Source organism: Luteibacter jiangsuensis (genome assembly GCF_030812295.1).
In the GTDB taxonomy this organism is placed as follows: Bacteria; Pseudomonadota; Gammaproteobacteria; order Xanthomonadales; family Rhodanobacteraceae; genus Luteibacter; species Luteibacter jiangsuensis_A.
This window is the reverse complement of the sequence record NZ_JAUSSK010000002.1, coordinates 1-57671: the sequence shown is the minus strand read 5'-3', so window position 1 is coordinate 57671 and position 57671 is coordinate 1. Positions and strand designations below refer to the sequence as shown.

Here is a 57671-nt window from a genome sequence, read left to right as displayed (position 1 = left end):
ACGTACTTCGCGATCGATGTCGCGCGCTGGCTGAAGGCCTGAGCAAGAAAAGGATTTCATGCAAAACCCGCCGATGTCCCCGTGACATAATCCAACGCGATACTCCGGGAGTCGCAGGATGGATGGGCATCACTTTCTCGAGACGGCGGTCGTCTTCCTGCTGGCGACGGTGATCGCCGTTCCGCTGACAAAGCGCTTCCGCCTCGGCGCGGTACTGGGCTACCTGCTCGCGGGCGTGGTCATCGGCCCGTCGGTGTTGGGCCTGGTCAGCGATACCGAAGGCGTCTCCACGATTTCCGACTTCGGCGTCGTGCTGATGCTGTTCGTCATCGGCCTGGAACTCTCGCCATCGCGCCTGTGGGTGATGCGGCGGGCCGTGTTCGGCAGCGGCAGCCTGCAAGTGCTCACCTGCGCCCTCGCGATCGGTGCCATCGGCTATTTCCTGTTCGGCCTGACCTGGAAGGCCTCCGTGATCGTCGGCGGCAGCCTCGCCTTGTCCTCCACGGCGTTCGGTCTGCAGATCCTGGCCGAGCGCAAGGAAGCCGGAACGGTCTATGGCCGGCAGGCCTTCGCCATCCTGCTGTTCCAGGACCTGGCCGCCATTCCGCTGATCGCCGCCGTGCCCTTGCTCGGAGGCACGATCGCCCACGACGCGCATGCGCCGGACATCATGAGTGTCATCCGCGTCGTCGGAACGATCGTCGCGGTGATCATCGGTGGCCGCTTGTTGTTGCGTCACGTGTTCCGCTTCGTCGCCAGGGCGAAGAGCACCGAGGTATTCACGGCCACCGCCTTGCTCGTGGTGATGGGTACGGCGTGGCTGATGGAACTGGCCGGCATATCGACCACGCTGGGGGCCTTCCTCGCCGGTTTGCTGCTGGCCGACTCGGAATACCGGCACGAACTCGAATCGAACATCGAGCCATTCAAGGGGCTGCTGCTGGGCCTCTTCTTCGTCAGCGTGGGCATGTCGGTCGATCTCGGCATGCTGGTGGCGAAACCGTTGCTGGTGCTCGGCATGGTGGCCTTGCTGCTGGCCGTGAAGGCCATCCTGATCATGCCGCTGGGAAAGCTCGTGGGCGCGTTGACCACGGCGGATTCGGTCCGGTTGGCGGCGGTGCTCGCCTGTGGCGGTGAATTCGCGTTCGTCATCCTCAATCTCGCCCAGCAGAACCGCCTCATCGATGGCAACCAGCGCGGCCTGATGGTGATGGCGATCTCGCTGTCGATGGCCCTGACACCGCTGCTCGTACTCGCCGCGTCACGCCTGGTGCACGATCGTGTGCGCAAGCCGGACCGCGAGTTCGACGCCATCGAAGCGGACACCCCCCGCGTGATCATCGCCGGCTTCGGCCGCATGGGTCAGATCGTCGCCCGTGTCTTGCGCGCGCAGGGCATCCAGTTCGTCGCGCTGGAAAGCTCGGTGGAACAGGTGGAAACCTCGCGCCGCTTCGGCGGCACCTCGCTGTTTTTTGGCGATCCCGGCCGGCCGGAAATGCTACGCGCGGCCCAGGCCGACAAGGCCGAGGTCTTCGTCATCGCCACGGACGATCCCGAGGCCAACCTGCGCACGGCGCGCCTCGTGCGCCGGCAGTATCCCCACCTGAAGATCGTGGCTCGTGCGCGCAACCGCCAGCATGCGTTCCGGCTGATGGACATCGGTGTCGAGGATCCCGTGCGCGAGACGTTCTATTCGAGCCTGGAAATGACGCGTCACGTGCTCGAGTCGCTGGATATGGCCCCGGATGTCGTCGAAAGCCGGATCGACCGGTTCCGCAAGCACGACGACCAGGTATTGCGCGCGCAGTACCTCGTGTACGACGACGAGACCGCGCTGGTGCAGACCACGAAGGAAGCGCTGCACGATCTGCAACAGCTGTTCGAGGCGGATGCCGTGGAAGAGCGGGTTCGCGACGAGGAAAAGTGATCAGTCCGGTTGCGCGGGCTGGCGTAGCGTCTGTCGCACGCTGGGTATAGCCCCCGCACGGCTGCCGAGCTCGTGTGCGATGTCGACATAGCCAAGATGACGGGCCACGTCCGCCGCGGTGCGGCCAAAGGCGTCCGTGGCATCGCGGCTGGCGCCTCGGTGCAGCAACAGGCGCGCGGGCGGGAGCAGGGCATGCATGGCGCAGGCATGGAGCGCGCTGACGCCCCGGTGATCGGCGTGTTCGATCTTGGCGCCCGCGTCGAGCAGGACCGGTACGAGCGCACCCAGGTGCGTCGCATCGGCGCCGACGCCGGGACGCATATGCGCACCGAGCAGCATGAGCAGCGGCGTGACGCCGTCCTTGTCGGCCTTGTTCACGTCGGCACCCTTGCCGATCACGGTATCCAGCAGGCGGCGGGCCCGCAGGCTGTCGCTGCCGCCGAAGCAATACTGGGCGGCGGCATGCAGGGCCGTATGGCCGTGGGCGTCCTCCGCGGAGGCGTCGGCCCCGGCGGCTAGCAGCATGTCGGCGATCTCGGGATAACCGAGCGTCGCCGCGATCATCAGTGCGGTGGCGTTGCCCGGCAGGCGCTGGTCGGCGGCGATGCCGCGCGCGAGCAATAATTCCACCACCGCCTCACGCCGTGCATTCACCGCGGCAGCGAGGGGCGTCACGCCGGATGACGCGGCGGCGGTCGGATCGGCTCCTGCCGCAAGCAGGTGTTCCACGACATCGCGCTGGCCCGCACCCGCCGCGCGTAGCAACGCGCTCGCGCCGTGGCTGTCGCGCGTGTCGACGGGAAAGCCGAGTTCCAGCAGGCGATCGACCGCCTGTGTATCGCCGGCTGCTGCGGCGGCGGGAAGGTCGTCCGCGCGTAGCGTCCGGCGCGGAAGCTGCCACGATGGCCAGCTCAACCAGCGTTCGACCTCACCGTGGCCGATGCCCAGTCCATACGGTGTCTCGCCGTTGACGTCGGCGGCTTCGGGGTCGGCACCATGGGCGACCAGGAGGCGGACCAGCGGCAAGCTGTCGCCGCCCTGTTCCAGCGCGGCGTGCAGCGGCGTGCGGCCGCCGGCGTCACGTGCATTCGGATCCAGACCACGCGCGAGCAATGCGCCGAGCAGGGCGACACGGCCGGTGGCCGCCGCCATGTGCACGGGCGTACGACCGCGAGCATCGGGGCCGAACGGGTCCGCACCGGCTTCGAGCATGGTCAGGGTCAGTCGCTCGTCGGCGCCTTCCAGGCGGCACACCGCCTGCCCTAGCAATCCCGCGCCGGCCGGTGACGCGCCGGCGCGCATGAGCTGAAGCAGTGCGTCGGCGGAATGGGGCAGCTGGGGCAGCAAGGCGTCGAACAAGCGGCGACCCAGCGTACCTTCCTCATCGGCGGGCGTGGCAAGCCGTGCCTCGGCAGCCAAGCCATGGTCGAGCAGCCAGGCTCGTGCGGCGTCGAAACCGGCGCCGGCGAGATCGACGTAGAGCGCAGCCAGCTCGTGCGCCGGCCATTCGCGCACCTTGGTCGCGAAGGTCGAGGCGACCGCCCAGTGGCCGAAACGCAGCGCGTCGTACAAATGCAGCGGCGAATCCGCGCCGGCTTCCGGCACGACCGATTCGCTGAGCGATGTCGGCAACGGGGTTTCCGGGTCGAGCAAGGCGACGAAATCCCAACGCCCGGTGGCAGCCGCGTGGTCCAGTGCGCTGCGGCCGTCCGCGCCGGCTTCCTTCGGCTGCGCGCCGAGCGCGAGCAAGGCGCGCACGGTGGCCGCCTGCGCGCGAGGCGACTGGCAGGCGAGGGTAAGCGCGTCGCGCCCGTGCCCATCGCGTGGCGCGGCGTCGGCATCAGCGTCGGCGAGCAGTTGCACGATGCCGTGCGCACCCGCGCGAGCGGCTTCCATCAGTGCCGTCGTGCCATGGCGGTCGGCGAGGTTCGGGTTGGCGTTGGCTTGAAGCAACGCGCGCGCGATCTGCTCGTGTCCTTCGGCGGCCGCGGCGATCAACGCCGTGCGGCCGTGCGCGTTCGTCGCATTCACCGGCGCCTTGTGCCGGAGCAACACTCGGACACCTTCGCTGTCGTCGTCGGCGATACCGGCTGCCGCCACGAGCGCGGGCTCGCCGCCCACGGGTGCCGGCTTCGCGCCGTGCTCGAGCAGGAAGCGCACCAGCGCCCAGTTCGCGGCGCGGCAGGCGATCGCGAGCGGCGTGTCGCCGGCGGCGTTCACCGCATCCACGGGAGCCCCCGCGTCGAGCAGCATCGCGGCGACCGTCGGCTCCGCGCTGAGCACGGCCCCGTGCAACGGCGTGTTGCCTTCCGCGTCCGTGCCGGCCGCGTTGGCGCCATTGGTCAATAGCGTGAGCACCGCTTCCGGGCGGCCGTGCCAGCTGTCACGGCTGGCCGCCAGCAGCGCGGTCATGCCGTTGTGGACACGATCGACCTGGGCCCCTTTCGCGATGAGCGCACGAAGCAGGCGGATATCGGGCGAGAGCGCGGCCAGGGTAAGCACGGGCCGCTGGTCGCGGTCGCCCGGTTCCGCGGCGGTGTTCGGATCGGCGCCAGCTTCCACCAGGGCCACGGCGCGTGCGATGTCACCTTCGCGGGTCGCCGCCAGCAGGGCGCTTTCGCGTACACCGGGCTGGCTTTCCTCGGTGCTGAGCACGGGGATGGGCGCCGGCGGGGCTGCAATGGTTGGCGTGTCCGCACCGGGCCGCGGCTCCGTGCGTGCGGTGCGGATATGTCCTCGACGGTCGCAGAGCAAGGCGCGCAAGGTACGGTTGGCGATCACCATGCAGCCCAGTGGCAGGAGCACGACGGCGTAGATGCCGAGCGCGGCGAGGCGCATCTCCGCTGGCAGCACGCCATAGAGGCCCGACAACGCCACGGCGCTGAAGGCCAGCACGAGCAAGCCCAGGGCGGCCGGAAGGAAGTGCGAGAAGAACCGGTCCTCCGCCGAGAGATGGCGGCCGAAGCTGAGCGACCGGGCCATGGCGGTGAAGATCCACGAGCCGTCGCCGCCTTGGGCGGGGTAGGCGTCGTCCCACAGGAAAACGAGGCCAAAGGCGGGCCAGACCCGCCACAGCGCCGTCAAGGCGACGACCAGTGTCGCCGCGAGAAGCAATGCCGCGCCGAGGCTGGGTGCCTGCGTCAGCTTCAGTAGCGGCCACGCCACCAGGATGAACACGACGAATGTGTAGGCCGTGAACATAACGACGTAGGCGGAGCCGCGGCGTAGAACCGTGCGCAAGTAGCTCGGCTCGGGATCGAAACCGATGGCGTGGCATACCGCGCTCATCGCCAGCGCGTTCGCCAGCAGCAAGGGGATCAGCGCGAGCGGCGACGCCGTGAGTCCCGCGCAGGCGACGGCCATCAGGGCGGGAAGGAACCAGGGCAGCGCCTTGATCAGCGGCGGTCGACGACGTTTGGGATTGGCCATGCGCAGGAGTATACGGAGCGGAAACCGCCCACGCGGTAACGCGGCGTTAACCCGTGCTGCACGTCTCGTCCATGTGCGGATTCGGAAAGGTCAGGCGCGGACGACGATCTGGTCCGGGTCGATCTCGCGATTGTGGTTGGGCTGGTTGCAAACGCTGAGCGTCTCATTGGGCGGCGTCTGCATGTGCCAGCCCTGGGCGGCGAGGTTCGCCAGCACCCGCTCCGAATCGTCGTGGGGCAGGCGGCGCTGCGGCGTGAGTTCCACCTCGAGCACGAAGCGGAGTTCACCCAACAGAAGGACAAGCGGCTCGGGGAGGACATCGAAGCCCTCGCGGCGGGTGAGCCAGACATAAGTGTCGGGTTTGCGCTGACTGGCGTAGACGAAGCTGTGCATGACGGCAGGTCTCGCTGGCGGCGTGAGTTCCTACCGTAGCAAAACGCGGCGCCGACGGGGGCCCCGTAAGCGGTAACCGTTTCATCTTTGTTGCATTAGCACTTGCAAAGCGGCCGTCAAGTCGTCCAGAGTTCGCAGCCAGATTGTTAAACGCGCGTATGAAAAGGGGAAAGTTTTACGCTTTCTACGCGCTTTACATCGCCCCCGAGCAGAACAAAAGCAGGAGCCACTCCGCATGCAGAAGCTGAATCTTTCGACCCGTCCGCTGGCCATCGCCGCCCTTTCGCTGGCCATTGCCGGTGCGTTGGTGGCTCCGCAGGCCGCCCACGCCAGCGCCTTCCAGCTGAAGGAAAACAGCGCCAAGGCACTGGGCCGCGCATTCGCCGGCTCCACCGCCGCGGGTGACGATGCCTCCGTCATCGTCAACAACCCGGCCGCGATGTCCATGCTCAAGGGCAACGTGTTCCAGGCCGATGTCACCGGCATCAATTTCAGCACCAAGTTCCACGGCACGGCCACCGACGCGCAGGGCCGTCCGATCAGCGGCGGTAACGGCGGCGAAGCCGGCACCACGATCCCCGTTCCGGCGATGTACTTCGCCACCCAGGTCAGCGACCGCGTGCACCTCGGCCTCGGCCTGACCGCGCCGTTCGGTTTCAAGACCGAATACGACTCCGACTGGAAGGGTCGTTACAACGGCATCAAGTCGGACTTCAAGTCGTTCGACGTGACCTTGTCGGCCTCTTTCGACGTAACCGACGACTTCGCCGTCGGCGTCAGCGCCATCGCACAGAAGACGAGCGCGGAACTGACCAGCGCGATCAACTACAACACCGTCGGCCTGGGCCTGATCCAGCGCGCCGCGGCAGCGGGCCAGCTTTCCCCGGCCGTCGCCCGTGCGCTCGCCGCGCAGTACGCGGCCGTCGTGCCTCCGGGCAGCGATGGCTACGCGAAGATCAAGGGTGACGACTGGGCCTACGGCTGGCAGGTCGGTGGCCTGTGGAAGCTCACGCCGAACGATCGCATCGCGCTGAACTATCGCAGCAAGATCAAGCACACCCTGGAAGGCACCGGCAATTTCACCATGCCGACCAATGTCACCGCCGTGCTGTCAAATCCGACCGTCGGTGCCCTGCTGGGTAGCGGGCAGCCGCCGTTCACCCATACCGATGGCCGCGCGGGCTTCACCACCCCGGCCATCGCGACCGCCAGCTTCTGGCACCAGGACGAAAAGTTCGGCCTCGGCTTCGACCTGTCGTGGACCAAGTGGGACTCGTTCAAGGACCTCACGGTCAACTATTCGAACCCGAACCAGCCGGCCACCACCGAAAACTACAGCTGGCGCAACAGCTGGTTCGCTTCGGTCGGCGGCGAGTATTACCTCGACGACAAGTTCACCCTGCGTGCCGGTGTGGCCGTGGACAGCACTCCGACCTACGACGACACCCGCTCGCCGCGCGTGCCGGACTCGACCCGCAAGTGGGTGGCTTTCGGTCTCGGCTACAAGGCCACCGAGCGCTTCGAGATCAACGCAGGCTATGCGCACATCTTCGTCAACAAGGCGCACATCGGCGGCGTGAACAGCTCGACCAACGATCGCCTGGTCGGCGAGAGCGACGACAAGGGCAACCTGCTCAGCGTGTCGGCCAAGTACCAGTTCTGATCGCTCCCGCGATCGACTGATACGAGCGAAAAAAAACCTCCCCGGCAACGGGGAGGTTTTTTTTGATACCTGCCTGCTTACCTAGTAGGCGTATTCGCGGAAGACCGGGTCGACGCTCTCGTTCCACTCCTTGTGGAACCGCTCGAGCTTGACGTCGGCCTGCGTCCTGCCCGAGATGGCGATCTCCATCAGGGGTTCCAGGTAGATCGATTCATCGGCGCCCCGGTTCCCGAGCTGGTTGCGGCGTTTCAGGCCCGCTTCCGAAATTTTCAGCGCGTCGAGGGAAAGCTCGCGTACGGTGTGATCGCGAAAGCGCAGGGCCAGTGCCTCTTTCGGCACGCCGTCGCGCAACGCATGCCGCTCGGTCTTGCTGAAGTCCTTCACCAGATCCCAGGCCGCGTCCAGGGCGACATCGTCGTACAGCAAGCCCACCCAGAATGCCGGCAGCGCGCAGAGCGAATTCCACGTGCTCGTGTCGGCGCCGCGCATTTCCAGGTACTGCTTCAGGCGCACTTCGGGGAAGGCGGTCGTCAGGTGGTCGGCCCAGTCCTTCATCGTCGCCCGCACGCCCGGCAGGGCGGGCAGTTCGCCACGCATGAATTTCTTGAAGTCCTGCCCGGACAGGTCGACATACCGGCCGTCGCGATAGCTGAAGTACATGGGCACGTCGAGGATGTAGTCGACGTAGCGCTCATAACCGAAGCCGTCCTCGAAGACGAAATCGAGCATCCCGGTGCGGTCGCCGTCGGTATCGGTCCAGACGTGCGAGCGGTACGACTTGTAGCCGTTGGGCTTGCCTTCGGTGAAGGGTGAATTGGCGAACAGCGCCGTGGCGATGGGCTGCAAGGCCAGTGCGACGCGGAATTTCTTCACCATGTCGGCCTCGCTCGCATAGTCGAGGTTGACCTGGACGGTGCAGGTGCGGGTCATCATGTCGAGGCCGAGCGAACCGACCTTGGGCATGTACTCGCGCATGATCTTGTAGCGGCCCTTGGGCATCCAGGGCATCTGGTCGCGGCGCCATTTAGGCTGGAAGCCCATGCCGAGGAAGCCGATGCCGAGTTCTTCGGCCACCGAACGGACCTCCTTCAGATGGTTCGTCACCTCGTCGCAGGTCTCGTGCACGGACTTCAGCGGGGCACCGGACAGTTCCAGCTGGCCGGCTGGCTCGAGCGTGATGTTCGCCATGCCCTTGGTCAGCGCCACGGGCGTCTCGCCCTCGCGGGCGATGTCCCAGTCGAAGCGGGACGCCAGGCCCTCGAGCACCGCGCGGATACCCGGACGCTCGCCCACGAAGGGGGGCGGCGTCAGGTCGTCGGTATAGAAGCCGAATTTCTCGTGTTCCGTGCCGATGCGCCAGGCCTCGCGCGGCTTCTCGCCTTCGGCGAGGTAGGCGACCAGGTCGTGACGGTCGCCGATCGGCGTGCTCTTGGCGGCGCTGGGGATGGACACGGACTTTCCTTGACGTTGGGCTTTGGGCCGGTAGCCGCTCCACATGGGGGCGCGTCTTCGTGCCCAAAAGGGATGGCCGGCGGCGCAGCGTAGCAAAAGCCGGTGGACGGGGCGCGGATACGAAGAGGCCGCCCCGTGGGCGGCCTCTTCGCAATATCCCGTGGAGCGCTCAGCGCTTCATGGAATTGAAGAACTCGTCGTTGGACTTCGTGTTCTTCATCTTGTCGAGCATGAACTCCATCGCGGCCAGCTCGTCCATCGGGTGAAGGAGCTTACGCAGGATCCAGATCTTCGCGAGCAGGTCCGGGTCGATGAGCAGGTCTTCGCGGCGGGTACCCGACCGGTTGATGTCGATCGCCGGGTAGACGCGCTTCTCGGAGATGCGGCGGGACAGGTGCACTTCCATGTTGCCGGTGCCCTTGAACTCCTCGTAGATCACCTCGTCCATCTTCGAACCGGTATCGGTCAGGGCCGTGGCGATGATGGTGAGGCTGCCGCCTTCCTCGACGTTGCGTGCCGCGCCGAAGAAGCGCTTCGGGCGCTGCAGGGCGTTGGCGTCGACACCGCCGGTGAGCACCTTGCCGGAGCTGGGAACCACGGTGTTGTAGGCGCGGGCCAGGCGGGTGATCGAGTCGAGCAGGATCACCACGTCCTTCTTGTGCTCGACCAGGCGTTTGGCACGCTCGATCACCATCTCGGCGACCTGCACGTGACGGACGGCCGGCTCGTCGAAGGTGGAGCTGATGACTTCGGCGCGAACGGTACGGGCGATTTCCGTGACTTCCTCGGGACGCTCATCGATCAACAGCATGATCAGATGGACGTCCGGGTGGTTGTACTGGATGGCCTGGGCGATGTTCTGCAGCATCATCGTCTTACCGGATTTCGGCTGGGAGACGATGAGGCCGCGCTGACCACGGCCGATCGGGGCGACGAGGTCGAGGATGCGCCCGGTGATGTCCTCGGTGGACCCGTTGCCGCGCTCGAGCTTGAACGACTTGCGCGGGAACAGCGGGGTGAGGTTCTCGAACAGGAGCTTGTTCTTCGACGCCTCCGGCGGATCGCCGTTGATGTCGTCGACCTTGAGCATCGCGAAGTAGCGCTCGCCTTCCTTCGGATGGCGGACGCGACCGGTGATGTAGTCGCCCGTACGCAGGTTGAAGCGCCGGATCTGGCTGGGCGAGACGTAGATGTCGTCCGGACCGGCCAGGTAGGACTCGTCGGCCGAGCGCAGGAAGCCGAAGCCGTCCTGCAGGATCTCGAGCACGCCCTCCGCCCAGATGCCACCGCCGGAGCGGGCGTGGGCCTTGAGGATGTTGAAGACGACGTCCTGCTTGCGCTGGCGCGCCACGCCCTCGCGGACGCCGAGCGATTCGGCGAACTCGAGCAGCTGGATCGCGTTCTTGCGCTTGAGCTCGGTCAGGTTGATCAGGCGATCGTTGCTGCCGGCGTCGGCATTCTCGTCGTCGTCGACGGGATAGCCGTTGTTGTTGCGCGGATGCTGGTAGTTACCGCCACCGCCGCCACTGCTGTTGCCCGGGCTGCCGCCACCGCCGCCACCCTGGCGCTGCTGGTTGCGCTCGTTGCGCCGGCGGCGGCCACGGCCGTCACGCTCGTTGCGGTCATTGCGGTCATTGGCGCGGTTGGGGTTCTGCTGCTGGTTCGGGTTGTCGCCACGCGCCTGCGGCGGGTTGTTCGGCTGGCTGCCACCCTGGGACTGTCCCTGGTTGCCGTCACGCGCTTCGTTCTGCGGCGTAGGCTGCCGATTTTCCGCCTGCTGCGTGTTACCCAGCTGGAGTTCGGCCTGCGGGGCCGGCGGAAGCGGTGGCGGCGTGGGTGGGGACGGTGGCGCCGCCGCCCTGGCGGGAGCCGGCGACGGGGCGCTCGTCTCTACCGCCGGCGCCTCGGCCGAAGCCGGGGCCTTGCGGCGGGTGCGCGGACGCGGTTCGGTCGCAGGCTGGTCGCCGGCGCCCTTGGCGTCGATGGAATCTTTGGTTTCGATATCGGACACGGGCAAACCTCACGGGGCGCCGTTGAAAGAAGAATGGGAGAGGGTTCGCGGCGTGGGGGACAAGCGGTGTCCCGGCGAACTCCTGAAGCCTAGCATCGCGTGAGGCGCGGCGTAAAGCGCCTCACGCGGCGGCGGAAGTGAAGCGTACAGCTAAAACGATCAGATCGCCTTCTGGATCATCTGGTCGAGCTGGCTCTTGCCGACGGCGCCGATCTGGGTCGCCTCGACCTTGCCGCCCTTGAAGACCATCAGCGTCGGGATGCCGCGGACACCAAACTGGCGCGGGGTATTCTGGTTCTCGTCGATGTTGATCTTCACGATCTTCAGCTTGCCGTCGTACTGGTCGGCCAGCTGGTCGAGGACCGGGGCGATCGCCTTGCAGGGGCCGCACCATTCCGCCCAGAAGTCGAGCAGAACGGGGGTATCGGAATCGAGGACGTCCTTCTGGAACGCAGCGTCGCTCGTGTGGGTGATCTTTTCGCTCACCGGGGTCTCCAAGGAAGGGGGTGAAAGGGGGTTGACGACCGTGACGTCCGCATCGGCTACACTAAGGAGCCCCATGTCGCGGGTCCAACCGGTACCGAAGGTCTTGGCCATTGCAGCCGGCGGCCCTCATTCCAACCCAACTAGGGGCGCGATTCAAGCGATTCAAGGGCGTCGACGGGATGGTTCTCGTTGACATAGGTGAGCACGCTCTCGCGGTTAACAGCCTTTTCACCTATGCCAGCGGGAACCGTCGGGTCGCGCGCCGCCGCCTCCGGCCATCGTGCGCCGGGCGCGTCGTAAGGCCGCCGGTCTCGAACCGGTGCCCGCCGACTCTCCCGTGACGCCGCCGACCGGATCACCCACCGCCCCGCGGCCCATTCCTGCCGCCGGGGCGACGCCGCGTATCCGTGGCGCGAGACTCCAGGTCACTCATCCACATGTCCCAAACCGTTCTCACCGACGTCTTCTACGAAAACCTCGACCTCCATCCGCTGCTCCACCAGGGCCTCGCCGCCGCCGGCATCACCCGTTGCACGCCGATCCAGGCGCTGACCCTCCCGGTCGCCCTGACCGGCCGCGACGTCGCCGGACAGGCCCAGACGGGCACCGGCAAGACCTTCGCCTTCCTGGTCGCCCTGATGGACCGCCTGCTCAAGAACCCGGCGCATCCGGACCGCAAGGATTCCGATCCCCGCGCCCTGATCATCGCGCCGACCCGTGAGCTGGCGATCCAGATCGAGAAGGACTTCCAGACCATCGGCAAGGCCACCGGCCTGCGCAGCGCCCTGATCTACGGTGGCGTCGACTACGACAAGCAGCGCCAGCAACTGCGCGATGGCTGCGACATCATCATCGCCACGCCCGGCCGCCTGCTCGATTACTACAAGCAGGATGTCTTCGGCTTCGGCAGCGTCGAGGTCATGGTCATCGACGAAGCCGATCGCATGTTCGACCTCGGCTTCATCAAGGACGTGCGCTTCATCTTCCGCCGCCTGCCCTCGCGCGAGGCTCGCCAGGTGCTGCTGTTCTCCGCCACCTTGAGCCACCGCGTGCTCGAACTCGCCTACGAGCACATGCACGAGGCCGAAAAGCTCGTGGTGGAGACCGAGAACGTCACCGCCGATCGTGTCCGCCAGGTGGTCTACTTCCCGTCGAAGGAGGAAAAGATGCCGTTGCTGCTCAACCTGCTCGAGGAGAGCAAGGCCGAGCGCAGCATCATCTTCGTCAATACCAAGGCCGCCGCCGAGCGCATCACCGACCGTCTGAAGCGGCATAACTTCCGGGTCGGCGCCATCTCCGGCGACGTACCGCAGGTGAAGCGGCAGAAACTCCTGCAGCGCTTCCAGGAAGGGCAGATCGATCTGCTCGTGGCCACCGATGTGGCCGCCCGCGGCCTGCACATTCCCGCCGTCAGCCATGTCTTCAACTACGACCTGCCTCAGGACGCCGAGGACTACGTCCATCGCATCGGCCGCACCGCGCGGCTTGGTGCCGAGGGCGACGCGATCAGTTTCGCCTGCGACCTCTATGCCATGGGCCTGCCCGACATCGAGGCCTATATCAACCAGAAGATCCCCGCCGCGTCGATCGAGGCGAAGATGCTGGTGATGCCGCCGCCGCGCCCGCGCGCCGATGGTGTTCAGGATGAAATCGACGACCCGAACGATAACGACGGCCACATCCCCACGCGCGGCGCGCCGCCGGAGAAGGGTGGTCGCGGCGGTCGCGACGGCCGTGGCGGTCCGCGTTCCGGTGAGCGTTCGGGCAACCGCGAGCGCCGCCCGCGCCCGCCACGCGAGGACAGGCCGGCCGCGGCCGCGGACGCCGTGCCGACCGAGGTGCCGATGAAGACCGTGGTGGTCGCCGAAACGGTCGCCGAACTCCCGGCCGCCACCGAGGCGATGGCCGATGCCTCCGCGCCGAAGAAGAGGCGCCGTCGTGGCGGTCGTGGCCGCGGTGCCCGCGAGGGTGCCGAGGGCGGCAATGGCGGTAACGGCGCCAACAGGCGTAGTGGTGGCCGCGAGGCTTCGTCGGCAGGCAATGGCGCCTCGACCGCGACGCGGTCCCCCGGCAAGGCGCAGCAGCCTGGTGCTCCGCGTCATGTGGAAGGCCAGTCGAATCCGAACCGCCGCCCGTCGCGCCAGGTGACGGCCAGTCGGCCGGCATCCGCGCCAGCCCCGGCGGCACCGCCGGCCAAGGAAAAGGTCGGTCTCCTGCGCCGCATCGGCCGGTTGTTCGGCGGGCGCTGAGGCAAGCATCTTATCGCCGACAGGGTCGGCTCCCACCTGTCCGGGCTCCGCAGGTTCGGCCGGTGGGAGCCGACGCCGTCGGCGATTCACGTCGTGCGCGATGCCATCACCGCAAAACCAACACCACATCCCTTATCCTCTGGGGCTTCACGGGCCAACGGGTGACGCGGTGATCGGTTTCGATCTGGTGAGCAAACGGTACGAGGGCGATCACCAGGCCCTTACCGACGTGTCCTTTAGTGTCGAGGCGGGTGAAATGGCCTTCGTCACGGGCCACTCCGGGGCGGGGAAAAGCACGCTGCTCAAACTGCTGGCGATGATCGAGCGCCCGACCAACGGCGTGGTGACCCTCGATGGCCGCAAGCTCAATACCGTGCGGCCGGCCGAGATCCCGAAGATCCGGCGCAAGCTGGGCATGGTTTTCCAGGACCACCGCCTGCTGCTGGACCGCAGCGTCTTCGCCAACGTCGAACTGCCCTTGATCATCGCGGGTGTGTCACCGGCCGACCGGGGCCGCCGTGTGCGGGCGGCGCTGGAGAAAGTCGGTCTGCTCAGCTACGAGAAACAACTGCCCGAAGCGCTTTCCACGGGCGAGCAGCAGCGCGTGGGCATCGCGCGGGCCATCGTCGCCAAACCGGCCGTGCTCATCGCCGACGAACCCACCGGTAACCTCGACCCGCAACTGGCGATGGAAATCATGGGCCTGTTCGCGGAGTTCCAGGCGGTCGGTACCGCCGTCCTCGTCGCCAGCCACGACCTCATGCTGATCAAGCGAATGAAGAAGCGCGTCGTCGTGCTCGATCACGGCAAGCTGGTTGCCGACGTGCCCGCGATGGAGGTGGTATGAACGCCGTCCGCGAGCCGCGCCGCGCGCCCGAGCCGGAAAAGACCCGCCGCAGCGAGCCGCGCAAGGTCGGCGCGTGGCGCGAACACCACGCCTGGAGCATGTCGATCAGCCTGCGCCGCCTCGGTGCCCGGCCGCTCGGCACCTTGCTTACCGTGGCCGTGATGGGCGTGGCGCTCGCCCTGCCGCTGACCTTCTATCTCCTGCTCGGCAACGTGCAGCGGATGGGCGATGCACTCGGCCGCAACCAGTCCATCAGCGCGTTCATGAAACCGGGCCAGAACGCGGGCATGGCCGAGACCGCCGCTTCCGCCTTGCGCGGTCGTCCGGAAGTGGCCGACATCGTCGTGCGTACGCCGAAGGATGGCCTCGACGAGCTGGCTGAGGTACAGGGGTTTTCCGGCGCGCTGCAATCGCTCGACGCCAACCCGCTGCCTTATGTGCTTTCCGTGCAACCCAAGCCCGGGTTGTCGGCCGAGGACATCGGCCGCCTCGTCGATTCGATGAAGGCCACGCCCGGTGTCGACATGGTCCAGGACACCGGTGCATGGCGACAGCGTCTCGATGCCCTGCTCGGCGTGGGTACCCGTGCAGTCAGCCTGCTGGCGCTGTTGCTCGGCATCGCCGCCCTGCTGGTGGTCGGCAACACGATTCGTGTCGACATCCAGAGCCGTAGCGCCGAGATCGGCGTGCTCCTGCTCATCGGCGCCAGCCGTCCGTTCGTCCGCCGTCCGTACCTGTATGCCGGTATCTGGCTGGGCTTCCTGGCGGGTGTCCTTGCCGTGGCGCTAGCCGTGGTCCTCGAGTTGGCCCTTGCCGGACCCGTCGGCCGCCTGGCCGCGGCGTACGACGGCAGCGTGAGCTTCGGCGGACTCCCCGCCTGGCTCCTGCTTTCGGTACCCTTCGCTTCGGCCGTGCTGGGGTGGCTCGGTGCGCGGCTCGTCAGCGCGCGCCAGATTCGCCGCGCCGCGGCGGCCTGACAGGGGAGGGCGGGGTGGGATCTCACATCGGTTCGGGTGTCGCGGGCGCGACGCCTCGTATTCTCGTGGTGGACGGCTCGAAGGTCGTTCGCCAGTTGATCGCACGCGTGGTCAACGCGGAGGTGCCGGGGGTGGAGATCGTCGGCGCCTCCACGGGTGCCGACGCGCAAGCCGAGTTGCAGCGTGGCGTCTTCGACTTCGTCACCGTGGCGCTGCGCCTGCCCGACATGGATGGGTTGGATGTGGCGCGTTTCGTGCGCGAGTCCGCCCCGCAGATCTATATGCCGATCGTCGTGGTCTCCGGCGACGTCGAAGCGCGCCTGCACCGGCGCGAACTGGGCGAGTTCGTCACCGACTACTTCGACAAGTCCCTGGGCTTCGGCGCCCTGGCGGAGTTCATTCGTGGCTACGTGCGTCCCGAGGGCGGCGCGGAAGGCGAGGTGCTCTATGTCGAGGACAGCCGCGTGGTGGCGCTTGCCACGCGACGCATGATGGAGAAGTACGGCCTTACCGTGCGCCATGTCATCAGTGCGGAGGACGCGCTCATCCATCTGCGCGAAGCCAGGGCGCGTGGCGAGATCGGCGCCGACGTGGTCCTTACCGACGTCAGCCTCAAGGGGGAACTCACCGGTGGCGACCTCGTCGAACGCATCCGCAACGAGTTCGGCTATGGCAAGGGGCAACTCCCCACACTGATCATGACCGGTGACGAGAACCCCGCGAACCAGGCGGCGCTCCTTCGCGCCGGCGCCAACGACCTCGTAGAGAAACCCGTCGAGGAAAAACTGCTCATCACCAAGCTGCTGTTCCAGCTCCGGGTGGCCTTGCACCTTCGCGACAGGGCGGAAAGTTGAACGATCGCGTGAAGCTCGAGCCGTCCTGGAAAGAAAGGATCGGCGACTACCTCGATCGCCCGGAGATGCGGGCGCTCTCGGCCTTTCTTCGCGAAGAAAAGGCACGAGGCAAGACGATCTACCCACCCGGTCCGGATATCTTCAACGCGTTCGCGCACACGCCGTTCGACAAGGTGCGCGTCGTCATCCTCGGCCAGGATCCCTACCATGGCCCCGGTCAGGCGCACGGCCTCAGTTTTTCCGTGCGGCCCGGCGTGCGCGTGCCCCCTTCTCTGCAGAACATATTCAAGGAAATCGAGAATTCCCTCGGCATCCCGCGCCCCGACCACGGCTGCCTCACTCCATGGGCCGACCGTGGCGTGCTGCTGCTCAACGCGGTGCTCACGGTGGAGGCGGGGCAGGCGGGTTCGCACCAGGGCAAGGGCTGGGAGGGCTTCACCGACGCCGCCATCGACGCCCTCAACCGCGAACGCGAAGGCCTCGTCTTCATGCTCTGGGGGAGCCACGCACAGAAGAAGGGCCAGCTGATCGACGGCAGGCGCCATAAGATCCTGCGCAGCGTGCATCCCTCCCCCCTGTCCGCGCATCGTGGCTTCATGGGTTGCGGCCACTTCGCCCAGGCGAACGCTTATCTCGAGTCGCGAGGCGAGCCGCCGATCGACTGGTCGCTGCCGCCCAAGGCGGAACTGACCGTCTAGGCCGGGGCTCGCCCCTGCGGATGACGCTCCCAGGGTGGGGGCTGCCCTGGGCCTTCCATGGCAGGGCCTCCTCTCCAAGGCCTTTAAAGGCTGTCGGTCGCCCCAATTTCGTGAAGTACGACAGTCACATAGCTACCGTTGTAGGCCTTCCGCCGCACCGTGCGGTGGCGGGCCGTCTGTCTCCTGAATACCTCCCTGGGGCCTCTGGACAGCCGGAGGGTATTTCTGTACCATTGCGTACAGTTAACCGATATGAACTTCGGGCTGACTTAGCACTCTCACTTCGGGACTGCTAATCTGCATACAGACTTTCAGGAGGTTCCACACATGTCCCAAGCCCTCGCCACCCGTAACTACGGGCTACCGAGCGTCGTTGGCAGTCTGGATTCCTATATCTCGGCGGTCCATCGCATCCCGGTGCTCAGCCTTGACGAGGAGCAGTCGCTGGCGCGCCGCTTCCACGACGCCGCCGATCTCGACGCCGCCAAGCAGCTCGTGATGTCCCACCTGCGTTTCGTGGTCCATGTGGCTCGCGGCTACAACGGTTACGGCTTGCAGCTGTCCGATCTCATCCAGGAAGGCAACATCGGCCTGATGAAGGCGGTGAAGCGCTTCGACCCGGACCAGGGCGTTCGCCTGGTCAGCTTCGCGGTGCACTGGATCCGTGCGGAGATGCACGAGTTCATCCTGCGCAACTGGCGCATCGTGAAGGTCGCGACCACCAAGGCGCAGCGCAAGCTGTTCTTCAACCTGCGCAAGAGCAAGAAGCGCCTGGGTTGGATGAATGCCGAGGAAGTGCGCGTCGTCGCGCAGGACCTGGGCGTGCCGGAAGCGACCGTGCGCGAGATGGAATCGCGTCTTTCGGGTCGTGACGTGGGCTTCGAGGCCCCCGCCGACGCGGATGACGACGACAAGCCGGCACCGGCCGCCTTCCTCGTCGACGAAGGCGCCGATCCGTACGACAACCTCGCCGAGGAAGATGCCAGCAACAACCAGATGGGCGCGCTGTCCTCTGCCCTGGGCGACCTGGACGATCGCTCGCGCGACATCATCCAGCGCCGCTGGCTGGCCGAGGACAACAAGGCCACGCTGCAGGACCTGGCCGATGAATACGGCGTTTCCGCCGAACGCATCCGCCAGATCGAGGCGAACGCCATGAAGAAGATGCGAGTCGCCATCGCGGCTTGATCCTCGGAACTGGCGTAAGATCCGGAACGGCTCCGCGAGGGGCCGTTTTCCGTTGCCTTCAGCCCATGCGGAGTGAACCCGGATGCCCAGGGCCCTGGTCATCGAAGACGATGAAGTGACCGCCCGCGACATCGTCGCGGAGCTGGGTGCGCACGGTCTTGCCGCCGATTGGGTGGCCAACGGCCGCGAAGGCCTCGAGCGCGCGCTAGCGGACGGCTACGACATCATCACCCTCGATCGCATGCTGCCGGGCATGGACGGCATCGACGTGGTCTCCGCCTTGCGCAAGCGCAACGTCGATACGCCGGTACTGATGATCAGTGCCCTGTCCGACGTGGACGATCGCGTACGCGGCCTGCGTGCGGGCGGCGACGACTACCTCACCAAGCCCTTCGCTCCCGACGAGCTGGCCGCGCGTGCGGAGGTGCTGCTGCGCCGGCGCCGGCCGAGCGCGAACGATACGCGGCTGCGCGTCGCGGACCTCGAACTGGATCTGGTCCGTCATAACGCCGAGCGCAACGGAGAAGCGCTCACCTTGTTGCCCACCGAGTTCCGTCTGCTTGAATTCCTGATGCGCAACGCGGGCCAGGTGGTGACGCGGCAGATGATCTTCGAGCATGTGTGGGGCTTCCACTTCGATCCCGGCACCAACGTGATCGACGTCCATATCGGCCGCCTGCGGCGCAAGATCGATGGCGCCGGCCAGGCGCCACTCATCCGCACCGTACGCGGCTCGGGGTATGTCCTTGCGCCCGCTGACTGACGCCTGGCGTTCCGCCACCTCGCGCCTGATCATCATCTATGGCGCGCTGTTCGCGATCTGGTCCGTCGTGCTGCTGGGCGTCGTGCAGTGGGAGGCTTCGCGCTACCTTTCGGGCGTGGTCGACCAGATGCTTGCCGCGCGCATCCATTACCTCGAGAACACGGACCAGCGGCGCCTGCCGGCGACCGTCGAGGCGGCAAGCGCCATCGACGTCCAGGGCTTCATGTGGATCGGCTTGTTCGATGCGAAGGGCGCGCGCATCGCAGGCAATATCAGCAAGGTGCCCGAGGAACTGACCCAGACCGACGAGGGCGTGGTGCGTTCGGTCAACGCCAGCCTTGCCGGCCCGACCCGCAACGCCACCCTGCGCGCGCGCGGTATTACCCGCGTGCTGCCCAACGGCGACCGCCTGGTCGTCGCGAAGGAAAGCACGACCATCGACGGCATTGGCGCGATCATCAGCCGTGGTCTGCTGTGGGGCCTGTCACTGACACTCATTCCGGGCCTGCTCGGCGGCATCCTGATCGCCCGCGGTCCTGCGCGGCGGATCCGGGCGATCCAGCGGGCGATGGAGCCGATTCGCGAAGGCGACCTCAGCGTGCGCCTGCCCGTCACGCGCGGCGGCGACGAGGTGGACCTGCTAGCCGCGACGGTGAACACCACGCTGACCGAGATCGAGCGCTTGCTCGGCGAGGTGAAGGGAGTCACCGATAACATCGCTCACGACTTGCGCACACCGCTCACGCGGATGCGCACGCGCCTGTATCGGCTGCAGCAGCAGTTCGAGGGGAAGCCCGAAGCGGAGCAGCTCGACGCCTGCGTCGCCGAGATCGACACCGTCCTCAGCCGGTTCCGTGCCCTGTTGCGGGTATCCGAACTGGAGGACCGCCAGCGCAGCGCCTGCTTCGAAAACATGGACCTGGGCGCCGTGTTGCGCAACGTGCACGAGTTCTACGCACCGCTGGCCGAGGATCGCGGACAGCTGTTCGAAATCGACGTGGGACGCTTGCCACCGCTTCGCGGCGATCCCCAGCTCATGTTCGAGGCATTCGCCAACCTCGTCGGGAACGCGATCAAGTTCACTCCGAACGGTGGCGCCGTACGCCTCGTGGCGCTCACCGATCCCACGGGTGACGCGCGGGTGGATATCGCGGACACCGGTCCGGGCATCCCGCCGAACGAGCGCGAGGCGGTGTTCCGCCGGTTCTACCGGGGCGACGAGACCCGCACCAAGCCGGGTTGCGGCCTAGGCCTTGCGATCGTGAGCGCCATCGTCCGCCTGCACGGGTTCTCGTTGTCGGTGGGTGGAAACGAGAAGGGCGCGGTGTTTTCCGTGACGTGTCCGGCCGCCTAAATAAATCTTAACTACGCGGCGGATTCCTCCGGGCGCAAAATCCGCCGCGACGCAACATCGCGCTCGGAATCCGTCTTCCCATGATTGGCATCGTCCGGATCGCACTCACGCGGCCGTATACCTTCGTCGTCCTCGCCCTGCTGATCCTCATCATCGGTCCGCTTGCCGCGCTGCGCACGCCGACGGACATCTTTCCCGACATCAAGATTCCGGTGATCGCCGTGGTGTGGCAGTACAACGGCCTGCCGCCGGACCAGATGGTCGGACGCGTCTCGTCGCCGTTCGAGCGCGTGCTGACCACGACGGTGAACGACGTGGAGCACATCGAGGCCAGCTCGATCCAAGGCTTCGGCATCATCAAGATCTTCTTCCAGCCGACCGTCGACATCCGCACCGCCAATGCCCAGGTCACGGCCGTTGCGCAGACCCTCTTGCGCCAGCTGCCGCAGGGCACCACGCCGCCGCTGATCCTGAACTACAACGCGTCGACGGTGCCGATCATCCAGCTGGCGCTGTCCGGCGAGGGCCTCACCGAGCAGAACCTGGGCGACCTCGGCCTCAACATCATCCGTCCGCAACTGACCTCCGTGGCCGGTGCGGCCATTCCGTTCCCGTTCGGCGGCAAGACGCGCCAGGTGCAGATCGATATCGATCCGCCGGCGTTGCAGGCTCGCGGACTGTCCGCGCAGGATGTCGCCAACGCGCTGGCCGCGCAGAACCTGATCACGCCGGTGGGTACGCAGAAGATCGGCGAGTACGAATACACGGTGCAGCTCAACAACTCGCCGTCGGACGTGGACGAGCTCGGCAACCTGCCGGTGAAGACGGTCAACGGTGCCACCGTCTTCATTCGCGACATCGCCCACGTGCGCGACGGCTCGCCGCCGCAGACCAACATCGTGCACGTCAACGGCGATCGCTCGGTGCTGATGACCGTGCTGAAGAACGGCTCGGCATCCACGCTGGCGATCATCGCCGGGATCAAGGAGCGCGTCGCCGCCATGAAGGACGCGCTGCCGTCCAGCCTCAAGATCGCGCCCATCGGTGACCAGTCCCTATTCGTGAGCGCGGCGATCGAAGGCGTGGCCCGCGAAGGCATCATCGCCGCGGCACTTACCAGCTTGATGATCCTCCTGTTCCTCGGCAGCTGGCGTTCGACGGTGATCATCGCCACGTCCATCCCGCTGGCCATCCTCGGCTCCATCGCGGCGTTGTCGGCGATGGGCGAGACCATGAACATCATGACGCTGGGTGGCCTCGCACTGGCCGTGGGTATCCTCGTGGACGATGCCACGGTGACCATCGAGAACATCAACTGGCACCTGGAGCACGGCAAGGACGTCGAGACCGCGATTCTCGATGGCGCGGCGCAGATCGTGACGCCGGCCTTCGTCTCGTTGTTGTGCATCTGCATCGTGTTCGTGCCGATGTTCTTCCTCCAGGGCGTGGCGCGCTTCCTCTTCGTGCCCATGGCCGAGGCGGTCATGTTCGCGATGATCGCGTCCTTCATCCTCTCGCGCACGCTCGTGCCGACGATGGCCAAGTACCTGCTGCACCCACACTCGCACGACGACCCGCATGGCGAGGGCAAGAAGCCGTCGCGCAATCCCCTGGTCCGTTTTCAGCGCCGTTTCGAGGCCCGCTTCGAAAAGATTCGCGAGAGCTACCACGGACTGCTCGCCCTCGCCCTGCATCACCGCAAGGTCTTCATCGTCGGCTTCATGGCTTTCGTGGTGCTCTCCTTCGCCCTGGTGCCGATGCTCGGCCGCAACTTCTTCCCGGCGGTGGATTCGGGCCAGATCCTCATGCACGTGCGCGCCCCCGTGGGAACGCGCGTGGAGGAAAGCGCGCGTCTGTTCGCCGAGGTGACCGACGCCGTGCGGCGGGTCATCCCGAAGGAGGAACTCGGGACCGTGGTCGACAACATCGGCCTGTCCTCGTCGGGCATCAACAACACCTATAACAACACCGGCACCATCGGTTCGCAGGATGGCGACATCCAGATCGCGCTGAACGAAGGGCACGCGCCGACCGCCGACTATGTGCGCCGGTTGCGCGAGCAGCTGCCACGCGAGTTCCCGGGCACGACGTTCTCTTTCCCACCGGCGGACATCATCAGCCAGATCCTGAACTTCGGCTCGCCCGCACCCATCGATCTGCAGATCCGCGGTCCGAACCTCGCGGCGAACTTCGACTATGCGAGCCGCCTGCTGCGCGAGATCCGCCGTGTGCCGGGCGTGGCCGACGCACGCATCCAGCAGTCGCGGGCCAACCCGACGCTCAACGTGGACGTCGACCGCAGCCGCGCGCAGCAGGTGGGCATCACCGAACGTGACGTCACGAGTAGCCTCGGCGTGAACCTTGCCGGTTCCAGCCAGATCGCGCCGACTTTCTGGCTCAACCCGCAGAACGGCGTGTCCTACCCGATCGTGATGCAGACGCCGCAATACAGCCTCGACAGCCTGCCCGACCTGGAGAACGTGCCGATCAGCCCGAGTTCCGGCACGGCCGGCTCGCAGATCCTCGGTGGCCTTGCCACGGTATCGCGCGCAGCCACCAACGCGGTGGTGAGTCAGTACAACATCCAGTCGATGGTCGAGATCTACGCGACGACGCAGGACCGCGACCTCGGCGCCGTCGCCGCCGACATCCAGAAGATCATCGAGGCGAACAAGAAGTTCCTGCCCAAGGCTTCGACCACGGCCCTGCTCGGTCAGGTGCAGACCATGAACAACGCGTTCTCCGGGTTGATCCTGGGCCTGCTCGGCGCGATCGTGCTGATCTACCTGCTGATCGTGGTGAACTTCCAGTCGTGGAGCGATCCGTTCGTGATCGTCACCGCGCTGCCCGCGGCGATCGCGGGGATCATCTGGATGCTGTTCGCCACGCATACCACCTTGTCGGTGCCTGCGCTCACCGGCGCCATCATGTGCATGGGCGTGGCCACCGCCAATTCGATCCTGGTGGTCAGCTTCTGCCGCGAGCGGCTGGCCGAACTCGGAGACGCGACGGCCGCGGCACTCGACGGTGGATTCGTGCGCTTCCGCCCGGTGCTGATGACCGCGCTGGCGATGATCATCGGCATGGCACCCATGGCCCTGGGCCTGGGCGAAGGCGGCGAGCAGAACGCACCGCTCGGCCGCGCCGTGATCGGTGGCCTGGTCTTCGCCACGGTCGCCACGCTGTTCTTCGTCCCCGTCGTCTTCAGCATCATCCACGCGCGTCGTGGTCATCCGTCACCCACACCGGCGAACACCTCCGGAGAGCCTGTCCATGTCGCCTGATACGTTGCAAACCCCTCCGCCTCGCCGGCTCCGGCTGGCCGGCATCATCGCCGCGATCGTCGTCCTGGCTATCGTCGTGGCTGGCGTGGCGACGCGCGCCAACGATTCGCGAAAACTGCGCGAATGGACGGAGGCACAGTCCGTGCCGACGGTGAACGTGGTCACTCCCGAGGGTGGCCAGGGCGGCGGCGAACTCAACCTCCCGGGCCGTCTCCAGGCGTATGCCCGTGCGCCGATCTTCGCGCGCACCAGCGGGTACCTCAAATACTGGAAGGCGGATATCGGGCAGAAGGTGAAGGCGGGCGAGCTGCTTGCCGAGATCGAGACGCCGGACCTCGACCAGCAGCTGCTCCAGGCCAGGGCCGATCTCGCCAGCGCCCGTGCGAATGAAGCGCTGGCGCAAACCACGGCAAGGCGCTGGCAAACCATGCGCGATTCCGATTCCGTATCCAAGCAGGAAGTGGACGAGAAGGTCGGCGATTACGATGCCAAGCACGCGCTGGCCCAGGCCGCGCAAGCCAACCTGGAGCGTATCGAGGCACTGAAGAGTTTCGCCAAGCTCGTCGCGCCGTTCGATGGCGTGGTCACCGCGCGCGAGACGGATGTCGGTGCCTTGATCAATGCCGGTGGTGGCGGCCAGGAATTGTTCGTGGTATCCGACGTGCGCAAGCTGCGGATGTACGTGAACGTGCCGCAGAACTACGCCCCGTCCATCAAGCAGGGTGCCATCGTGAAACTTGCGGTGCCGGAGTATCCCGGGCAGACCTTCACGGGAACGATCGAATCCTCGTCGTCGGCGATCAACGCGGCGTCGGGCACCACGCTGGTCCAGGTGTCGGTCGACAATGCCGACGGCCGGCTGCTGCCCGGCGGATATGCGAGCGTCACCTTCGACCTGCCCGCCAACGCGGCGTTGCTGCGCGTGCCGGCGAGCGCCCTGGTCTTCGACAACTCGGGCCTTCGCGTCGCCGTGGTGGACGGACAGGACAAGGTGAAGTTCAAGGACGTGACCATCGCCCGCGACTTCGGAAAGACCGTGCAGCTCGGCTCGGGTCTGGCCGCGGGCGACCGCCTGATCGAGAGCCCGCCCGACGGGCTTGCCGATGGCGACACCGTGCGCATCAATCCGCCGAAGAAAACGGAAGGCGAGCAAGCGAAGAAGGCGGACGGTGACCATGCCAAGGCCTGACACCCTCCCGGTGGGCCTCCCGGTGGGAGCCGACCCTGTCGGCGATGGGTGCTTGCCGCAAAATCGAATCGCCGACAGGGTCGGCTCCCACCGGAGTCCGGCCTTCGGAACCTGTGCCCGCGTCTTGACCGCCGTCCTGGTGTCGCTCGGCTTGTCGGCTTGCTCGCTCGCACCTGCCTACAAGGTGCCCGATGTGCCGGTGGCGGAGCAGTACGCGAACGCGTCCACCCCGTGGACGGAGGCCAAGCCGGCCGATCACCTCGACCGGAATGGCTGGTGGAAGCTCTACGACGATCCTCGCCTCGACGAGCTACAGGCGAAGCTGGTCGCGAACAATGCGACGCTGGCGGCGGCGCTTGCGCATTACGAGCAATCGGAAGCGTTCACCCGGCAAGTGCGCGCGGGCCTTTTCCCGCAGATCGGGTTGAACGGCAACGCCACGCGCAACCGCGAGTCCGACACGCGGCCCTTGCGCGGTGCCACGTCGCCCGCCTTGTACAACTCGTACACGATCGGTGCCCAGCTCGATTACGAGGTGGACCTGTGGGGGCGGGTACGCGATAGCGTCGCCGCCGGCACCGCCGAACAGGCCGCATCGGCAGCGGATCTCGCCTCCGTGCAGTTGAGCCTCCAGGCGCAACTGGCCGACAGCTACCTCCAGCTCAACGGTTTCGACCGCCAGATCAAGGTCCTCAGTGAAAGCATCGATGCCTTCACCCATGCACTCGAACTGACCCGGTCGCGCCACGACGGCGGCATCGCCTCTGGCCTGGACGTGGCGCGTGCACAGACGCAGTTGTCCAACGCGAAGTCACAGCTGACCCAGGCCCAGGCGCAGCGCGGCCTGGTCCTGCATGCCATCGCGGTGCTCGTCGGCGAATCCGCGTCCGCCTTTACGCTGGCGGCCGACGACGAGGCCGTACACGTTCCCACGATTCCGCTCGAAGTGCCGTCGTTGATCCTGCAGAGGCGCCCCGACATCGCCGCCGCCGAGCGGCGCACGGCCGCCGCGAACGCGCGCGTGGGCATCGCACGTTCCGCGTTCTTTCCGCAGCTGACGCTCGACGCGCAAGGAGGCTGGCAAAGCAGCACGTGGGGCAGCATCGCCACCGCGCCGAACCGTTTCTGGTCGATCGGCCCGACCTTGTTCCTCAGCGTATTCGACGGTGGTCGCCGCAAGGCTGGCGTCGATGCGGCCAAGGCGGCAACCGAGGAGGCAGGCGCGCAGTATCGCGGCGTGGTGCTCGACGCCTTCGCCCAGGTCGAGGACAACCTCACCCTGCTGCGCGACCTGGGCGCCGCCCTTACCGATCAGCGCGCGGCAGCCGAAGCGGCACAGCGGTCGGTCGACCTGTCGCTCAACCGCTATCGCGAAGGTGCGGTGGGTTACCTCGATGTCGTCCAGGCCCAGACCGATGCACTCGATGCGCGGCGTAGCGTGATCGACCTGGAAACCCGCCAGCTTCGTGCGAGCGTGCAGCTGATCCGCGCGCTGGGCGGCGGCTGGAGCAACAGCTAGGCCGTATAGTGGCGTCATGCACGCCACGCTGGAACGCCAGAAATCAGCCCAACTCGCCGACGGGCCACCGTCGGCCGGGGTTCGCATCGATCGTCTCGACCGGGCCATCGGCCTCCTGGTGGACTACGCCGATGAGATGGCCGACGCCTTGCGCGAGGATTTCGGCCATCGCTCGGTGCACGCGTCGCTGGTGACCGATGTGGCTGCTTCGATCGAGCCACTCAAGCATGCGAAGCGTCATGTGCGCCGCTGGATGCGCCGCGAGCCGCGCAAGGTATCGCCGGCACCGCTCGCCTTGCTTGGTGCGAGGGCCTGGGTCGACTACCAGCCCAAGGGCGTCGTGGGCCTGATCTCGCCGTGGAACTTCCCGTTCAATCTCACGTTCGCCCCGCTTGCCGGCATACTCGCCGCCGGCAACCGCGCGATGATCAAGCCGTCGGAATTCACGCCGCGCTCCTCCGCGCTCATGCAGCGGATGATCGCCACGGCTTTCGGCGATAGCGAGGTCGCGGTGTTCACGGGCGATGCCGAGGTCGGTGCGGCTTTCGCTTCGCTTCCCTTCGACCATCTCCTGTTCACCGGAGCCACGTCGGTGGCGAAGCACATCATGCGCGCGGCTGCCGAGAACCTCGTGCCCGTGACGCTGGAGCTGGGCGGCAAGTCGCCGGCGATCGTCGGCACCGGTGCCGACCTCGACCTGGCGGCCAGGCGGCTGATGTTCGGCAAGACACTCAACGCGGGGCAGGTCTGTGTCGCGCCGGACTACGCGCTGCTGCGGCGAGATAGGGTGGACGCCTTCATCGACGCCCTGGATCGTGCCGTGAAGGGCATGTTCCCGACGTTCACCGGCAATCCCGATTACACGGCCATCGTCAATGCCCGCCATTTCGACCGGTTGCTCGGCTACCTCGACGATGCGCGCGCGAAAGGAGCGGTAGTGCGCGAACTGAATTCCCCGGACGGGGCGCTGGAGGAGCGTCGGCTCGTGCCTGCCGTGGTCACCGGCGTGGACGACACCATGGATATCATGCGTGACGAAATTTTCGGACCGATCCTGCCGATCGTCGCCTACGACGGCATCGACGATGCCATCGCCTACATCAACGGACATGCTCGCCCGCTGAGCTTGTATTACTTCGGCGACGACAGGCGGGAACAGGAGCATGTGCTTGCCCGCACCGTCGTCGGTGGCGTGACGATCAACGACACGGTGATGCACCTGAGCATGGACGACCTGCCATTCGGTGGTATCGGGCCGTCGGGCATGGGTGCGTACCACGGCGTGGACGGGTTTCGCACGTTCAGTCATGCGCGTCCGGTATACCGGCAGTCGCGCTTCGATATCTCCGCGATGTTGCGGCCACCTTATGGCGAGACCATCCGCCGCCTGCTGGATTTCAAGATTCGCCGCTGAGCGGCGCGGCGCAACCCGTTGGGATCCGGCCCATGAAAAAAGGGGCCTTGCGGCCCCTTCGCGTGTCGCGGGTGGAACGTCGCCTAGAGCTTCGCGCCCAGCAGCTCTTCCAGCTTGCGCTGGTCGGCGGCGAACTTGCGGATGCCTTCGGCGAGCTTGTCGGTGGCCATCGCGTTCTCGTTGTGGCCCCAGCGGAACTTGGCCTCGTCGATCTTCGCCGGACGATCCTCGCGGCGGCCACTGTCCTTCAGGGCAACCGGCAGGTCGCTGGTGTTCTCGTCCAGCTCCTTGAGCAATTCCGGCGAGATGGTCAGGCGGTCGCAGCCCGCAAGCGCCTGGATCTGGCCGATGTTGCGGAAGCTGGCGCCCATCACCACGGTCTCGTAGCCATGCAGCTTGTACCAGTCGTAGATGCGGCGGACCGACTGCACGCCCGGATCTTCCGCTGGCGCATAGGTCTTCTTGTCGGTGTTGGCGACGTACCAGTCGAAGATGCGGCCCACGAAGGGCGAGATCAGGAACACGCCGGCCTCGGCACAGGCAACCGCCTGTTCGAAGCTGAAGAGCAGGGTCAGGTTGCAGTCGATGCCATCCTTCTGCAGCTGCTCCGCGGCGCGGATGCCCTCCCACGTGGAGGCGAGCTTGATCAGGATGCGCTTCTTGTCGATGCCGATCTCTTCATAGAAGCCGATAAGGCGCTTGGCCTTGTCGATCGACGCCTTCGTGTCGAAGGAGAGGCGTGCATCGACCTCGGTGGAGACGCGGCCCGGGACGATCTTGAGGATCTCCCGTCCCACGAGCACGGCCAGGCGGTCGCTGGCGTCGACCAGCTGCTGGTCGCGGCTCTTGCTCTGGCCCTTGGCCCACTGCACGGCTTCGTCGATGTAGCCCGAATAAGCGGGAATGCCGGCGGCTTTCAGCAGCAACGACGGATTGGTGGTCGCGTCTTCCGGTTTGTACTTGGCGATCGCGGTGATGTCGCCGGTGTCGGCCACGACGGTGGTGATCTTGCGGAGTTGCTCGAGCTGAGTGGTCACGTTCGGGGTCCCGTTACCTGGTTAAGACTTTCATTGTCGCGCCGATCGCTTCGCAAATGTAGGCATCCGAAGGTATCGGTTCAGCGATATCCACATGATGTGTGAGCGGGCCTGGTACGAATCAAGCGGACCAGGGCCACCGGCATCGCTAGTAGAGGTCGATCGGATCCACATCCAGCGACCAGCGCACCTTGCGTGCCGAGGGCAGACCGGCGAGGGCTCGTTGCCACGGCCGCAGGAAGCCGTGGAGGCGCGCGCGCGATCCGGCCTCCACCAGCAGCTGCCCCCGGTGACGCCCTGCGCGCAGCGGCATGGGCGCGGGCATGGGCCCTGCTATCCGCAGGTCGCCGGGGTCGCCGATGGCCGCATGTGCCTGGGCGAGGAAATCGTCGACCTCGGCGCGGCCCAGCGCATCGGCACGCAGCAGCACCTGGTGCGCGTAAGGAGGCAGTTCGAGCAACCGGCGTTCCTCGAGCAGGGTGGCGGCCACGGCGGGATAACCGCCACGGAGCAGGCCGTGAAGCATGGCGTGGTCGGGGTGGTGGGTCTGCAGGAGGACGCTGCCCGGCTTGCTGGCCCGTCCTGCGCGGCCGGCCACCTGGACCACGAGCTGGGCCAGCCGCTCCCCGGCGCGAAAATCGACGCTGTGCAGGCCCTCGTCGACGCCGACGATGGCGACGAGCGTGAGATTGGGCAGGTCGTGGCCCTTGGCCAGCATCTGGGTGCCGACCAGGATCGCCGGTTTGTCCTCGCGCAGGCCATCGAGGATGTCGCCGAAGGCCTCGCGTCGGCGCGTGGTCTCGCGATCGATGCGGACCACCGGTATGTCCGGGAACCGCTCGTTGAGCGCCTCCTCCAGACGTTCGGTGCCCTGTCCCTGAGGGCTGAGGCTGGCCGAACCGCAGACCGGGCAGGCGGCGGGTACCGGCATGGTGTTGTCGCAGTGATGGCAGACCAGACGGCGCCGTCCCGCGTGCAGGGTCATCGGTCGTTCGCAGCGCGGACAGTCGGCGTGCCAGCCGCAATCGTGGCAGAGCAGCACCGGCGCGTAGCCGCGGCGGTTACGGAATACGAGGGCTTGCTCGCCGCGACCGACCGTCTCGGCCACGGCGTGCACGAGCGTTGGCGACAAGCCGTGGTCCAGTCGCTGCGCGCGCATGTCCACGATCCGCACGCGGGTGGGCTGGGACGCGCCCGGGCGTCCTCTCAATACGAGGCGACGGTAGCGCCCTGCTTCCACGTTGCCGAGGCTCTCCAGCGACGGCGTGGCCGACCCCAGCACCACCGGCACGTCCAGCGCCCGTGCGCGAACCAGTGCGAGGTCGCGGGCGTGGTACCGGAATCCTTCCTGTTGCTTGTAGGAGGCGTCGTGCTCCTCGTCGACGATGATCAGGCCGGCGTTCGGGAGCGGCGTGAATACCGCCGAGCGCGTCCCGAGCACGACCCGCGCCGTGCCGTTGCGGGCGCGCAGCCAGGCGCGGGCGCGTTCGCCCTCGGCCAGGTTGGAGTGCAGCACCTCCACCGCCACGCCCAGCCGTTCGCGCAGACGGCGCACGGTTTGTGGCGCGAGCCCGATCTCGGGCACCAGCAGCAGCGTCTGCTTGCCGTCGGCCAGCGCGCGTTCGATGAGGGCGAGATAGACCTCCGTCTTGCCGCTGCCGGTGACGCCATCGAGCAGGTAAGGCTGGAAGCCGCCGAAACCCTCGCCGATGGCGGCGACGGCAGCGGCCTGTTCCTCGCTCAGCGCCGGACCAGGGGCCGGGCGGGCGGGAAGCGAGGTTTCCTCGAGTTCGAGCTTCTCGATGAGACCGGCCTCTACCAGACGCCTCGCGGCGGCGCGCCATGCCGGCAGGGCGAAAGCGAGTTCGTCGGCGGCGCGTGGTCCGTCGTAGAGCGCTTCCAGCAGGCTGGCCGAGCCGCCCTTGCGGGTCTTCGCGTCGCGCGCGCTGTGGCCTTGCACGGTCAGGGCCCAGACCTCGCGTCCGGTGGCCGGTAGCGGCCGTGGTTCGCGCAAGGCCAGGGGCAGGGCGTTGGCGAAGGCTTCGCCGGGGGCACCTGCCCAATAGTCGGCCGCCCAGGCCAGCGTCGCGAGCAGTTCGGCATCGAGCAACGGGTACGGGTCGAGTACCTCGGTGGCCCGCTTCAGGCGTTTGGCGCCCACCGTGGCCTCGGCGGCAGGATCGATCACCACGCCGACCATCTCGCCGCGCCCGAAGGGCACGCGCACACGCGAACCGGCCTTCGCTTCACCCGCCGTGGGGGGCAGGTAGTCGAACAGGGTCGGCAGGGGGACGGGAAGGGCGACGCGGAGGACGGCGGTCATGCGAGGCCTAGTTTAATGGCATATGCCGATTTTGCTGGTCAATGATTGACCATCCACACATGGGTTTGCCTACGAATGGCATCCCTCGAAAGAGGAACAGGAGCTAAGTGCCCGCCCCGAGAACGCTTTCCATGTTATCCACAACTCCTGTGGATAACTCTGTGGATGAGCTTCGGATGGGGACCATCCAAGGCGCATGGTTGAGCCATTGGGGTTAGCTTGGGTACATTTTAACCAAGCTGAAATATATTTCTAATTCATTGACTTACGAATACGGTCCCGGCGTGGCCCCACTGCTTGTCCATGGAGCCTTGACAAATGCGAAGGCGTCTTCGGCCCTGTGCACAACCACCTGCTCCTAGGAAGAAATCCTAGTGCGCCGCAGCGATGAGGCCAGCCACGGAAAGGGCGAACAAAACCAGCCAGAAATAGACGCTGCCTATCAGCCAGTATTTCAGGAGGGTCATCGGCCACCCCTGCCGGTACACCCGCTTCTGCATCAGCAGCAGGTAGATCGGCATCCACACCCACATCGCCGCCTGGACCAGGGAGATGACCGATCCGGCGAAGGCCGCGTGCGGACGGATGGCCTCCTTGGCGAAGCCGAGGATCATCAGGCCGAGCAAGGAAATGAACAGGAACGCGTGGCTGTGCAGGGCCACGATGATGTGTTCCATGTAGAGTCGGCGGCGGAACGCGTAGAACAGCTTCAGGATCAGCGCGAACACCGGGATCATCACGAGCAGGGTCTGCGGGATCACCGAGAAGAAGCCCTCGATCATCCGGCGCACGGCCTCTTCCTTTTGCGGTCCGCCCGCCTGGATCTGCACGATGTTCGCCTTCAGGTGCGCGATGCCCACGGCGAGGCGGCGCGTCACGGCGTCCGGCAGCCAGGCGATGTCGACGACCGTGGGCTGGCTGAACCAGTTGTTGTGCCGCCGCTCTTTCCCGGACGGGTTCTTTCCCGCGGCGGAGCCTTCCGTGGAATCCGCGGCGATCGGCTCGGCCTTCAGTTCCACCAGACGGCGATTCGCCGCCTCCCGGACCAGGTCACGGGCGACTTCGAGGCCCGGCCTTGCCGCGGCCGGCAGGCCCGGTGCCTCCATAGCCTCGATCAGATCCCGGTTTTGCTCCCGATAGAGTTCGCGCACCCGCTCTGGCGTGGCCGCCTGCCGGAACGCGGCGATATCGTCGCTGGCCGCCGCGCCTGTGTCCGGCCCGCCGATACGCGTGTCGCTGATCGCCAGGTGGACGAAGAAGAAGGCCAGCAGGCAGAACACGAACATCAGGCGGAACGGCGCGATGTAGCGGACGCGGCGCCCGGCGAAGTATTCCAGGGTGAGGAACCCCGGCTTCGTGTAAAGGGGCGGCAGGGTGTGGACGATGCGCTCGTCGAGGTGGAAGAACAGGTCGCCGGCGTCTTCGAGCATGTGCGAGACGGGCTTGATGACGCTCTTGATGGACTGGCCGCATTCGTGACAGAACTCGCCTTTCAGCTCAGCGCCGCAATTGGCGCACATCAGGCCGAGCGACGGCTTCAGTTCGTTCATTCCCAGCTTCCCCGAGTTTTCCCCTTGCGAATTCGGATGATGGCACGGCAACCGCTACAATGGGCGGCCACCTATCGCCACTTTTCCCATGTCCATCGACCGCGCCCGCGCGCGGCGTGAGATCGGCGCCACCATCCGGCTGGCCTTGCCGATGATCGTCGCCCAACTCTCCGCCATCGGTACCAATGTCGTCGACGCCGTGCTCGCGGGCCACCAGAGCGCGCATACGCAGGCCTCCGTGGTGACTGGCGCGAACATCTGGGTGCTGGCCATCGTCACCGGCATCGGCACGATGATGGCCGTGCCGCCCAGCGTCGCGCAGCTCGACGGCGCGGGCCGCCGCGCCGAGGTGGGGCCGGTGTTCCACCAGGCCCTGTACATCGCCTGGGGTCTCGGCTTGCTGCTGGGCTTCGGTGTCTGGCATGCCTCGCCGCTGATGGTCCTCTTCGGTGTCGTCGAATCCATGCGTGCCGATGTCGAGGCCTTCCTCCATGCCATCTGCTTCGCCGCGCCGGCGCTGACCACTTACTTCGCGTTGCGCGGCCTTTCCGAAGGTTTGTCGATGCCGCGGCCGTCGATGTACTTCAGTTTCGGCGGCCTCGTGGTGCTGGCTCCGCTGGGATATGTGCTGATGTACGGCAAGCTCGGCTTCCCGGTGATGGGCGCGCGTGGCAGTGGCATCGCCACAGCCATCGTGCTCTGGCTGGAGATGCTCGGCTTCGCCATCTACGTGCTGAAGCACCGGAACTACCGCGATCTCAACCTGCGCGGGCGCATGGCGCGGCCGGACCGCGGGCAGATCGCCCAGCTCCTGCATATCGGCTTGCCGATGGCGGTGACGCTCCTGATGGAAGCGGGATTGTTCGTCGCGGTGGCGTTGCTGATCGGCCGCCTGGGCGAGACGGTGACCGCGAGCCACCACGTGGCGCTGAACGTCGCCTCGGTGGCCTTCATGATCCCGCTGGGCCTGTCCATGGCGATCACCGTCCGTGTCGGCAACGCGGCCGGACGCCGCGACGTGGCCGGCGTGCGTTACGCCGGGCTTTCCGGCATCGCGCTGGTCCTGGTCACCCAGTTCGTCGCTTCCGGCACCATGCTGCTCTTCCCGGCGGCGATCGCCAGCCTGTACACGCACGACGCGGCGGTGATCGCCATGGCATCGCAGCTGCTCATACTCGCCGGCTTCTTCCAGTTTTCCGACGGCATCCAGGTGGCCTCGAACGGCGCGCTGCGCGGCCTGAAGGACACTCGCGTGCCCATGGCGATCACCTTGTTCGCCTATTGGATCGTCGGCATGCCGATCGGTTGGTGGCTGGCCTTCGGCCATGGGTTGGGCGCGCGCGGCATGTGGATGGGCTTGATCGCCGGTCTCAGCATGGCGGCCATCCTGCTTTTCGCGCGGTTCTGGCGAAGCAGCGCGAAGGGCCGCTGGCGGGACGATCCCGACACCGCGAAGCCCATGCCATTCCACACGTGATGCCAACACACCGACGCGCTACGCTGCGCACAATCATCGAGGAAGCCGCTTAGATGCCGGACCGTTACGACACCGTGCCGCCGCCCCTGCCGGGCCGCCCCCAGCCGGTCCCGCCGCCGCGCCGCGGTGGAGGGTTCGGCCGATTCATGCGTGGCCTCGGCCGTGGCGTCAACCTCACCCGGCTGGTGATCATCAACGTGATTTTCTTCGGCCTGCTGGCGGCGTTCCTCTTGCTGGTATTCGCCGGCGGCCGGGCGAACCGGGTCGACGACAAGACCGTGCTGGTGCTGGCGCCCGAAGGGGCCCTGGTCGAGCAGTACAGCGCCGACCCGTTCTCGCGCGCCGTGGGGCGGATGTCCGGCGACGGCGTGAAGCAGGTGCAGGTGCGCGACCTCGTACGTGCCATCGACGCCGCCGCCAAGGACGACCGTGTCAGTCGTATCGTGTTGCGGCCGGACAAGCTGCAGGCGGGCGGTTTCGCCGCCTTGCGCGAGGTGGGCGCGGCGCTGGACCGCTTCCGTGCGGCGGGCAAGCCGGTGCTTACCTGGGCGGCGAGCCTGGACCAGGGCCAGTACTACCTGGCAGCGCATGCCGACAAGGTCTACCTCGACCCGCAGGGCGGGGTGATGGCCACGGGCCTCGCCAATTACCGCCTGTTCTACAAGGACATGCTCGACCGTCTCGGCGTACAGGTGCATCTGTTCCGCGTGGGCCAGTTCAAGAGCGCGGCGGAACCTTTCATCCTCGACCACGCCTCGCCTGAATCGAAGGAAGCCGATGCCTTCTGGCTCGGCGGACTCTGGACCACCTGGATCGACGAGGTGGCGAAAATGCGCCATCTCGATCCAGCCGCGCTGCGTGCCGATGTCGACGGCCTCGCCGGGCGCGTGCGCGACGCGAAGGGCAGCCTGGCCGAGTTGGCGGTGGAGGAAAAACTCGCCGACGGCATCGCCACCGAGCAACAGTTCACGCAGATGCTGCGCAAGGAAGGTGTGCCCGCCGGTAAGAAAGACCAGGGTTTCCGTCAGGTCGATCTCGGCGGCTACCTCGCCGACCGTGGCCTGTCCAATATCGACCTGCTGCAAACCGGTCCGGGCGTGGCGGTGGTCGTCGCCGAGGGCGAGATCACCGGCGGCAAACAGGCGCAAGGCACGATCGGCGGCGATTCCACGGCCGCGTTGATCCGCGCGGTGCGTAACGACCGCCGCACGCGCGCGCTCGTGCTGCGGGTGAACTCGCCGGGAGGCGAGGTGTATGCGGCCGAGCAGATCCGCCGCGAGGTCGAACTCACCCGCGAGGCCGGCATTCCGGTCGTGGTCTCGATGGGTGACGTCGCGGCCAGCGGCGGCTACTGGATCTCGATGAACGCGAACCGGATCTATGCCGAGCCGAACACCATCACCGGCTCCATCGGCATCTTCGGGATGTTCTTCACCGTGCCGGACACGTTGGCCAAGATCGGCGTGAAGAGCGACGGCGTCGCCACCGGCCCCCTCGCCGGCGCGTTCGACATGACCCGCCCGCTCGATCCCAACGTCGGCGTGCTCATTCAGAGCATCATCGACAAGGGGTATCGCGATTTCGTCGGCAACGTGGCCAAGGCGCGCGGCAAGGACTTCGCCGCCATCGACGCGATCGCGCAGGGCCGCGTATGGACGGGCCAGCAGGCGCTCGAGCGCGGTCTCGTCGATCGCATGGGCAGTCTTGACGATGCCATCCGCGATGCGGCGCAGCAGGCCAACCTCGGCAAGGATTTCAAGGTTCGCTACGCCGAGAAGCCGATGGGTGCGTTCGAACGCTTCCTGACCAGCATCGGCGACAGTTCCGAGGCGCGCGTGGCGATGTCGTGGGGATTGCGCTTGCCATCATGGGTCGCCCAGCTGCCGCGCCTGGCGCCGGAATGGGCGTTGTTCCGCACGGCGGAAGCCGGTAAGCCACAGGTCTACGCGTACTGCTTCTGCTCGCCGCGCTGATCGAGAGCATCGCCGACAAGGTCGGCTCCCACCAGGTTATCGCTACCCGGTGGGAGCCGATCCTGTCGGCGATGAGCCGCGATAACCCAGCTATTGCGCCTGCGCCTCGACCGCCTTGGCCTGTGCCTTGGCCTGGTCGTCCACGACCTTCTGCACGTCCTGTGCTTTCTTCTTCTGTGCCTCCATCGAATCCCACGGGGTTTCGACGCGCGCCTGTGGCGTCGGCGGCTCGTTCGGTTGAGGTGGTTTCGAACAGGCCGCGCAAGCGAGCGCGACCATGACGGGCAGTGCGATACGGATCATGACGCGGTTCCTCCGGGGCTGGCCCGAGTCTCGCGCGGCTGCGGGGTCAGCGCAATCGCGCACCGTAGAAACCGTCGGTCCGTTCCACTTCCATGCGCCAGCCGAACAGGTCCGACAGGTGTTCGTCCACCAGCAACCGTTCCTTGGCGCCGTGATCGAACAACGCACCGTCGCGCAGCATCACCACGTGGCCGATCTCCGGCACGATTTCCTCGACATGGTGGGTGACCAGCAGCAACGTGGTGCCATCGCGCGCGAGCTCGCGCAGCAGGTCGAGGAAGCGTCGGCGCGTGCCGGGATCGAGTCCGGCGCAGGGCTCGTCCAGCAGCAGCGCACGCGGCCGGTGCACCAGTGCCCGCGCAATCAGCACGCGACGCGCCTCGCCGGTCGACAAGGTCGAGACATCGCGTGCCGCCAGGTGCGATGCGCCGACCCGCTCCAGTGCCTCCACGGCGCGCCGGCGCATGCCGTCGTCGACCGCATGGTCGAGTCCCAGCGTCATCGAGGCGAAAAAACCGGAAAGCACGGCGTTCAGCGCGACCTCGTTACTGGCCTCGAACTCCCGGCGCAGGTCCGACGAGACGACGCCGAGCAGCGAACGTAACTCCGCCACGTTCCAGCGGTCGCGCCCGAAGATGCGTACCACGGCCGAGCCGTCATCGTGGACGAGCGGGTAGACCCGCCGTTCGATCAGTTTCACCAGGGTCGACTTACCCGAGCCGTTGGGTCCGAGGATAGCCGTATGCTGGCCCTGGGCGATGGTGAGCGAAAGCCGGTCGAGCAACGCGCGGCCTTCGCGGAGGACGGTGGCGCGATCGATGGAGAGCAGCGGCGTCGAAGTATCCATGGTCCCGAGCATACCGGCCCCTCGGAGCCGGCGGCGATACCTTGTACGATCGTTCCAAAGGAGACCGACATGCATCCACGACTTTCCAGTTGGCGCCTCGACGGGCGTACCGCCCTGATCACCGGCGCCAGCAAGGGTATCGGTTACGCCTGCGCGCGCGAACTGGCCGCCCTCGGCGCCGACGTGCTGCTGGTGGCGCGCGATGAACTCGTCCTGCAGGAGGTGCGCGACGAACTGGCCGAGGAATGTCCAGACGTGGAAGTGCTGGGCATGGCGGCCGACCTCTCCGACCACGAGGACCGCCTCGCCGTGTTCGACTGGGTCGTCGACCTTGGCATGAACCTTTCCATCCTGGTGAACAACGTCGGAGGCAACACGCCGCGTCCGACGCTGGACTACGAGGAGGACGAATACCGCGCGCTCTTCGAACTCAACGTGTTCTCCGCCTTCGAAATGAGCCGGCTGGCCTACCCGCATCTGGTGCAGCACGCCAACGCGGCGATCGTGAATGTCGGCTCGGTCTCCGGCATCACGCATGTACGTACCGGTTCGCCCTATGGCATGACCAAGGCCGCGCTGCACCAGATGACCCGTAACCTCGCGGTCGAATGGGCGGAGGACGGCATCCGTGTCAACGCGGTGGCGCCGTGGTACATCCGCACCCAGCGCAGCGAGCCCGCGCTCGCGGACTCCGAATACCTGGAGGAAGTGCTGGACCGCACGCCCATGGGCCGCATCGGCGAGCCCGAGGAAGTGGCCGGGGCCGTGGCCTTCCTCTGCCTGCCGGCATCGAGCTACGTCACCGGCGAAATCGTCGCCGTGGACGGCGGGTTCCTGCGCTACGGCTTCTGAGGGCTTAAGATAGGCGGTTCCCCGGGGCCGCCGGCGCGCCGCCGCGCCATGCCGCCCGCCTGTCTTGCCCCCGAGAACCCCATGAACATCGGTATCGACTTCGGTACGAGCTATTCCGCCGCCGCGACCTTCGTCGGCGACGAACTGACCCTGATCCACTTCGGCGAGGCCAGGCAATTTCGCACGGCCGTCTTCTTCCCCGAGGTGGTGCCCGATCCGAACGACTTCCAGCTGACGCCCGAACTCGACGCGCAGGTCGAGGCCCATATCCGCTCGGCCCGTGCCCAGCAACGCCAGTTCGCCATGGAGGCGCAGCAGCGTGGAGGCGCCTTCGTCGAACGCAGCGACAGCGAATTGCGTCGCGACGCGTTGCGCACGGTGCGTCGTCAGTGGATGGAGCGCCGCGCCGCCGAATCGCCAACCGCGACGGTGGAAAGCTTCCAGCATGCGCTGTTCGGCGACGAGGCCGTCGAGGCCTATCTCGAGTACGGTGACGGCAATCTCATCGAATCACCGAAATCGATGCTGGGCTACCGCCTCGATCCACAAGTGCGCAAGGTGATCGTGCACATCGCCACGCATATCCTCGAGCACATACGCCTCGCCGCGAGCCGCCAGCTCGGCGAGGCCGTGCGCACCGCGGTGATCGGACGCCCGGTGCACTTCCGCAGTTCCATGGGCGAGAAGGGGTCGGAACAGGCGGTGGAGATCCTCCGCGAAGCCGCCGCCGTGGCCGGTTTCGATGCCGTCTCCTTCCTCGAGGAGCCCGCGGCGGCGGCGATGCATTACCACAAGCGGCTGACGACACGGCAGGCCGCGCTCATCGTCGACATCGGCGGCGGTACCACTGACGTCGCCTTCGCCGAACTGGGTGGCGATGAACTGCCCCGGATCGTCCACACGTGGGGACTGGCCAAGGGCGGCACCGACCTCGACATCAACCTCAGCATGCATAGCTTCATGCCCCAGCTGGGCAACAACGTCACCCGCGTGCCGGTACATCACTTCGTCGAAGCGGCCAGCGTGCACAACCTGCCGAAGCAGCGCGAGTTCCGTCGGCAGGATTACCGCATGGTCGACGAACCCTGGCAATCGCGGTTGCGCGCGTTGCAGCAACCGGGCGCCACCACACGCCTCAACCAGACCGCGGAACGCAGCAAGATCACCCTGAGCGCCGTCGACGACACCCACGCCGATCTCGGCTTCCTCGAACCCGGCCTCGGCGTGGGCATCGCTCGCGCCGACATGGACGAAGCGGTGGAGCCGTTCATCCACCGCATGCAGCGCCTGCTCGCCGAGGTTCGCGAGGAATGGCCCGGCGTGCCCGCCAGCGTGTTCCTCACCGGCGGTACCTCGCGCTCGCCGATCGTGAAGGCGGCCGTACGCGACAGCTTCCCGGGCATCCCCATGGTCGAAGGCGATCCCTCACTGGGCGTGGTGTCCGGACTCGCGGTGGCAGCAGCCGAAGCGGCCACCGCCACGGTGTAACGCTGTCGTGGGAGCCAACCTTGTCGGCGATCCCGCGGCAGCGGGCCAGGTTGCGGCAAGCATCCATCGCCGCTAAAGCGGCTCCCACAAGAGTGGCGGCTCCCGCCATGGAAGAGTCAGCTGCCATGAACCTGTGGGAGCCGACCTTGTCGGCGATCCCGCGGCAGCGGGCCAGGTTGCGGCAAGCACCCATCGCCGCTGAAGCGGCTCCCACAAGAGTGGCGGCTCCCGCCATGGAAGAGTCGGCTGCCATGAACCTGTGGGAGCCGACCTTGTCGGCGATCCCGCGGGCAGCGGGCCAGGTTGCGGCAAGCACCCATCGCCGCTGAAGCGGCTCCCACAAGAGTGGCGGCTCCCGCCATGGAAGAGTCGGCTGCCATGAACCTGTGGGAGCCGACCTTGTCGGCGATCCCGCGGCAGCGGGCCAGGTTGCGGCAAGCGTCCATCGCCGCTGAAGCGGCTCCCACAAGAGTGGCGGCTTCCACAGGGGCAGCGGCTCCCGCCATCGGGTATCCGCAAGCCTTCAATGGCTTACCCGCAGCCCTTCAATTGAGCCTGTAGCCGTGCATCCTTCGCCTCCAGCGGAGCGCGCTCGCTCTTGAACGCGTTGCGGAGCAGCCGCTGGTTCGCTTCGGCATCTCCGCGCAAGGCCTGGCAGGCCTCGGTGGGGCTGAGCCGGCGGCACTGGTCCTGCACCCACACGTAGTTGCTGGTCGCCACCGCCGCCGCGTTGCCCTTGCCGCGGTTGAGCTCCGGCGCGGAAGCGACGGCCGCGTCGCGGCTGCCATAGGTATCGGCGAGCGACGGGGTGATGGCGCCGAGCACGCCGAGCGGAGCCATGTACGGCTCGGGATGGCCGTTGTCGCTGGTGTACGGCTTGCCATCGGTGGCGCGGATGCAGCCGTAGAGCACGGGAGCCGGGGCCATGGGTGCCGTCGGCGGGGGCGCCTCGTCGACCGCCTCGCGCGATGGCGGCGGTTCGGGCATCGGCGCCACGCGCCCGTCCGCCGGTGCGGAGTCCTGCAGCTGGATGGCTTGCTGGCGCTGGTTTTTCGCGCAGGGCGTCTGCTGGTAGATCGTCTGTCCACCGGCCTGGCACTTGTAGACGGTTTCCGCCGCCACGTCGCCGCCCGTCGCCAGGGCGAGGGCGGCGAGCAGGACGTGCACGGGACGCATGCTCAGAACTCTGCGACGTGTTCTTCGGAGGCGAGCCCGAGCGTCATCGCGCCTTCACCGACGTTGACCATGCCCGTGATGCCCATCGGGCTCTCCAGTATCTCCACGCCGGCTTCGGCGCAGACGCGCGTAAGCGCCTGGTAGCCGGGCAGGTTGCGCATGTCGTCGAGATCGCCGCCGTAGCTGAGCGAGAGCGAAGGCACGAGCAAACCGGCCTGCACGCGCTTCGCGGCGTAGTCGAACAGTGTCTGCGCACCGTGCTCGAATCCCCTGACCTTGCCCACCGGTCCGGTTTCACCCTTGTGCGCGCGCAGGATCGGCTTGATATCCAGCGCGGTACCGAGCATGGAGCTCAGGAAGCTCACGCTTCGGTCACCCTTGCTACGGGCTCGGGAACGGAGATAGTTGAGGTCGCGCGGCAACATGTAGCCGTAGGAGCAATCGGCGATGTGGGCGGCGCGTTCACGTACCTCGGCAGGGGACTTGCCCGCCTGGATCGTCCGCACCGCTTCGACCACCACCGGCGCCGAGCCGGCGAAGATGTTGCGGGTGTCGACCACGCGCATGAGGAAGGGGCCACCGATGCCAGCGGCCTCGCGGACCGGCCGGTAATTCTTCAGGATCGCGAAGCTCGCCTTGATCACGTTGTCGTGGATGGGGCTGCGCGTGGCCATGATGGTGAGGCAGACGACGCAGTCGTATTCCTTCACCATCCGCTGGAGGAAGAGGTTCTGCACGTCTTCCACGGAGCTCGCCTCGGTCTCGGCCGAGTGGCTGCGGCTGCCCAGCTTCTGGTTGCGGAACCGCTGGATCTCGACCGGGTCGCGGTCGTCCTTGAAGCGTTGCAGGTCCACCTTCACGGCGATGGGCATCACCGCGATACCGTTGCGTTCCAGGAAATCCTGCGGCAGGTCGCAGGCTGCGTCGATCGCTACGCCGATTCGCATCGGGCACCACCCCCCATCGTAGGCCTGACGGCCCCGCGGCGCCCGAAACACCCGATGCGTCCCGGCTTGCCCCGCTGGGCCGGATGCTACACTTGCGCGAATGAATTTGGCACTCCGCCGGCGTGGCGTCGCCGGTAACCGCGCCGTCGGCAAGCAAAGGCGAACGCCGCCGGCGCACGCGCATCCGGATTCGACATGAAAACCAAGAACGAGATCGTCTCCAACTGGCTGCCCCGTTACACGGGCACGCCCGTGGAGGGATTCGGCCAGCACATCCTGTTGACCAACTTCGGCCACTACGTGGAGCGCTTCGCCCTGGAGCACGGCGTGGAGGTGCGCGGGCGCGACCGGCCCATGCCCAACGCGACGGCCGACGGCATCACGCTGATCAACTTCGGCATGGGTAGCCCCAACGCGGCGACGGTCATGGACCTGCTCAGCGCGATCGAGCCCCAGGCCGTGCTGTTCCTGGGCAAGTGCGGCGGCCTCAAGAAGAAGAACGCCATCGGCGACCTGGTCCTGCCGATCGCCGCGATCCGTGGGGAGGGCACCTCGAACGATTACCTCCTGCCGGAAGTGCCGGCCCTGCCAGCGTTCCAGCTACAGCGCGCGGTGTCCACCATGATCCGCGACCTCGGCCACGACTACTGGACCGGCACCGTCTACACGACGAACCGCCGGGTCTGGGAACACGACAATGGCTTCAAGGAATACCTGCGCCGCACGCGCAGCATGGCGATCGACATGGAGACCGCGACCATCTTCGCCGCCGGCTTCGCCAACCACATCCCCTGCGGAGCGCTGCTGCTGGTTTCCGACCAGCCGATGATCCCGGAAGGCGTGAAGACCGAAACCAGCGACGCCGCGGTCACGGCCACCTTCGTCGAACGGCATATCAAGGTGGGCGTCGAAGCGCTGAAGCTCGTCCGTCGCCACGGTCGCAGCGTGAAGCACCTGCGCTTCGAGGACGACGGCGAGCCGTGAAATCCGCGGATCTGTTCCTGGGGATACTCGTCGCGCTGATCTGGGGAAGCAACTTCTCGGTGATCGAAGTGGGGCTGCGCGACCTCGATCCCTTCCTCCTCACCGGGTTGCGCTTCACCTTCACCGCGTTTCCGCAGGTGTTGTTCCTGCGCCGGCCGCGCGACGTGCCCGTTGCGGCGTTGGCGGCGTATGGCGTGCTGTTCGGCGTCGGCCTCTGGTGGGTCGTGAACCTGGCCATGGCCAAGGGGATGTCGCCAGGGCTTTCATCGCTGGTGTTGCAGTTCAGCGCGTTCTTCACCGTCCTGCTGAGCGCGGTGTTCCTCCGCGAACGCATCCGCATGCCCCAATGGGTGGGCATGCTGCTGGCGGTGGCGGGTCTGGTGATCGTGATAAGCCATATCGAAGGCACGTCCACCGACGTTGGCATCGCGCTGGTCTTGCTGGCGGCGCTCAGCTGGAGCGCCTGCAACCTCATCGTGAAGCGGCACAAGCCGGCCGACATGATCGCGTTCGTCGCTTGGTCGAGCGTGTTCTCCGCGCCGGTGTTGTTCATCCTCACCTATGTCGTCCACGGATTGGCTCCCTTTCATGCCCTTACTCACGGAGTGAGTTGGCGGGCGGCCGGATCGGTGCTGTTCCAGGCCTATGTGACCACCGTGTTCGGTTACATGGTGTGGAACAACCTCATGAAGAAATACCCGGCGGCATCGGTAGCGCCGTTGTCGCTGATCGTGCCGGTGTCCGGCATCTTCACCTCGTACCTCGTGTTCGACGAGCGTTTCGAACCCGCCGTATGGGGCGGCATCGTGGTGATGCTGATGGGCGTGGCTTGCTTTGTCCTCGCGCCTTACCTCTGGCGTCGCGCAGCCGTTGTGGCTTGAGGTAGTTGGCGCTGTGGGCCTGGACGATCGTTGTGGGAGCCGACCTTGTCGGCGATCCCGCGGTGGCGGGCCAGGCTGCGGTAAGCACCCATCGCCGACAAGGTCGGCTCCCACCCAGCGCTTCTCATAAAAAAAGCCGCCCGTGGGAGCGGGCGGCGATCTGGGGAGGTTGCATCGGTCGCGCGCCGGGAGGCGCGCGCCGTTGTCTTCTTGTGGTGGGGGGTCAGAGCGAGAAGTCGTACTCGGCGGACAGCTGCACGTAGCGCGGCTGCTGGAAGCTGGTGGGGATCTTGTACGTGCTTCCGGAGAGCGAATTGCCGCTGTCGTCCTCGCCCACTTCGTTGATCGTCGTCGTGTGCTGCTTGTTGAAGACGTTGAAGACGTTTGCCGAAAGGGTGACGCCCTTCGCCCACACCGGCTTGTACGAAGCGTTCAGGTCGATGTTCCAGTAGCTCGGCGTACGGCCGACCGAGCCGCGCTGGACCACCATGCCGTCGCAGTAGAGGTATGCCCCAGCGCCATAGCCGCCGACCACCTGCGAGTCGATCGGGTTCAGGCCGTAGCAGTTCTCCGGGCGGCCGGTCTGGAATACGCCGTTGGCGCCCACGAGCCACTGGTCGTTGATCTGCCAGGCACCGTAGATCTTGAACGTGTGCTTGCGGTCGTTCGGCAGGTAGCCGTTCGAACCGGCCATGATCTCCGGATAGTCGAACAGCTCGGTCGTGCCGGTGTCGGCCTGGCCGTTGCTGGAATCGACGCCACCTTCGGCATTGCCACGCGTATGCGAGAAGACATACGAGGTCTTCAGGTACCAGGTGTTGTCGAAGTTGCGCTCGGCGGTCAACTGAAGCGCGAGATAGGAGCGCTTGTACTTGGGCTCACCCACGTCCACACCCGGCAGGTGGATGTCGTAGAGCGTGCCGGTGGCGTCCACCGGTGTACGCAACGTCACCGAGCTGCCCGGATTGAAGATGTAGCAGCCGGGGACGTTGGCGTCGGCGGGGGTCAGGCTCGTGGTGTCGAGGTTGAGCCCGTACTGCGCGTTGGCGGCCTTGGCGATCGGACGGAAATCGCAGGAGTCGTCGATGCCGGTCAGCACCTTCCGGTAGATGGCCTTGGCGCCGAAGGTCCAGTCGGCGATCTGCTGCTGCGCGCCCAGGATGAACTCACGCTGCTTGAACGGCTTCAGGTCCTTGGTGGCGACAGCACCCGGATTCGGAACCACGCCGGCTTCGCCGTTCGAGTAGATGACGCCGGTGCGCGACGGGAAGGCCGCCGCATAGGCCGCCGGCAAGGCACCCAGGCCGGTGGGTGCGCCGGTGACCGGATCGATGCCCGTGTAGCTGAAGTACTGGTTCTGGTACAGCGAGGCCGACGAGCCGCGCAGGGCCACATTGCCGTCCAGCGGCAGTGAGTAGTCGCCGGCGCTGCCATAGATCTTCAGCGTCGAATCGCCGTGCACGTCCCACGAGAAGCCCAGGCGCGGCTGCCAGCTATGCACCTGCTTCACATAGGTCTGGCCGAGGCTGTTGGTGTTCTCGAAGCCGTCGTTGCGCACGCCGATGCGGGCGACGAAGTTGTCGGTGATGTGCCAGTTGTCCTGCAGGTAGTAGGACTTCTGCGTGATGCCGACCTTGGCGCCGGTGGCGAACACGGTCTGTTCGACGACGCTGTCCGCCGGATCGAGGCCCGGCGCGTGGCCGAGGATGGCTTCCGGCTGCGAGATGTACGTCCAGCGGCTGCCACCCTCGTAGGCGGTGCCGGTGTCGGTGGTGAAGTGGTCGCGTGCCCAACCCGCCTTCAGTTCGTGGTCGCCGACGTGGTATTCGAAGTCGATACGGCCGGCGTTGCGCTTGTCTTCGCCGTCGGGCGTATTGAGGAAGCCGCTGGTGAACGAGCAATGCGGGGCGGCGGTCCCACCGTTGCTGACCGGGATGCGGTTGTCGGCGATCAACGGGCAACCGGGCGAGTTCGCCGCGTTGAAGATGTTGCCGTCGTATTCTTCCAGCGTGCCATCGGCCGTGGTGGCGCGTTCATCGCGCCGGTTGGTGCTCTTGCCGTACTGCGCCGATATCGTGAAATCGTCGGTGATGTAGCTGGTGTACTTCAGGATGTTGTTCATGCCGCCGGTCTTGTCGTAGACCTGGCCGAGGTAGTCGCCCCGGTGCGGTTGGCCGTCGGCGTCGTAGCTGTATCCGTAGATGCTCTGCTGCTGCGTGCTGCTGTCGCTGAAGCCGGTGTATTCGAGGATGTTGCTCTCGTTGATGTTCCAGTCCAGCTTGACCAGGTAGCGCGGGTCCTTGATCGTGGTCTTGTTGAAGTTGCCGCTACCCGAGGAATCCCCGTAATGCTCGTCGGCGGTGCGCGTGCCGCCGACGAGGGCGAACATGAACAGCTTGTCCTTGATCAGGGGACCGCCCAACCATGCGTTCCAGCGCTGGCCGAAGTCGGTGGCGTTGCCGGTGTCGTTGTTGCCGACCACGTAGTTGCTGTTGTGCCGGTTGTTCTGCAGCAGGCTGCCGTTCTGCAAATAGATGTTGGGCTGCTTGGCCTGGAACTGATATGGGTCCCAGGTGAAGTCGATGCCGCCCTTCCACTCGTTCGTGCCGCGCTTGGTGTTCACCGAGATCACGCCGCCGGTGGAATTGCCGTACTCGGCGCCGTAGCCGCCGTCCTGGATCTCCTCCTGGTCGATCGCCTCGAACGGAACCTGCGAATAGGTGAGGCTCTGGAAGAAGTTGGTGACGTTGAAGCCGTTCACGTAGTAGCTGTTCTCGGCGACGGACGCGCCGCCGAAGGAGGCCAGGTTGCCGAAGGCACTGTCACCCTTGGTCGCGCCCGGCGCGAGCAGGGCCACGGCGGTCTGGTTGCGCGCCAGGGGCAACTGCTTGATCTGCTCCGAGGTCATGACCGTATTGGTCTGGCTCGAGGTGATATCGATCGGCGGCAGCGCGTTCGCCGTCACCGACACGGTCGTGAGGTCCTGGGCCCCCGCATTGGCCGCACCACCCGCGCTACCGGCGGCGAGGTTCAGGTTGAAACCCTGGCCGGCGACGATCTGTATGTCGCGCGTCGAGCTCCGGCCGCCCTTGGTGGAGGTGATCTTGTAGTCGCCCGGTGGCAACGACGAGATGTTGAACCGGCCATCGTTGCCGACGGTGGCGGAACGGCTCAGCCCGCTTCCCGTATTGGTGGCGGTGACCTGCGCGCCCGCATCCGCCGTGCCGTAGACGGCGCCGACCGTGCTTTGCGCAAGGGCGCCCGTGGCGACCAGGCCGAGGCCGAGCGCGATGGCGAACGATAACGAGCGCCGCCTGGTGCGCTCCATTGAGTGACGCGAATCCATGGTGATCTCCCCGGCCATTGGCCAAATGCTTCAAGTCGTCCCGTCATCCCTCGACGAACGGAACGGAGTGGTTCACGTGATGGCCATCCGGGCCCCCTTATGGCGTCGATCTCCTCCGCATCGATGCGCCGCGTGTCGCCGTTAACGAAACTGCAACAAGCGGACGCAAACTACGCCCGGCCGACATCGGCACTCAATGCGAGTTGCATGAACGGAAGTTCTTGTCCCTCTTGCGCATGCGGGCGGCGCAAGGGCCGGGTGTCCCGGCCGCAAGGCGAATGTGGCGGGCGGATGCGATTGGCCACGCGGATGGCGCAGGAAGATGCGCGGCACGTTAAGGCGAGAATGAAAAAGTTTTCATGAAGAACGAAACATTTTCACTGCCTTCGGGAGACACGAAGGCGTCACGGAACGAAAAAAAAAAGGCCGCTCCGGGCGGAGCGGCCAATCTGGGGAGTGTCGCTTTTCTTCTTCTAGGTCAGAGCGTGAAGTCGTAACGTGCGCCGAGGCGGACGTAGCGCGGATCCTGGAACGAGCGGGCGCGCTTGTAGTTCGGATTGGCCAGGCCGTTCGAGGTCTCGCCCGTCTCGAAGTACTGGGTCACCTGCTGCTTGCCCAGAAGATTGAAGATGTCCGCCGAGAACGTGAGCTTGTGATCGGCGAAAGCCGGTTTCCATGCCGCGCTCACATCCATGGTGTAGGTCCACGGCGTGCGTCCACGTGACCCGCGGGGCGACGGCTCGCCGTTGCACCAGAAGTAGTTGGCGCCGTAGCCATAGGGGTCGCCGCCGGCCGAGAGCGGACGGATGCCCAGGCAGCTGACGGGTGCGCCCGAGGTGACGCGGCTCACCGTGGAGAACTGCCACTCTTCCGTCGGCGCGTAGGTACCGTAGACGCGGAGCTGGTGCTTATGGTCGTTCGGCAGGTCGCCGTTGGTGTTCTCCATGATCTGGGGGAAATCCCAGCTCTCGGTGGTGGATACGTCCGCCTGGACGATGTTCGAATCCAGCTGGCCCTCCGAGTTGCCATAGCTGCGCGAGTAGGTGTAGTCGATCTTGCCGTACCACTTGTCACTGAACTGGTGCTCGGCGTAGAGGTCGAGCATGTAGTACGAACGCTTGGGCTTCGGTTCACCGATATCCGCGGCGGAAAGCGGAACGTCGATGTACTGTCCCGCCGTTGGGGATACCACGAAGGTGTTTGCGCGTCCCGGGTTGTACAGCCAGCAGCCGGTGCTCCTCGCGATGCCGGCGGCCACCTCGTCGCTGAGCCCGTTGCGATCGCCCCATGCCTGGAGCGGCGCGGAATCGCAGGTGTCGTCGATCAGGCTGCGCAGCCTGCGGTACATGGCCTTGGCGCCTACGACCCAGTTATCGGTGAGTTGCTTGTCGAAGCCCAGGATGTATTCGTCCTGGTAATACGAATGCAGGTCGCGGGCCGAGACGGTCTTCGCATCGGGCGGGGTACCGTTGGCGCCGTTGAGGTAATAGGTGTTCGAGTACGCGCCCTGGCCCAGGCCCGTCGGGATACCGGTGGCGGGATCGATGCCGGTGAAGCTGAAGTATTGCGACGGGTACGTCGATGGCCCGGCGCCGCGTACGGCCACCGACGTCGGCAGGCCAAGGTGATAGCGTCCCGCGTTGGCATAGATCTTCAGCGAGCTGTCGCCGTAGACATCCCAGGACACGCCGAGGCGGGGATCGAGTTGGTGACGTGCGCGCGCATAGGCCTCACCGACGCCGTTGTAGTTGGAGAACTGTTCATTACGCAAGCCGACATACCCGTGCCAGCGGTCGGTGATCTGCCAGTTGTCCTCGACGAACTGCGAGCGCTGGTTCGTTCGCGCGGACGTGCCGGTGGTCAGCGCGGTGGACTCCACGTAATAGCCGTTGGGAAAGTCCGCCGGGTTGTACAGGCCGGGGTCGAGGCCGAGGTTGATCAGGCGCTGCTGGATGACGCTGCCGTCGCCCACGTCGTTGTATGTGTACGACGTACCGCCCACGGGGATGGAACCCCAGGTGGCACGGAGCACGTAGTTGTCGACGCCGGCGCGGAGGTCGTGGTCACCGATCCGGTATTCGATGTTGGCGCTCCACCCCTTCGTGCTGTCCTTGGACCCGGGAAGGAGGGTGGAGGTGGCACCGACCGTGCAACCGGTCTGCTTGTTGTTGATGAACTCGACGCGGGCATCGGTGATCGACGGGCACGCCACGCCGGACGCACCGTCCACGTTCTGTTCGTGGTCGGAATGCGCGCGGCCGTACATCGCGTTGATGGTCAGGTCGTCGGTGATGTACCCGGTGTAGTGGGCGATATAGGTTTCGCCACCCGGCGTGCCGTTGGTCTGCGTGCCGTTGTAGTTCTTCGTGTATTGGTGGCCGAGGTAATCGCCACGCCCGGTGTTGTAGTTGTACGCGAAGATGGAGGAGTCGGTTGTTTCGGTATCGCCGATGCCGGTCAGTTCGAGGATGTTGTTGTCGGTGATGTTCCAGTCGATCTTGCCGAGCCAGCGCTTCGTCTTCGCCGTGTCCTTTTCGTCGTCGCTGACCGAGTTGGGGCCGGTGTAGTTGCCGGTCTGGCGGATCCAGTCCGCGGCGGCGAAGATGAACAGCTTGTCCTTCACCAGGGCGCCGCCCAGGGAGCCGGAGTACTGGAGGTTCTCCGAATCACGTTGGGCGTAGGCATTGCCGCGTTGGTACAGCGTGCCGTTGCGAAGGTAGACATTGCGCGGTTCCTGCGCGAGCGCTTCCGGCGACCAAAGCACCTGCACATCGCCTTTCCACTCGTTCGAACCACGCTTGGTCACGACATTGATGACGCCGCCGGTGGAGCGGCCATACTCGGCGCCGTAGCCACCGATCAGCACCTGCTCCTGGTCGATCGCGTCATACGGAAGCTGGCGCGAGCTGACGCCGGTCAGCGGATTGGTGACCTGGAAGCCGTTGATGTAGTAAGCGTTCTCCGAGGCCGACGAACCGCCGAACGAGAGTGCGTTGCCGTAGCCACGTGCGGCCGAGGTCGTGCCGGGAGCGAGCAGGGCGATCGAACTGATCGAGGTGCGCGCGATGGGCAGCTTGGCGAGCTGGTCGGCGCTGAGCACGGTGCGCGAATCGACGGAACTGACGTCGATGCTCGGGAGGCTGTTGGCGGTGACCTGCACGCTTCCCAGCGTCGTCGCGTCGGCATTGGTCGCCGCGAAGGAGACGTCGGTACTCTGGCTGATCTGGGTCTGGACGCCCTTGTGGGTGTCGACGGCGGCGCCGTTGTGCATCAGGGTGACGTCGTACGTGCCGATGGGCAAGGAATTGGCGCGGTAGCGGCCGCTCGCGTCCACGGTGATGTCGCGGCGGAGGCCAGTGGCCGTGTTCTCGATGTGTATCGTGTCACCTGGCGTCGCCGAGCCGAAGATCGAGCCGGTGGCGTTGCTCTGTGCGAATGCGACGCCCGTTCCGGCGGCGGCGATGGCGAAAGCCACGGCAAGGGCGAGCCTCCGACGGGGCGCGGTCGATGATGGGTTTACGTGCTGCATGAACTACCCTCCTGAAGTAACGCGTGACGAAATGACGGCCAAGGCAGTCCCGTGTCCGCGCGGCACGCGAACGTTCCGCCGATACATCGGCGGGGGCGGCTACCTCGTTATGGCGTTCCGCACGACCTTCCGCTCGCTAGGGCGGCGGCCGGTCGCGCGGCCTCATGGCGAACGCAGGCGTCCGCCACCTCCTGAAGGGGGTACTGTCCTGAACGGATGAGGCATCGCAATCTCCCCTGGAACTCGTGCAAACAAGGACGTCGTCCATGGCGCAAAAGTGGCGTCGGCTCTATCGAACCGCTCGCTCGCGACCGCTTCGGAGGCGGTGCGTGAAATCAACGTAAACCCCTGTCACACAAGGCAACAATAGGAATAAATCCTAAGCAGGTAATTGCGAATCCATTCGCAATTTCACGCCCTTTCGGCAGGCTTTCGACATGGTATCGGTTGCCTGTCCGCCCCACCCCGGCTAGCGTCGCGCGATGGATCTCGTCATCACCATCCTCGTGCTTCTCCTGGTCGTCGCCCTTTCGGGCGCGGTGGTCCGCATCCTGCCGGTGAAGTTGCCATTGCCATTGCTACAGATCGCCCTGGGGGCCCTGCTGGCGAGGCCATTCGGCATGCACGTGGAATTCGACCACGAGCTGTTCTTCCTGCTCTTCATCCCGCCGTTGCTGTTCGCCGATGGCTGGCGAATCCCTAAGCGCGAATTGTTCCTGTTGCGCGGGCCGATCCTCGCGCTCGCCATTGGACTAGTGTTCTTCACCATCCTGGGCATCGGCTATTTCGTGCACTGGATGATTCCCACCGTGCCGCTCGCGGTGGCATTCGCCCTCGCGGCGGTCTTGTCACCGACGGATGCGGTGGCGGTGACATCGATCACCGGCGGATCGACGATACCGCCACGCTTGATGCACATCCTTTCCGGCGAAGCATTGCTCAACGATGCTTCAGGCCTCGTGGTGCTGCAATTCGCGATAGCGGCGGAACTCACGGGACGGTTCTCGCTCGCGACGGCAGCAGGCGACTTCGCCGTGATGGCTTTGGGTGGCGTGGCCGTCGGCGCCTTTGTCGGCTATGTGTTCGGCATGTTCCGCCGGCGCCTCGTTCGGTGGAGCGACGAGGTCGATCCGGCGAGCCAGGTGGCCTTGTTGCTCTTGCTTCCCTTTGCCGCCTATTTGCTCGCGGAACATTTCGGCGTGTCGGGAATCCTCGCCGCCGTCGCCGCGGGCATGACCATGAACTACACCGATGTGCTCAAGGGCGGCTATGTCGCGACGCGCATGCAGAACGGCGCGGTGTGGTCGATGGTGGAATTCACCTTCAACGGGCTGATCTTCCTCCTGCTCGGCCTGCAGTTGCCGGGCATCGTCGACGGCGCGAAGAACGACCTGGTCCAGGCGGGTGGTGGGCCGATGTGGCACCTGCCTGCGTACGTGGTCGCCATCACCCTGGCGCTCGTCGTCTTGCGTTTCATCTGGGTATGGGTGTCGTTGCGCTTCATGCTGATGCGTGCGCTGCATCGCGGCGAGAAGCGTCCGAAGGTGGGTACGCGACTGGTCTGGACCACGGCACTGGCGGGTGTGCGTGGAGCCATCACCATGGCCGGCGTGCTTTCGTTGCCGCTTATGAAAAGCGATAGCGTGCCGTTCCCCGTGCGCGACCTGATGGTCCTCCTCGCCACCGGCGTCATCCTTTGCACGTTGCTGTTCGGTGCGATCGGGTTGCCGCTGTCCGTGAAGGGACTGAAGATTCCGGGCGAAGATCCGCGTGTGCGTGAGGAGCGCAAGGCGCGGGCGCTGACCGCGGAAGCGGCGTTGCGCGGCATCTCGGGTGAGCAGCAGCGCGTGGAGGACAGTGGCGACGAGAACGCTGTTGCCCTGGCCTCGCGCGTTGCAGCGCGCGTCATGGCGGATTACCAACAGCGGCTCGAGGCCGCTGGCGACGAGGGCGACGTTCCGGAGAAGGCGCGGGCCGAGGCGGGCACGGAACGCGTGATGAGGCTGGCCGCGCTACGTGCGGAGCGGCGCGAGCTGTATGCCCTGCGCCGCAGTCACGAGATCAACGACGAAACCTTGCAAACATTGTTGCGTGAGGTGGACCTTGCCGAGGCGGCGTTGACGGGGTTGCACTCGGGCTGACGATCCAGGGGTATTGTGGGGAGCCCGCTTTTCGGTCGGCTCCCACCAGGTCGCTGGCGAGGTCGGTTACCGAGGGGTGGCTGCCACTGGGGGCGAGCGGTCAGGTGGTGAGGTGGAAGAAGGCCTCCGTCGTACGCACGCTTGCTTCGGCCAATGCCTCGCGCGTCTCCCCGCGATCCCTCGCCACCTCGTCGCGGATGTGCGCCAGGTACATCGGTTCGTTGCGGCGGTCCTTCGGCATCGGCCGGATCGTGCGCGGGAGCAGGTAGGGCGCATCGGTTTCCAGCATCAGCCGGTTCGCCGGAATCGTCTTCACCAGTTCGCGCAGGTGCGCACCCCGGCGTTCATCGCAGATCCATCCGGTGATACCGATGTGGCAGTCCAGGTCGAGATAGTCGCGCAATGCTTCGCCGGTATCGGTGAAGCAATGCACCACGGCCGCGGGGACGCGATCACGATACCGCTTCAGGATGGCGAGGAAGTCGTGATGGGCGTCGCGTTGGTGAAGGAACAAGGGCTTCCCCACCTCGACGGCAATCTTCAGTTGACGTTCGAACACCTCCCGCTGGACGTCCCTCGGCGAATAATTGCGGTTGTAGTCCAGCCCGGTTTCACCGACCGCACGAACTTCCGGCTCCTTCGCCAGCCGGCGCAGCAGTTCATGGGTTTCCTCGTCGTAGTCGATCGCGTGGTGGGGATGCACACCGGCAGTCGCGTAGAGACGTCCGGGATAGGTGCGGGCGAGGTCGAGGGCATGCGTGCTCCCCTCACGTGAAGCGCCGGTGACGATCATCTTCCCTACGCCGTGGGCGGTCGCACGGGCCAGCACATCGTCAAGATCTTGACGAAAGGAATCGTGGGTAAGGTTGGCGCCTATGTCGATCAAGTCCATGATTTTTTTCGCTTTGAGCTCGTTGTTTTAAAGATGTAACAAGACGTTATTGTCGCGCAAGGCCATGAATTGAAAACTTATCCAGGCGTCTGATCATCGTTTGCACGGGGTTTCCCGCACGCGCGTGTGGATGACACGGAAATTTGCGTCAAACGATTGACGTTCGCATTTTCCTGCTGCTACGTTCCAACGACCGCCGTCAATAAGACGACGCGCAGGAGGGCGCAAGAAGGATCTCGATTCGACCTTTTCGCAGGGGACGTCCGCCAGGACATCAAAAGGGAAGACGACCGGCAATCGGCCGTCCGCCAGCAGTACCACGGGCAAGGGGTAGTGCAGATGGTAAATCGTTCGATCGCACCATGTCGCCGCGGCAATGCCATGCACCGGGGCACCACCACGTCATGAATCGTCACCGCTGGCGCTTGCGCGCCGGCGGGCAGGGATTGGCGTTGAGGGGAACGTCGAATCCTCGAGTGTTTACGCCGGCGAGGGGGTCTTCGCCGGTGGGCGTGCAGGGAGGGGTCCCGGCGCCGCACTAGGGAGGTATGGGTAATGACTTCACGATCACTGGCACAGGCCTTGGGTCTCGTGCTGACGGGCATCTTCACGGTGGCGGGAGCGGCACATGCCGCCGACACGCCGCACGCGACCCAGCCGCGGACCGTCATGGTCCAGGGCGTCCAGGTCGCCATCGATCCTTCGACCGGCCGCCTCCGCGAACCGACGGCGGCCGAACGCGCAGCTCTTTCGAAGGCCTTCCAGGTCCGTTCCAGCCGGGCTGCCTCGCTGTCGGCGCAGCCGCGCACGGCGGCCGATGCGAAATCCACGTTCCGCACGGTGAGCCTCGGCAACGGCGTCCGCGCCAAGGCCGTGCGCGTGCCACAGGAACTGATGAGCAGCGTCGTGGCCGAACGCGCGCCCGACGGAACGCTCAGCGTGCACCACGACGACCATGGCGTGCAGGCCGCGCCGAAGGCGCCGGAGGTGACCCGATGATCCGCCGCACTCTCCTCTTCACCGCGCTCGCCGCGGCCGGCCTGTTCACCACGGTCGGGACCCAGGCCGCCGAGATCAAGATCGTCAACCAGGACGTCGGCACCGGCCAGGGTCTCGACGACCCGACGCCAGCCGCACCGGTCGGCGGCAATCCCGGCACCACGGTCGGCAAGCAGGCGCTGAACGTCTACCAGTTCGCCGCCGATATCTGGGGCGCCGTGTTGCAGAGCGACGTCACGATCGTGAACAACGCGACCTTCGAGCCGCTGTCGTGCGATGCCACCTCGGGCGTGCTCGGTTCCTCCGGCACCACGTACATCTTCTATTTCGACGACACCAGCACGTTGCCGCCTGGCGCCGTGCGCAATACCTGGTACCACTCGGCGCTGTTCGATGCCCTGACCCACGAAGACGGCGTGCCGGGCGAAGCCGATATCCAGAGCCAGTTCAACGGTGCGCTGGGCACGCCTGGATGCCTCGAGGGTTCACGCTGGTACTTCGGCCTGGATGGCAAGACGCCGGCGGGCTCGATCAACTTCCTCAACGTCGTGCTCCACGAAATGGCGCATGGCCTGGGCTTCTCCGGCTTCAACAGCCTGACCACCGGTTCGCCGTATGTCGGCGACGACGGCGTGGCGCGTCCGGACATCTATTCCACCTTCGTCTTCAACGACACGCAGATGAAGAAGTGGTACGACCTCACGCCCGCGCAGCGCGTCACGGCGGCGCTGGACGACGGCAAACTCGTGTTCACCGGCGCCACCGTGAAGGCGGAGGCACCGCTGGCTCTCGGAACGCCGAATGTCTTCCGCGTGACGGCACCGGCCGCGGCGGCGGGCGACTACGGTTATTCGCAGGCCGCATTCGGCCCGACGGCGACCTCGTCCAACTTCACCGGCAGCGTGGTCCAGGCCTCGCCCGCCGACGGTTGCGCGGCGATCACCAATGGCTCGGCGATCGCGGGCAAGATCGCGTTGATCGACCGCGGCACCTGCGACTTCACCGTGAAGACGCTCAACGCGCAGGCGGCCGGCGCGTCCGCCGTACTCATCGCCAACAACCAGGCCGGGGCGATCACGCCGGGAGGCACACCCGCTTCGCCGGTGAACATTCCGGTGATCGCGGTGAGCCAGGTCGATGGCAACACGCTGAAGGCGAACCTCACCGGCCTGACCGGCGCGGTGGGAACGGGCACCGGCCTTGCCGGTACCGACGCACAGGGCAACGTCCAGCTGTATGCGCCGACCGTGCTTGCCCAGGGCTCGTCGTTCTCGCACTACGACACGCGCCTGACTCCGAACGCGATCATGGAATACGCGATCAGCCAGGATCTCGTCGGCCAGATCGACGTCGACCTGACGCCCGCGCTGTTCCAGGACATCGGCTGGGGCCTCAACCGCACGTCGCAGAAGCTGCTCACCTGCGATACCGGCATCCCGACCCTCGTCCCGGGCGGCGTGATCGTCGGCGCCAACGTGATCGCCAATGCACAGATCCTCGCCGGTGCCGCCGCGAGTGTCGGTGACTACCGCACAGCCGTGCATGCCTATGCCGGCCAACTCGCCACCGATGGCCTCATCACGGCAGGCCAGGCCACCAGCCTCAACGCGTGCCTCTCCGACGCGGAAACGCAGTCGCAGTACGACGCGTGGGGTCCGCCGCCCGCACCTCCTGGCATCGTGCTGAGCAACAACACCGCACTGGGCAACCAGAAGGGTGCGGCCGGTGCGAGCACCGTCTATCTCCTGACGGTACCGGCCAACGCGAAGACGCTGACCCTGCGCACCTTCGGTGGCTCGGGCGACGTGTCGATCTCGGTGACCGACCCCAGCGGCAAGGTGAAGGACCAGCCGAACCGCCCCGGCAACAGCGAACCGTTCACGGCAGGCAAGCCGGCGGCCGGAACATGGACGCTGACCGTGAAGGGAGTCAAGGCGTACTCGGGCGTAAGCGTCCTGGGTGCGTACACGCTCTGACGCATGACATGGAAGAGGCCCCGGTTCGCCGGGGCCTCGACCGTGACGCGCCCGCCATGCGGGCGAGGGACTCATACCAAACACGTTCGAGCGGCCGGCGTCATGCGCCGGCCATAGGGATACATCGTCCGCCGCGGTCGCGACGGACTGGCGGAGGGCCGCGCGCCGCGCGCCCGCGCATCGATCGCTCATATGCGGACATCTGGGAGGAAGGCTGACGTGAACACCATTTACAGCAAGGTCTGGAACAAGACGCTCGGGATACTGGTCGTGGCTTCGGAGCTGGCTCGGGCCAGCGGCAAAGGCGGCGCGTCACGACGCGTGCGCGCCGCATTGGCCGCGCTTCCACTGGCTGCCGGCGCGATGCTGGCGCTGGGCAGCGCACCGGCGCACGCAGGCAACGTATGCGGTGGCTACCTGTTCGGCATCCAGGGCAAGGCGCCGGTCGCCAAGGGCGACGATGCGTTCGCTTGTGGCACTTCCAGCAAGGCAGCGGGCGACTACAGCACGGCGGTCGGCACGGCGGCGAACAGCAGCGGCGCCTATAGCGTCGCACTGGGACAGAACGCGCAGTCCGCCGGCATCTATGCGACGGCGTTGGGCCAGAACGCTCGCGCCGTCGGTACGGACAGTGTCGCGGTCGGCGAGTCCTCCTATGCGAGCGGGTCGGCCAGTTCGGCATTCGGCACGGATTCGCGCGCCACGGCGAAGAACTCCGTCGCCCTCGGTGACGGATCGATCGCCGATCGCGCCAACTCGGTGTCGATCGGCAAGATCAATGAAGAACGTCAGCTGGTGAATGTCGCCGACGGCACGCAGGCGACCGATGCGGTCAACAAGCGGCAACTGGACAAGGTCTCGTCGTCGGTCGGCGGCGTGTCGGCTCGCGTGGACACGCTGTCCACCCGCGTCGATGGCGTGTCGACGCAAGTGAACCAGCTTGCCGACGATGTCAGCGATGCCACGCATTACTTCAAGGCGAACGGCAGCGGCGACGGAAGCGACGACGCGCAGGCCACGGGCGATTACGCCACGGCGTCCGGTTCGGGTGCCTATGCCGGCGCGACGGGCGCGAGCGCGTTCGGTTCCGGTGCGGTGGCGACGCAGCAGTTCGCCACGGCGAGCGGCTATGGCTCGGTGGCATCGGGACAGAACAGTGCCGCCTACGGTTCGGGTGCGCAGGCATCCGCCAACGGCGCGACGGCGATCGGCGGGCAGGCGCTGGACGAGGACGGCAATCCGTTGATCACGTA

Annotated in this window: 40 protein-coding genes (1 of these 40 running past the window's edge); 25 read left to right on the top strand and 15 right to left on the bottom strand. The window is 66.2% G+C overall.

From position 1 onward, the window contains the following. Together hemB and J2T07_RS05640 are read left to right on the top strand one after the other, a co-directional pair. A protein-coding gene (gene hemB, locus J2T07_RS05645) for a porphobilinogen synthase (RefSeq protein ID WP_306848064.1) crosses the window boundary here: on the top strand, positions 1–42 show its 3' end. The gene continues 948 nt to the left of window position 1, outside the view; only the last 42 of its 990 coding nucleotides appear in the window; its start codon lies off the left edge, out of view; its stop codon occupies positions 40–42. A gap of 76 nt (positions 43–118) precedes the next feature. Next, positions 119–1927 (top strand): monovalent cation:proton antiporter-2 (CPA2) family protein, encoded by a 1809-nt coding sequence (locus tag J2T07_RS05640; RefSeq protein WP_306848062.1) that lies wholly within the window; start codon positions 119–121, stop codon positions 1925–1927. Here the strand turns inward: J2T07_RS05640 and J2T07_RS05635 are convergent, their stop codons facing one another. Together J2T07_RS05635 and J2T07_RS05630 are read right to left on the bottom strand one after the other, a co-directional pair. Continuing rightward, positions 1928–5356: an ankyrin repeat domain-containing protein gene (locus J2T07_RS05635; RefSeq protein WP_306848060.1), complete on the bottom strand. Its 3429-nt coding sequence runs from the start codon at positions 5354–5356 to the stop codon at positions 1928–1930. Between the two features lie 90 nt (positions 5357–5446). Next, a complete protein-coding gene (locus tag J2T07_RS05630) occupies positions 5447–5749 on the bottom strand; it encodes a YcgL domain-containing protein (protein WP_306848058.1) in 303 nt (100 codons plus the stop codon). Positions 5750–5984: 235 nt separating this feature from the next. Here J2T07_RS05630 and J2T07_RS05625 point away from each other — a divergent pair, with 235 nt between their 5' ends. Beyond that, positions 5985–7412 (top strand): OmpP1/FadL family transporter, encoded by a 1428-nt coding sequence (locus J2T07_RS05625; RefSeq protein ID WP_306848056.1) that lies wholly within the window; start codon positions 5985–5987, stop codon positions 7410–7412. An 81-nt stretch (positions 7413–7493) separates the two neighbouring features. On the opposite strand, the gene J2T07_RS05620 is transcribed toward J2T07_RS05625, so the two are convergent. The 3 genes from J2T07_RS05620 to trxA all read right to left on the bottom strand — a co-directional run bounded on the left by J2T07_RS05620 (position 7494) and on the right by trxA (position 11361). Next, positions 7494–8864 (bottom strand): glutamate--cysteine ligase, encoded by a 1371-nt coding sequence (locus tag J2T07_RS05620; protein ID WP_430539316.1) that lies wholly within the window; start codon positions 8862–8864, stop codon positions 7494–7496. 169 nt (positions 8865–9033) lie between these two features. Beyond that, the gene (gene rho, locus J2T07_RS05615; protein WP_306848052.1) at positions 9034–10875 is read right to left on the bottom strand and encodes a transcription termination factor Rho; all 1842 of its coding nucleotides are present in this window, start codon (positions 10873–10875) and stop codon (positions 9034–9036) included. Between the two features lie 159 nt (positions 10876–11034). Further along, positions 11035–11361, bottom strand: coding sequence for a thioredoxin TrxA (gene trxA, locus J2T07_RS05610; protein ID WP_306849485.1), 327 nt, complete (start codon positions 11359–11361; stop codon positions 11035–11037). Positions 11362–11798: 437 nt separating this feature from the next. Between trxA and J2T07_RS05605 the strand changes: the two genes are divergently transcribed. The 12 genes from J2T07_RS05605 to J2T07_RS05550 all read left to right on the top strand — a co-directional run bounded on the left by J2T07_RS05605 (position 11799) and on the right by J2T07_RS05550 (position 27697). Continuing rightward, on the top strand, positions 11799–13610 hold the full coding sequence (locus J2T07_RS05605) for a DEAD/DEAH box helicase (protein ID WP_306848050.1): 1812 nt from the start codon (positions 11799–11801) through the stop codon (positions 13608–13610). A 169-nt stretch (positions 13611–13779) separates the two neighbouring features. After that, entirely contained in the window at positions 13780–14457 is a 678-nt protein-coding gene (gene ftsE / locus J2T07_RS05600; protein WP_306848048.1) for a cell division ATP-binding protein FtsE, read from the top strand. Beyond that, on the top strand, positions 14454–15434 hold the full coding sequence (gene ftsX / locus J2T07_RS05595; protein ID WP_306848045.1) for a permease-like cell division protein FtsX: 981 nt from the start codon (positions 14454–14456) through the stop codon (positions 15432–15434). The genes ftsE and ftsX overlap by 4 nt, the downstream gene beginning before the upstream one ends. Before the next feature lie 14 nt (positions 15435–15448). Beyond that, positions 15449–16288 (top strand): response regulator, encoded by an 840-nt coding sequence (locus J2T07_RS05590; protein ID WP_306848043.1) that lies wholly within the window; start codon positions 15449–15451, stop codon positions 16286–16288. After that, positions 16285–16986, top strand: coding sequence for a uracil-DNA glycosylase (gene ung / locus J2T07_RS05585; protein WP_306848041.1), 702 nt, complete (start codon positions 16285–16287; stop codon positions 16984–16986). Before J2T07_RS05590 ends, ung begins: the two co-directional genes overlap by 4 nt. A 327-nt stretch (positions 16987–17313) precedes the next feature. Continuing rightward, positions 17314–18174, top strand: a complete 861-nt coding sequence (rpoH, locus tag J2T07_RS05580) for an RNA polymerase sigma factor RpoH (protein WP_306848039.1) — start codon at positions 17314–17316, stop codon at positions 18172–18174. Between the two features lie 82 nt (positions 18175–18256). Continuing rightward, a complete protein-coding gene (locus tag J2T07_RS05575) occupies positions 18257–18937 on the top strand; it encodes a response regulator transcription factor (RefSeq protein ID WP_306848037.1) in 681 nt (226 codons plus the stop codon). After that, positions 18915–20291, top strand: coding sequence for a sensor histidine kinase (locus tag J2T07_RS05570; RefSeq protein WP_306848035.1), 1377 nt, complete (start codon positions 18915–18917; stop codon positions 20289–20291). The genes J2T07_RS05575 and J2T07_RS05570 overlap by 23 nt, the downstream gene beginning before the upstream one ends. Positions 20292–20371: 80 nt before the next feature. Continuing rightward, the gene (locus J2T07_RS05565; RefSeq protein ID WP_306848033.1) at positions 20372–23575 is read left to right on the top strand and encodes an efflux RND transporter permease subunit; all 3204 of its coding nucleotides are present in this window, start codon (positions 20372–20374) and stop codon (positions 23573–23575) included. Then, a complete protein-coding gene (locus tag J2T07_RS05560) occupies positions 23565–24764 on the top strand; it encodes an efflux RND transporter periplasmic adaptor subunit (RefSeq protein ID WP_306848031.1) in 1200 nt (399 codons plus the stop codon). Before J2T07_RS05565 ends, J2T07_RS05560 begins: the two co-directional genes overlap by 11 nt. Positions 24765–24888: 124 nt before the next feature. Next, entirely contained in the window at positions 24889–26283 is a 1395-nt protein-coding gene (locus tag J2T07_RS05555; protein WP_306848028.1) for an efflux transporter outer membrane subunit, read from the top strand. Positions 26284–26299: 16 nt separating this feature from the next. Continuing rightward, positions 26300–27697 carry a coniferyl aldehyde dehydrogenase gene (locus J2T07_RS05550; protein ID WP_306848026.1) on the top strand — a complete coding sequence of 466 codons (1398 nt, stop codon included), beginning with the start codon at positions 26300–26302 and terminating at the stop codon, positions 27695–27697. 83 nt (positions 27698–27780) lie between these two features. On the opposite strand, the gene tal is transcribed toward J2T07_RS05550, so the two are convergent. The 3 genes from tal to J2T07_RS05535 all read right to left on the bottom strand — a co-directional run bounded on the left by tal (position 27781) and on the right by J2T07_RS05535 (position 32607). After that, on the bottom strand, positions 27781–28734 hold the full coding sequence (gene tal, locus J2T07_RS05545) for a transaldolase (protein WP_306848024.1): 954 nt from the start codon (positions 28732–28734) through the stop codon (positions 27781–27783). Positions 28735–28882: 148 nt separating this feature from the next. After that, the gene (locus tag J2T07_RS05540; protein ID WP_306848022.1) at positions 28883–31057 is read right to left on the bottom strand and encodes a primosomal protein N'; all 2175 of its coding nucleotides are present in this window, start codon (positions 31055–31057) and stop codon (positions 28883–28885) included. A gap of 371 nt (positions 31058–31428) precedes the next feature. Continuing rightward, positions 31429–32607, bottom strand: coding sequence for a DUF3667 domain-containing protein (locus J2T07_RS05535; RefSeq protein ID WP_306848020.1), 1179 nt, complete (start codon positions 32605–32607; stop codon positions 31429–31431). 88 nt (positions 32608–32695) lie between these two features. Between J2T07_RS05535 and J2T07_RS05530 the strand changes: the two genes are divergently transcribed. Beyond that, complete coding sequence (locus J2T07_RS05530; RefSeq protein ID WP_306848018.1) at positions 32696–34084, top strand: MATE family efflux transporter; 1389 nt, start codon at positions 32696–32698, stop codon at positions 34082–34084. Positions 34085–34137: 53 nt separating this feature from the next. After that, positions 34138–36057, top strand: a complete 1920-nt coding sequence (gene sppA, locus J2T07_RS05525; protein WP_306848016.1) for a signal peptide peptidase SppA — start codon at positions 34138–34140, stop codon at positions 36055–36057. Positions 36058–36147: 90 nt separating this feature from the next. Here sppA and J2T07_RS05520 read toward each other — a convergent pair whose 3' ends face one another. Continuing rightward, positions 36148–36360 (bottom strand): hypothetical protein, encoded by a 213-nt coding sequence (locus J2T07_RS05520; protein ID WP_306848014.1) that lies wholly within the window; start codon positions 36358–36360, stop codon positions 36148–36150. Positions 36361–36406: 46 nt separating this feature from the next. Then, positions 36407–37207, bottom strand: a complete 801-nt coding sequence (locus J2T07_RS05515) for an ABC transporter ATP-binding protein (protein ID WP_306848012.1) — start codon at positions 37205–37207, stop codon at positions 36407–36409. Positions 37208–37276: 69 nt separating this feature from the next. On the opposite strand from J2T07_RS05515, the gene J2T07_RS05510 reads away from it, so the two are divergent. Together J2T07_RS05510 and J2T07_RS05505 are read left to right on the top strand one after the other, a co-directional pair. Next, positions 37277–38059: an SDR family oxidoreductase gene (locus J2T07_RS05510; protein WP_306848010.1), complete on the top strand. Its 783-nt coding sequence runs from the start codon at positions 37277–37279 to the stop codon at positions 38057–38059. 81 nt (positions 38060–38140) lie between these two features. Then, positions 38141–39547 carry an Hsp70 family protein gene (locus J2T07_RS05505; RefSeq protein WP_306848009.1) on the top strand — a complete coding sequence of 469 codons (1407 nt, stop codon included), beginning with the start codon at positions 38141–38143 and terminating at the stop codon, positions 39545–39547. A 531-nt stretch (positions 39548–40078) separates the two neighbouring features. On the opposite strand, the gene J2T07_RS05500 is transcribed toward J2T07_RS05505, so the two are convergent. Then, positions 40079–40723, bottom strand: a complete 645-nt coding sequence (locus J2T07_RS05500) for a DUF4124 domain-containing protein (RefSeq protein ID WP_306848007.1) — start codon at positions 40721–40723, stop codon at positions 40079–40081. A gap of 2 nt (positions 40724–40725) precedes the next feature. Beyond that, complete coding sequence (locus J2T07_RS05495; RefSeq protein WP_306848005.1) at positions 40726–41670, bottom strand: DegV family protein; 945 nt, start codon at positions 41668–41670, stop codon at positions 40726–40728. Between the two features lie 195 nt (positions 41671–41865). Between J2T07_RS05495 and J2T07_RS05490 the strand changes: the two genes are divergently transcribed. Both J2T07_RS05490 and J2T07_RS05485 read left to right on the top strand, forming a co-directional pair. Next, the gene (locus J2T07_RS05490) at positions 41866–42654 is read left to right on the top strand and encodes an AMP nucleosidase (RefSeq protein WP_306848003.1); all 789 of its coding nucleotides are present in this window, start codon (positions 41866–41868) and stop codon (positions 42652–42654) included. Continuing rightward, a complete protein-coding gene (locus tag J2T07_RS05485) occupies positions 42651–43535 on the top strand; it encodes an EamA family transporter (RefSeq protein ID WP_306848001.1) in 885 nt (294 codons plus the stop codon). Before J2T07_RS05490 ends, J2T07_RS05485 begins: the two co-directional genes overlap by 4 nt. Before the next feature lie 223 nt (positions 43536–43758). On the opposite strand, the gene J2T07_RS05480 is transcribed toward J2T07_RS05485, so the two are convergent. Both J2T07_RS05480 and J2T07_RS05475 read right to left on the bottom strand, forming a co-directional pair. Beyond that, positions 43759–46863, bottom strand: a complete 3105-nt coding sequence (locus J2T07_RS05480; protein ID WP_306848000.1) for a TonB-dependent receptor — start codon at positions 46861–46863, stop codon at positions 43759–43761. Positions 46864–47359: 496 nt separating this feature from the next. After that, the gene (locus tag J2T07_RS05475) at positions 47360–50410 is read right to left on the bottom strand and encodes a TonB-dependent receptor (RefSeq protein WP_306847998.1); all 3051 of its coding nucleotides are present in this window, start codon (positions 50408–50410) and stop codon (positions 47360–47362) included. A gap of 482 nt (positions 50411–50892) precedes the next feature. Here J2T07_RS05475 and J2T07_RS05470 point away from each other — a divergent pair, with 482 nt between their 5' ends. After that, complete coding sequence (locus tag J2T07_RS05470; RefSeq protein WP_306847997.1) at positions 50893–52551, top strand: Na+/H+ antiporter; 1659 nt, start codon at positions 50893–50895, stop codon at positions 52549–52551. Positions 52552–52651: 100 nt separating this feature from the next. Here J2T07_RS05470 and J2T07_RS05465 read toward each other — a convergent pair whose 3' ends face one another. Then, entirely contained in the window at positions 52652–53443 is a 792-nt protein-coding gene (locus J2T07_RS05465; protein WP_306847994.1) for a TatD family hydrolase, read from the bottom strand. Between the two features lie 555 nt (positions 53444–53998). Between J2T07_RS05465 and J2T07_RS05460 the strand changes: the two genes are divergently transcribed. The 3 genes from J2T07_RS05460 to J2T07_RS05450 form a co-directional block, all read left to right on the top strand. Then, a complete protein-coding gene (locus J2T07_RS05460; RefSeq protein WP_306847992.1) occupies positions 53999–54442 on the top strand; it encodes a post-PEP-CTERM-1 domain-containing protein in 444 nt (147 codons plus the stop codon). Continuing rightward, positions 54439–56418, top strand: coding sequence for a PA domain-containing protein (locus J2T07_RS05455; protein ID WP_306847990.1), 1980 nt, complete (start codon positions 54439–54441; stop codon positions 56416–56418). The genes J2T07_RS05460 and J2T07_RS05455 overlap by 4 nt, the downstream gene beginning before the upstream one ends. 219 nt (positions 56419–56637) lie before the next feature. Beyond that, the coding region (locus J2T07_RS05450) for an ESPR-type extended signal peptide-containing protein (protein WP_306847988.1) at positions 56638–57671 on the top strand (1034 nt) is incomplete at its 3' end.

Coding starts and splice junctions, on each gene's coding strand:
- J2T07_RS05640 (WP_306848062.1), top strand. CDS start 119: ATGGATGGGCATCACTTTCTCGAGACGGCGGTCGTCTTCCTGCTGGCG.
- J2T07_RS05475 (WP_306847998.1), bottom strand. CDS start 50,410: ATGCAGCACGTAAACCCATCATCGACCGCGCCCCGTCGGAGGCTCGCC.
- J2T07_RS05490 (WP_306848003.1), top strand. CDS start 41,866: ATGAAAACCAAGAACGAGATCGTCTCCAACTGGCTGCCCCGTTACACG.
- J2T07_RS05575 (WP_306848037.1), top strand. CDS start 18,257: ATGCCCAGGGCCCTGGTCATCGAAGACGATGAAGTGACCGCCCGCGAC.
- J2T07_RS05460 (WP_306847992.1), top strand. CDS start 53,999: ATGACTTCACGATCACTGGCACAGGCCTTGGGTCTCGTGCTGACGGGC.
- J2T07_RS05625 (WP_306848056.1), top strand. CDS start 5,985: ATGCAGAAGCTGAATCTTTCGACCCGTCCGCTGGCCATCGCCGCCCTT.
- sppA (WP_306848016.1), top strand. CDS start 34,138: ATGCCGGACCGTTACGACACCGTGCCGCCGCCCCTGCCGGGCCGCCCC.
- ftsX (WP_306848045.1), top strand. CDS start 14,454: ATGAACGCCGTCCGCGAGCCGCGCCGCGCGCCCGAGCCGGAAAAGACC.
- J2T07_RS05605 (WP_306848050.1), top strand. CDS start 11,799: ATGTCCCAAACCGTTCTCACCGACGTCTTCTACGAAAACCTCGACCTC.
- J2T07_RS05510 (WP_306848010.1), top strand. CDS start 37,277: ATGCATCCACGACTTTCCAGTTGGCGCCTCGACGGGCGTACCGCCCTG.
- J2T07_RS05535 (WP_306848020.1), bottom strand. CDS start 32,607: ATGAACGAACTGAAGCCGTCGCTCGGCCTGATGTGCGCCAATTGCGGC.
- J2T07_RS05565 (WP_306848033.1), top strand. CDS start 20,372: ATGATTGGCATCGTCCGGATCGCACTCACGCGGCCGTATACCTTCGTC.
- J2T07_RS05560 (WP_306848031.1), top strand. CDS start 23,565: ATGTCGCCTGATACGTTGCAAACCCCTCCGCCTCGCCGGCTCCGGCTG.
- rpoH (WP_306848039.1), top strand. CDS start 17,314: ATGTCCCAAGCCCTCGCCACCCGTAACTACGGGCTACCGAGCGTCGTT.
- J2T07_RS05505 (WP_306848009.1), top strand. CDS start 38,141: ATGAACATCGGTATCGACTTCGGTACGAGCTATTCCGCCGCCGCGACC.
- J2T07_RS05630 (WP_306848058.1), bottom strand. CDS start 5,749: ATGCACAGCTTCGTCTACGCCAGTCAGCGCAAACCCGACACTTATGTC.
- J2T07_RS05500 (WP_306848007.1), bottom strand. CDS start 40,723: ATGCGTCCCGTGCACGTCCTGCTCGCCGCCCTCGCCCTGGCGACGGGC.
- J2T07_RS05635 (WP_306848060.1), bottom strand. CDS start 5,356: ATGGCCAATCCCAAACGTCGTCGACCGCCGCTGATCAAGGCGCTGCCC.
- J2T07_RS05495 (WP_306848005.1), bottom strand. CDS start 41,670: ATGCGAATCGGCGTAGCGATCGACGCAGCCTGCGACCTGCCGCAGGAT.
- J2T07_RS05465 (WP_306847994.1), bottom strand. CDS start 53,443: ATGGACTTGATCGACATAGGCGCCAACCTTACCCACGATTCCTTTCGT.
- J2T07_RS05455 (WP_306847990.1), top strand. CDS start 54,439: ATGATCCGCCGCACTCTCCTCTTCACCGCGCTCGCCGCGGCCGGCCTG.
- J2T07_RS05550 (WP_306848026.1), top strand. CDS start 26,300: ATGCACGCCACGCTGGAACGCCAGAAATCAGCCCAACTCGCCGACGGG.
- J2T07_RS05570 (WP_306848035.1), top strand. CDS start 18,915: ATGTCCTTGCGCCCGCTGACTGACGCCTGGCGTTCCGCCACCTCGCGC.
- J2T07_RS05540 (WP_306848022.1), bottom strand. CDS start 31,057: ATGACCGCCGTCCTCCGCGTCGCCCTTCCCGTCCCCCTGCCGACCCTG.
- J2T07_RS05470 (WP_306847997.1), top strand. CDS start 50,893: ATGGATCTCGTCATCACCATCCTCGTGCTTCTCCTGGTCGTCGCCCTT.
- J2T07_RS05520 (WP_306848014.1), bottom strand. CDS start 36,360: ATGATCCGTATCGCACTGCCCGTCATGGTCGCGCTCGCTTGCGCGGCC.
- J2T07_RS05515 (WP_306848012.1), bottom strand. CDS start 37,207: ATGGATACTTCGACGCCGCTGCTCTCCATCGATCGCGCCACCGTCCTC.
- J2T07_RS05530 (WP_306848018.1), top strand. CDS start 32,696: ATGTCCATCGACCGCGCCCGCGCGCGGCGTGAGATCGGCGCCACCATC.
- J2T07_RS05480 (WP_306848000.1), bottom strand. CDS start 46,863: ATGGAGCGCACCAGGCGGCGCTCGTTATCGTTCGCCATCGCGCTCGGC.